The 56,320-nt window shown below is 54.3% G+C and carries 53 protein-coding genes, 3 pseudogenes and 1 riboswitch (2 of these 57 cut by a window edge); of the genes and pseudogenes, 27 read left to right on the forward strand and 29 right to left on the reverse strand.

Features of this window, described 5'->3' with window-relative positions; translation table 11 throughout:
- Positions 1–790, reverse strand: the 5' portion of a protein-coding gene (locus tag ACJY2L_RS01895) for an ATP-dependent DNA helicase (protein WP_067431192.1). Its footprint begins 1,121 nt before the window's first position; the window shows 790 of its 1,911 coding nt (coding positions 1–790); it begins with the start codon at positions 788–790; its stop codon lies off the left edge, out of view.
- Positions 791–878: 88 nt separating this feature from the next.
- On the reverse strand, positions 879–1,046 hold the full coding sequence (locus ACJY2L_RS01900) for a hypothetical protein (protein WP_173645369.1): 168 nt from the start codon (positions 1,044–1,046) through the stop codon (positions 879–881).
- 264 nt (positions 1,047–1,310) lie between these two features.
- Between ACJY2L_RS01900 and ACJY2L_RS01905 the strand changes: the two genes are divergently transcribed.
- Positions 1,311–1,571, forward strand: a complete 261-nt coding sequence (locus ACJY2L_RS01905; protein WP_439212184.1) for a hypothetical protein — start codon at positions 1,311–1,313, stop codon at positions 1,569–1,571.
- Positions 1,572–1,578: 7 nt separating this feature from the next.
- On the opposite strand, the gene ghoS is transcribed toward ACJY2L_RS01905, so the two are convergent.
- Positions 1,579–1,866 carry a type V toxin-antitoxin system endoribonuclease antitoxin GhoS gene (ghoS, locus tag ACJY2L_RS01910; protein ID WP_439212185.1) on the reverse strand — a complete coding sequence of 96 codons (288 nt, stop codon included), beginning with the start codon at positions 1,864–1,866 and terminating at the stop codon, positions 1,579–1,581.
- A gap of 280 nt (positions 1,867–2,146) precedes the next feature.
- On the opposite strand from ghoS, the gene ACJY2L_RS01915 reads away from it, so the two are divergent.
- Complete coding sequence (locus ACJY2L_RS01915) at positions 2,147–2,491, forward strand: RidA family protein (RefSeq protein WP_439212186.1); 345 nt, start codon at positions 2,147–2,149, stop codon at positions 2,489–2,491.
- 11 nt (positions 2,492–2,502) lie between these two features.
- On the opposite strand, the gene ACJY2L_RS01920 is transcribed toward ACJY2L_RS01915, so the two are convergent.
- Positions 2,503–2,688 carry a YoaH family protein gene (locus ACJY2L_RS01920; RefSeq protein ID WP_067431201.1) on the reverse strand — a complete coding sequence of 62 codons (186 nt, stop codon included), beginning with the start codon at positions 2,686–2,688 and terminating at the stop codon, positions 2,503–2,505.
- Positions 2,689–2,791: 103 nt separating this feature from the next.
- On the opposite strand from ACJY2L_RS01920, the gene pabB reads away from it, so the two are divergent.
- The 4 genes from pabB to ACJY2L_RS01940 all read left to right on the forward strand — a co-directional run bounded on the left by pabB (position 2,792) and on the right by ACJY2L_RS01940 (position 8,049).
- Positions 2,792–4,162: an aminodeoxychorismate synthase component 1 gene (gene pabB / locus ACJY2L_RS01925; protein ID WP_439212187.1), complete on the forward strand. Its 1,371-nt coding sequence runs from the start codon at positions 2,792–2,794 to the stop codon at positions 4,160–4,162.
- Positions 4,152–4,733, forward strand: coding sequence for a CoA pyrophosphatase (locus ACJY2L_RS01930; RefSeq protein WP_067431207.1), 582 nt, complete (start codon positions 4,152–4,154; stop codon positions 4,731–4,733). Before pabB ends, ACJY2L_RS01930 begins: the two co-directional genes overlap by 11 nt.
- A gap of 171 nt (positions 4,734–4,904) precedes the next feature.
- A complete protein-coding gene (locus ACJY2L_RS01935) occupies positions 4,905–6,269 on the forward strand; it encodes an L-serine ammonia-lyase (protein ID WP_067431210.1) in 1,365 nt (454 codons plus the stop codon).
- A 217-nt stretch (positions 6,270–6,486) separates the two neighbouring features.
- The gene (locus ACJY2L_RS01940; protein WP_439212188.1) at positions 6,487–8,049 is read left to right on the forward strand and encodes an EAL domain-containing protein; all 1,563 of its coding nucleotides are present in this window, start codon (positions 6,487–6,489) and stop codon (positions 8,047–8,049) included.
- A 44-nt stretch (positions 8,050–8,093) separates the two neighbouring features.
- Here ACJY2L_RS01940 and ACJY2L_RS01945 read toward each other — a convergent pair whose 3' ends face one another.
- A complete protein-coding gene (locus ACJY2L_RS01945) occupies positions 8,094–9,659 on the reverse strand; it encodes a TerC family protein (RefSeq protein WP_439212189.1) in 1,566 nt (521 codons plus the stop codon).
- Between the two features lie 475 nt (positions 9,660–10,134).
- On the opposite strand from ACJY2L_RS01945, the gene manX reads away from it, so the two are divergent.
- From manX to mntP, 5 genes are all read left to right on the forward strand, one after another.
- Positions 10,135–11,097: a PTS mannose transporter subunit IIAB gene (gene manX / locus ACJY2L_RS01950; RefSeq protein ID WP_067431219.1), complete on the forward strand. Its 963-nt coding sequence runs from the start codon at positions 10,135–10,137 to the stop codon at positions 11,095–11,097.
- Positions 11,098–11,154: 57 nt separating this feature from the next.
- On the forward strand, positions 11,155–11,952 hold the full coding sequence (locus ACJY2L_RS01955) for a PTS mannose/fructose/sorbose transporter subunit IIC (protein ID WP_067431222.1): 798 nt from the start codon (positions 11,155–11,157) through the stop codon (positions 11,950–11,952).
- Positions 11,953–11,967: 15 nt separating this feature from the next.
- A complete protein-coding gene (locus tag ACJY2L_RS01960) occupies positions 11,968–12,813 on the forward strand; it encodes a PTS mannose transporter subunit IID (RefSeq protein WP_067431225.1) in 846 nt (281 codons plus the stop codon).
- Positions 12,814–12,869: 56 nt separating this feature from the next.
- The gene (locus tag ACJY2L_RS01965; RefSeq protein ID WP_067431228.1) at positions 12,870–13,325 is read left to right on the forward strand and encodes a DUF986 family protein; all 456 of its coding nucleotides are present in this window, start codon (positions 12,870–12,872) and stop codon (positions 13,323–13,325) included.
- Between the two features lie 194 nt (positions 13,326–13,519).
- Positions 13,520–13,691, forward strand: a riboswitch (yybP-ykoY riboswitch).
- A gap of 7 nt (positions 13,692–13,698) precedes the next feature.
- Positions 13,699–14,259 carry a manganese efflux pump MntP gene (mntP, locus tag ACJY2L_RS01970; RefSeq protein WP_067435358.1) on the forward strand — a complete coding sequence of 187 codons (561 nt, stop codon included), beginning with the start codon at positions 13,699–13,701 and terminating at the stop codon, positions 14,257–14,259.
- On the opposite strand, the gene rlmA is transcribed toward mntP, so the two are convergent.
- The 5 genes and pseudogenes from rlmA to ACJY2L_RS01995 all read right to left on the reverse strand — a co-directional run bounded on the left by rlmA (position 14,256) and on the right by ACJY2L_RS01995 (position 17,372).
- Entirely contained in the window at positions 14,256–15,071 is an 816-nt protein-coding gene (rlmA, locus tag ACJY2L_RS01975; RefSeq protein ID WP_439212190.1) for a 23S rRNA (guanine(745)-N(1))-methyltransferase, read from the reverse strand. The two genes, mntP and rlmA, sit on opposite strands and share 4 nt — an antisense overlap.
- A 136-nt stretch (positions 15,072–15,207) precedes the next feature.
- Positions 15,208–15,417, reverse strand: coding sequence for a transcription antiterminator/RNA stability regulator CspE (cspE, locus tag ACJY2L_RS01980; protein ID WP_001062678.1), 210 nt, complete (start codon positions 15,415–15,417; stop codon positions 15,208–15,210).
- Positions 15,404–15,573, reverse strand: a pseudogene (locus ACJY2L_RS01985) (DUF2627 domain-containing protein). The gene cspE and the pseudogene ACJY2L_RS01985 overlap by 14 nt, the downstream one beginning before the upstream one ends.
- Positions 15,574–16,104: 531 nt before the next feature.
- A complete protein-coding gene (locus ACJY2L_RS01990) occupies positions 16,105–17,100 on the reverse strand; it encodes an MBL fold metallo-hydrolase (protein ID WP_439212191.1) in 996 nt (331 codons plus the stop codon).
- A 17-nt stretch (positions 17,101–17,117) separates the two neighbouring features.
- Positions 17,118–17,372 carry a YebO family protein gene (locus ACJY2L_RS01995; protein WP_067431237.1) on the reverse strand — a complete coding sequence of 85 codons (255 nt, stop codon included), beginning with the start codon at positions 17,370–17,372 and terminating at the stop codon, positions 17,118–17,120.
- Positions 17,373–17,546: 174 nt separating this feature from the next.
- Here ACJY2L_RS01995 and ACJY2L_RS02000 point away from each other — a divergent pair, with 174 nt between their 5' ends.
- Entirely contained in the window at positions 17,547–17,783 is a 237-nt protein-coding gene (locus ACJY2L_RS02000) for a YobH family protein (protein ID WP_439212192.1), read from the forward strand.
- Between the two features lie 17 nt (positions 17,784–17,800).
- Here ACJY2L_RS02000 and kdgR read toward each other — a convergent pair whose 3' ends face one another.
- Positions 17,801–18,592, reverse strand: a complete 792-nt coding sequence (gene kdgR / locus ACJY2L_RS02005; RefSeq protein WP_187486061.1) for a DNA-binding transcriptional regulator KdgR — start codon at positions 18,590–18,592, stop codon at positions 17,801–17,803.
- A gap of 336 nt (positions 18,593–18,928) precedes the next feature.
- Here kdgR and ACJY2L_RS02010 point away from each other — a divergent pair, with 336 nt between their 5' ends.
- Positions 18,929–19,714, forward strand: coding sequence for a hypothetical protein (locus tag ACJY2L_RS02010; protein WP_439212193.1), 786 nt, complete (start codon positions 18,929–18,931; stop codon positions 19,712–19,714).
- 252 nt (positions 19,715–19,966) lie between these two features.
- Positions 19,967–21,349: an MFS transporter gene (locus tag ACJY2L_RS02015; RefSeq protein ID WP_187487754.1), complete on the forward strand. Its 1,383-nt coding sequence runs from the start codon at positions 19,967–19,969 to the stop codon at positions 21,347–21,349.
- A gap of 48 nt (positions 21,350–21,397) precedes the next feature.
- Here ACJY2L_RS02015 and htpX read toward each other — a convergent pair whose 3' ends face one another.
- The 4 genes from htpX to ACJY2L_RS02035 form a co-directional block, all read right to left on the reverse strand.
- Positions 21,398–22,279 (reverse strand): protease HtpX, encoded by an 882-nt coding sequence (gene htpX / locus ACJY2L_RS02020; RefSeq protein ID WP_067431253.1) that lies wholly within the window; start codon positions 22,277–22,279, stop codon positions 21,398–21,400.
- 198 nt (positions 22,280–22,477) lie between these two features.
- On the reverse strand, positions 22,478–24,505 hold the full coding sequence (gene prc, locus ACJY2L_RS02025) for a carboxy terminal-processing peptidase (RefSeq protein WP_439212194.1): 2,028 nt from the start codon (positions 24,503–24,505) through the stop codon (positions 22,478–22,480).
- Between the two features lie 19 nt (positions 24,506–24,524).
- The gene (gene proQ / locus ACJY2L_RS02030; protein WP_067431258.1) at positions 24,525–25,211 is read right to left on the reverse strand and encodes an RNA chaperone ProQ; all 687 of its coding nucleotides are present in this window, start codon (positions 25,209–25,211) and stop codon (positions 24,525–24,527) included.
- A gap of 105 nt (positions 25,212–25,316) precedes the next feature.
- Positions 25,317–25,808, reverse strand: a complete 492-nt coding sequence (locus ACJY2L_RS02035) for a GAF domain-containing protein (RefSeq protein ID WP_067431261.1) — start codon at positions 25,806–25,808, stop codon at positions 25,317–25,319.
- A 221-nt stretch (positions 25,809–26,029) separates the two neighbouring features.
- Here ACJY2L_RS02035 and yebS point away from each other — a divergent pair, with 221 nt between their 5' ends.
- The 3 genes from yebS to rsmF all read left to right on the forward strand — a co-directional run bounded on the left by yebS (position 26,030) and on the right by rsmF (position 31,396).
- A complete protein-coding gene (yebS, locus tag ACJY2L_RS02040) occupies positions 26,030–27,274 on the forward strand; it encodes a membrane integrity lipid transport subunit YebS (protein WP_439212195.1) in 1,245 nt (414 codons plus the stop codon).
- Positions 27,243–29,882 carry an MlaD family protein gene (locus ACJY2L_RS02045; RefSeq protein ID WP_439212196.1) on the forward strand — a complete coding sequence of 880 codons (2,640 nt, stop codon included), beginning with the start codon at positions 27,243–27,245 and terminating at the stop codon, positions 29,880–29,882. The genes yebS and ACJY2L_RS02045 overlap by 32 nt, the downstream gene beginning before the upstream one ends.
- Positions 29,883–29,953: 71 nt before the next feature.
- Positions 29,954–31,396, forward strand: a complete 1,443-nt coding sequence (rsmF, locus tag ACJY2L_RS02050) for a 16S rRNA (cytosine(1407)-C(5))-methyltransferase RsmF (RefSeq protein WP_439212654.1) — start codon at positions 29,954–29,956, stop codon at positions 31,394–31,396.
- Between the two features lies 1 nt (position 31,397).
- Here the strand turns inward: rsmF and ACJY2L_RS02055 are convergent, their stop codons facing one another.
- The gene (locus ACJY2L_RS02055) at positions 31,398–32,045 is read right to left on the reverse strand and encodes a metallophosphoesterase (RefSeq protein WP_439212197.1); all 648 of its coding nucleotides are present in this window, start codon (positions 32,043–32,045) and stop codon (positions 31,398–31,400) included.
- Positions 32,046–32,066: 21 nt separating this feature from the next.
- Here ACJY2L_RS02055 and ACJY2L_RS02060 point away from each other — a divergent pair, with 21 nt between their 5' ends.
- Positions 32,067–32,387, forward strand: coding sequence for a hypothetical protein (locus ACJY2L_RS02060; protein ID WP_439212198.1), 321 nt, complete (start codon positions 32,067–32,069; stop codon positions 32,385–32,387).
- Between the two features lie 441 nt (positions 32,388–32,828).
- On the forward strand, positions 32,829–33,389 hold the full coding sequence (locus ACJY2L_RS02065; RefSeq protein WP_439212199.1) for a hypothetical protein: 561 nt from the start codon (positions 32,829–32,831) through the stop codon (positions 33,387–33,389).
- Between the two features lie 598 nt (positions 33,390–33,987).
- Here ACJY2L_RS02065 and ACJY2L_RS02070 read toward each other — a convergent pair.
- Positions 33,988–35,634, reverse strand: coding sequence for a methyl-accepting chemotaxis protein (locus tag ACJY2L_RS02070; protein WP_439212200.1), 1,647 nt, complete (start codon positions 35,632–35,634; stop codon positions 33,988–33,990).
- Between the two features lie 475 nt (positions 35,635–36,109).
- Between ACJY2L_RS02070 and ACJY2L_RS02075 the strand changes: the two genes are divergently transcribed.
- Complete coding sequence (locus ACJY2L_RS02075; RefSeq protein WP_439212201.1) at positions 36,110–37,207, forward strand: acyltransferase family protein; 1,098 nt, start codon at positions 36,110–36,112, stop codon at positions 37,205–37,207.
- A gap of 84 nt (positions 37,208–37,291) precedes the next feature.
- Here the strand turns inward: ACJY2L_RS02075 and ACJY2L_RS02080 are convergent, their stop codons facing one another.
- On the reverse strand, positions 37,292–38,605 hold the full coding sequence (locus ACJY2L_RS02080) for a CitMHS family transporter (RefSeq protein ID WP_439212202.1): 1,314 nt from the start codon (positions 38,603–38,605) through the stop codon (positions 37,292–37,294).
- A 595-nt stretch (positions 38,606–39,200) separates the two neighbouring features.
- Here ACJY2L_RS02080 and ACJY2L_RS02085 point away from each other — a divergent pair.
- The gene (locus ACJY2L_RS02085) at positions 39,201–39,458 is read left to right on the forward strand and encodes a hypothetical protein (protein ID WP_439212203.1); all 258 of its coding nucleotides are present in this window, start codon (positions 39,201–39,203) and stop codon (positions 39,456–39,458) included.
- Positions 39,459–39,903: 445 nt separating this feature from the next.
- On the opposite strand, the gene ACJY2L_RS02090 is transcribed toward ACJY2L_RS02085, so the two are convergent.
- The 3 genes and pseudogenes from ACJY2L_RS02090 to yobA all read right to left on the reverse strand — a co-directional run bounded on the left by ACJY2L_RS02090 (position 39,904) and on the right by yobA (position 41,549).
- Positions 39,904–40,245 carry a YebY family protein gene (locus ACJY2L_RS02090; RefSeq protein ID WP_067431396.1) on the reverse strand — a complete coding sequence of 114 codons (342 nt, stop codon included), beginning with the start codon at positions 40,243–40,245 and terminating at the stop codon, positions 39,904–39,906.
- 46 nt (positions 40,246–40,291) lie between these two features.
- Positions 40,292–41,170 (reverse strand): annotated as a pseudogene (gene copD / locus ACJY2L_RS02095) (copper homeostasis membrane protein CopD).
- Position 41,171: 1 nt separating this feature from the next.
- Positions 41,172–41,549, reverse strand: a complete 378-nt coding sequence (gene yobA, locus ACJY2L_RS02100; protein ID WP_439212204.1) for a CopC domain-containing protein YobA — start codon at positions 41,547–41,549, stop codon at positions 41,172–41,174.
- Between the two features lie 149 nt (positions 41,550–41,698).
- Between yobA and ACJY2L_RS02105 the strand changes: the two genes are divergently transcribed.
- Entirely contained in the window at positions 41,699–41,929 is a 231-nt protein-coding gene (locus ACJY2L_RS02105) for a DNA polymerase III subunit theta (protein ID WP_067431405.1), read from the forward strand.
- Positions 41,930–41,931: 2 nt separating this feature from the next.
- Positions 41,932–42,594 (forward strand): exodeoxyribonuclease X, encoded by a 663-nt coding sequence (gene exoX, locus ACJY2L_RS02110; RefSeq protein ID WP_439212205.1) that lies wholly within the window; start codon positions 41,932–41,934, stop codon positions 42,592–42,594.
- Positions 42,595–42,599: 5 nt separating this feature from the next.
- On the opposite strand, the gene ACJY2L_RS02115 is transcribed toward exoX, so the two are convergent.
- From ACJY2L_RS02115 to ACJY2L_RS02125, 3 genes and pseudogenes are all read right to left on the reverse strand, one after another.
- On the reverse strand, positions 42,600–44,657 hold the full coding sequence (locus tag ACJY2L_RS02115; RefSeq protein ID WP_439212206.1) for a prolyl oligopeptidase family serine peptidase: 2,058 nt from the start codon (positions 44,655–44,657) through the stop codon (positions 42,600–42,602).
- Between the two features lie 116 nt (positions 44,658–44,773).
- Positions 44,774–45,431: pseudogene (locus tag ACJY2L_RS02120) on the reverse strand (tellurite resistance TerB family protein).
- Between the two features lie 132 nt (positions 45,432–45,563).
- A complete protein-coding gene (locus ACJY2L_RS02125) occupies positions 45,564–45,890 on the reverse strand; it encodes a YebG family protein (RefSeq protein ID WP_187486072.1) in 327 nt (108 codons plus the stop codon).
- Between the two features lie 135 nt (positions 45,891–46,025).
- On the opposite strand from ACJY2L_RS02125, the gene purT reads away from it, so the two are divergent.
- Positions 46,026–47,204: a formate-dependent phosphoribosylglycinamide formyltransferase gene (gene purT / locus ACJY2L_RS02130; protein WP_067435387.1), complete on the forward strand. Its 1,179-nt coding sequence runs from the start codon at positions 46,026–46,028 to the stop codon at positions 47,202–47,204.
- Positions 47,205–47,265: 61 nt separating this feature from the next.
- Here the strand turns inward: purT and ACJY2L_RS02135 are convergent, their stop codons facing one another.
- Both ACJY2L_RS02135 and zwf read right to left on the reverse strand, forming a co-directional pair.
- Positions 47,266–47,904 carry a bifunctional 4-hydroxy-2-oxoglutarate aldolase/2-dehydro-3-deoxy-phosphogluconate aldolase gene (locus tag ACJY2L_RS02135; RefSeq protein ID WP_439212207.1) on the reverse strand — a complete coding sequence of 213 codons (639 nt, stop codon included), beginning with the start codon at positions 47,902–47,904 and terminating at the stop codon, positions 47,266–47,268.
- A gap of 206 nt (positions 47,905–48,110) precedes the next feature.
- Positions 48,111–49,586 (reverse strand): glucose-6-phosphate dehydrogenase, encoded by a 1,476-nt coding sequence (zwf, locus tag ACJY2L_RS02140; protein WP_439212208.1) that lies wholly within the window; start codon positions 49,584–49,586, stop codon positions 48,111–48,113.
- Between the two features lie 663 nt (positions 49,587–50,249).
- On the opposite strand from zwf, the gene pyk reads away from it, so the two are divergent.
- Positions 50,250–51,692, forward strand: coding sequence for a pyruvate kinase (gene pyk / locus ACJY2L_RS02145; RefSeq protein ID WP_439212209.1), 1,443 nt, complete (start codon positions 50,250–50,252; stop codon positions 51,690–51,692).
- Positions 51,693–51,740: 48 nt separating this feature from the next.
- Here pyk and lpxM read toward each other — a convergent pair whose 3' ends face one another.
- From lpxM to znuA, 3 genes are all read right to left on the reverse strand, one after another.
- Positions 51,741–52,712, reverse strand: a complete 972-nt coding sequence (lpxM, locus tag ACJY2L_RS02150) for a lauroyl-Kdo(2)-lipid IV(A) myristoyltransferase (RefSeq protein ID WP_439212210.1) — start codon at positions 52,710–52,712, stop codon at positions 51,741–51,743.
- 120 nt (positions 52,713–52,832) lie between these two features.
- Positions 52,833–54,158, reverse strand: coding sequence for a murein DD-endopeptidase MepM (mepM, locus tag ACJY2L_RS02155; RefSeq protein ID WP_067431428.1), 1,326 nt, complete (start codon positions 54,156–54,158; stop codon positions 52,833–52,835).
- Positions 54,159–54,172: 14 nt separating this feature from the next.
- Positions 54,173–55,132 (reverse strand): zinc ABC transporter substrate-binding protein ZnuA, encoded by a 960-nt coding sequence (gene znuA / locus ACJY2L_RS02160; RefSeq protein WP_439212655.1) that lies wholly within the window; start codon positions 55,130–55,132, stop codon positions 54,173–54,175.
- A gap of 78 nt (positions 55,133–55,210) precedes the next feature.
- Between znuA and znuC the strand changes: the two genes are divergently transcribed.
- Together znuC and znuB are read left to right on the forward strand one after the other, a co-directional pair.
- The gene (gene znuC / locus ACJY2L_RS02165) at positions 55,211–55,966 is read left to right on the forward strand and encodes a zinc ABC transporter ATP-binding protein ZnuC (protein WP_067431431.1); all 756 of its coding nucleotides are present in this window, start codon (positions 55,211–55,213) and stop codon (positions 55,964–55,966) included.
- On the forward strand, positions 55,963–56,320 hold the 5' portion of the coding sequence (znuB, locus tag ACJY2L_RS02170; protein ID WP_067431434.1) for a zinc ABC transporter permease subunit ZnuB. 428 nt of this gene lie beyond the right edge of the window; 358 of the gene's 786 nt are visible here — the first part of the coding sequence; it begins with the start codon at positions 55,963–55,965; its stop codon lies beyond the right edge, outside the window. The genes znuC and znuB overlap by 4 nt, the downstream gene beginning before the upstream one ends.

Consider the following 56,320-nt stretch of genomic DNA (forward strand, 5'->3'; position numbering starts at 1 on the left):
CCCGAATTTCAGTGCGATAGGCGATATTGATGTCTTTTGCCAGATCGAGCAGCTGGCGGCTGGAGAGTTGTTGACCAAAATACTGACTGGCGATATCGGGGATCTGATGGGCTTCATCAAAGATCATCACGTCGGCTTCCGGGATCAGCTCTCCAAACCCGCTGTCTTTGACTACCATGTCCGCCAGAAATAAGTGGTGATTCACCACCACCACGTCGGCATCCATCGATTTGCGGCGTGCTTTAACCACAAAGCACTCTTTATAGAGCGGGCAATCACTGCCGAGGCAGTTGTCGTTGGTGCTGGTCACTAAGGGCCAGATAGTGCTGTCTTCGGCCACTGCGGCGCAGGTACTGATATCACCATCAACGGTTTCGCTTGCCCAGCCGCGCAGGTGTACCAGATCGCTCATCGCCTGTGCCTGAAGCTCACCGCCCGCCATCGACTGCTGTTCCATGCGTTCCAGGCAAAGGTAGTTGGAGCGCCCTTTCAACAGCGCCAGTCGGCCTTTGAAATCCAGCGCGCGCGCGATGGTCGGCAGATCGCGACTGTATAGCTGATCCTGCAACGCTTTGGAGCCGGTCGAGATGATCACCTTTTTACCCGAACGTAAGGCCGGTGCCAGATAGGCATAGGTTTTACCGGTGCCGGTTCCCGCTTCCACCACCAGCTCACCGCGATCGCTGATGATGTCACTGACCGCCTGCGCCATTTCACGCTGGGCCGCCCGCGGTTTAAAACCTGGAATCGCCTGCGCTAACAGGCCTTCTGCTGCAAAATCGTCTGCCACACTTCCTCTCAACCCTGCGAAAACACCTGTGATTATGTCAGTATCTGACCGGCAACGCACTCACCGCATTTTTGCGGACATGTCGGGTTCAATAGATGACGTAAAGCGTCAGCAGGGCCAGCACAACGAAAAGGCCGATAAAGGTGAGGACGCCTTTACGCGGGGTTTGTGATTTACCCACCATCACCGAAACAAAGGTGATCAAGAGCGTCAGTGCGCCCGCCATGACCCAAAAAAGATATTGTTGATTCGCCATTTTTTGCGTTCAGTCCTCGTAAACCGTGCTTTTTTTAGAGCGGCTTTTATACCATTTTTCACCCGCTCTCGCCTTAGCTTACGCCGTCATGGCGGTGGGTTTCAGTGTTGGCGTTGCGAGAGCAGACGATGATTTAACAGAAAGGGAGCAGGAACAAGCAAAACTGGTTGAAATACTGTATATAAATACAGTATAAAGATGAGCATAAATTAACCTGTTGGCTGCGTGTTAGCAGGCGTGCCGGGCTTTTACGAGTGAAGACGTATGACGATTATTCTTTACGGCAGGGTTAGCCGCGAAACGGCGAAGGCCCGTCGTCATGCGCGACGACGGGCTGCCGGCCTCACCGCAAAACGGCATGAGAAAGCGCGACATGCGGAAAAAACTGCAGCGGGATACGCCAGGTCCTGCTGTCGTATTGAAAAAGCGGTTAATGCGCCTTCCCTGCGCGATACGGCGACCGCTGGCGCGCTCTGTTTACCGGGCGTGGCAATTTACGTTGTTCGTCCACGGGCAAAAGTGTAGTGGCCGATTACCCTTCAATCGCTTCCAGCCCTCGCCAGTATCGCCCCAGCGATTCAGTCACCAGCACCGCAGGATTGGCGCTGATGCGTTCGGCCAGTGCGAATACCTTGTGCATGATCTCCTGGCGATATTCGGTGCCGACGTAGGCAAACTCATCGCTGGGAAGGCGATAGTTGATGCCTCCTTTACACATCAGCGTGCGCAGAAAGCCATGCTGTTTCATCTCATCCCGCAGCCGGGCATAAGCGGCTGGCGGCGCGTTACGTAATTCAATGCGGACAATATAGCTACCCATAACTGTAATCCTGATACGGTGACCTCAAAATTTAAGTTTACTTAAGTTTGTGTTTTTTGCCTGCTGACACTGCAAAAAAAGTGCAATTACCTCATTTCCAGCGGTGAACTTCACTGAAGAATTTAGGTAATCCATTGAAAATAGTCATTATTCTGCAGCAACAGGCAGCTGAAAATAAAATCGGTACTTTATGGGGTTTTAACGCGGGTAGCACCGCAGGATAGCCGCGGTTGCACTTTTGTGGCAGGCTTGGGCGCCATGTTTCTCAGGAGTAAAACAGATGACCATTAAACGCATTGACCCGGAACATCGCATGTCGGAAGCCGTGATTCATAATGACACGGTATATTATACCAGCGTGCCTGAAAACCTTGATGACGATGCCGAAGCGCAAACCGCCAATGCCCTTGCGGTGATTGATGCGTTGCTGACGCGAGTGGGATCGGATAAAAGCCGCATTCTCGATGCGACCATCTTTCTGGTCAATAAAGAGGATTTCGCTGCAATGAACCGCGCATGGGATGCCTGGGTTTCTCCCGGCAATGCGCCAGTGCGCTGCACGGTTCAGGCGGGGTTGATGAATCCCAAATATCGGGTGGAAATCAAAGTGGTTGCCGCGCTGTAAGCGAAGCGGGCTTATTCCTCGTCGTCTTCATCTTCAAAACGCGCGGTAATATGCCCGCCGGTGTGGGTTTCACGAATCTCTTGCGCCACCAGCGCAATCGCCTCGCCGCTGCTCATGCCTTCGGACATCAGTTTATGGATACGATCGACCGCTTCTTGCTGCTGATCGTAAGATAACGCAGGTAATCCAGTAATCATTTTGCTCTCCTGTGGGTATCACGCGATTCTACGCTAAAGCGAGATGCTACCAGTAAATTATTGTGGCAGGCTAACTGCCCAGAGAAATGAACGGTTAATAACTATGCCGCCCGTCTACACCTCGCTTGATTATCAACCCGATTCGCTGACCTCGCTGTTCTCTGCGGTGGCCGATTGCCCGTGGGCGATGCTGCTCAGCTCCGGTCAGGCGGATCACGCTGATAATCGCTTTGATATCATGGTCTGTGAGCCGCGTGTTCGGCTGGTGACCCAGGGAGCCCTCACCGAAATCACTGACGATAACGGCGTCAGGCTCACAGAGGACGATCCCTTAACTTTACTGCAGGACGCGCTGCTGGCATTTAACCTCAGCACGCCCGCCCATCCCGACATTCCTTTTCATGGCGGCGCGCTGGGGCTGTTTGGCTACGATTTGGGCCGTCGCTACGAACAGATCGCCAGCCAGGCACAAGATGATTTGCGTACGCCCGATATGGCGGTAGGCATTTATGACTGGGCGCTGATCGCCGATCATCATCTGCGCAAGCTGACCCTCGTCACGCAGGCAGATGACGGTGAGCGGGTAAACTGGCTGCAACGGCTGGTGCCGCGTGCCGCCGCGCCGTTTACCCTTACCCGCCGCTGGCAGTCGAATATGTCACAGGAGGAATATCGTCAGCGCTTTGCGGCGGTGCAGCGCTATCTGCTGGCGGGCGACTGCTATCAGGTCAATCTGGCACAGCGCTTTCAGGCGTCCTATCGCGGCGACGAATGGCACGCTTTTTGTCTGCTTAATGCGCAGAACCGTGCGCCGTTCAGCGCCTTTCTGCGCCTGCCGACGAGCACCATTCTCAGCTTATCGCCGGAACGCTTTCTTTCGCTACATGGCGACGTAGTGGAAACCCGGCCGATTAAAGGCACGCTGCCGCGGTTAGATGATGAAGCCACCGACCGGCTGCAGGCGCTGAAGCTGGCCGCTTCAGAAAAAGATCGCGCTGAGAACCTGATGATTGTCGATCTGCTGCGCAACGACATTGGCCGCGTCGCCGCGCCCGGCAGCGTATCGGTGCCAGAACTGTTTGTGGTGGAGCCTTTTCCCGCGGTGCACCATCTGGTCAGCACGGTGCGTGCTCGACTGAAACCGCCGCTACAGGCGACCGATCTGTTGCGTGCCTGTTTTCCTGGCGGTTCAATCACCGGCGCGCCCAAGGTACGGGCAATGCAAATTATCGAAGAGCTTGAGCCACAGCGGCGTAACGCCTGGTGCGGCAGCATTGGCTACATCAGTTTTTGTGGACGCATGGATACCAGCATTACCATTCGCACTCTGATAGCCGAACAGGGTCAGCTGTTTTGTGCCGCGGGCGGTGGCATTGTGGCCGATAGCGACGTTGACGCGGAATATGCCGAGACGCTGCACAAGCTGAAGCGCATTTTACCCTGCCTGCCGCAGGAGGCTGACGATGCAGAATAACCTGACGCTGGATAACTTTTTAACCCGTTTTCTGCTGCATCCGCCGGCGGTAAAAACCGCTGAGCTGCCGACGCGCCATGCGGCGGTGCTGGTGCCGATCGTGGCAGCGGCTGAGCCTCGCCTGCTGTTGACCCGCCGCGCCCGCACCCTGCGTAAACACGCTGGCCAGGTCGCTTTTCCCGGCGGCATGCAGGATGCGGAAGATGCGTCGCTGATTGCTACTGCCCTGCGCGAAGCGATGGAAGAAGTGGCGATCCCGCCGGATCGGGTCAGGGTACTGGGCACGCTGCCGCCGGTCACCAGCAGCACCGGTTTTCAGGTCACGCCGGTGGTCGGCCTGATCCCACCCGCGATTGATTACCGCATGAATCCGGCGGAGGTGGAATCGCTGTTTGAGATGCCGCTACAGGAAGCGCTGCGCGTTTCGCGCTACAGTGAACTCAGCGTTCACCGTCAGGGCAGACGCTTGCCGGTCTGGCTTTCCTGGTATGATGACTACTTTATCTGGGGAATGACCGCAGGCATTATTCGCGAGCTCAGCCTGCAGCTTTACCCCGACGTGCCGGAATAGTCTGATTAATCAATTTCGCTTGTCACCGGCACGTCCCATGCTGGTGAGCCATAACTTTTTCTGTGGAAAAGCATTACTATTTTTCATGTGAAAATCGCCATTTCCTGCCCCATTGACGTTTACTATTACGCCGATAACCAGCACATAACATTCACCCCAGGAGTTCATGACGTGATTAGCGTTTTTGACATGTTTAAAGTGGGCATCGGCCCATCAAGTTCGCATACGGTTGGCCCTATGAAAGCGGGAAAACTGTTTGTCGATGAACTCCTGCAATCGGGGCGACTGCACGACATTACGCGCCTGTCGGTAGACGTTTATGGCTCGCTGTCGCTGACCGGCAAAGGTCACCATACCGACATTGCCATTATTATGGGCCTTTCCGGCGCCATGCCTGACACGGTGGATATCGATGCGATTCCGGCATTTATCAGCCAGGTTGAACAGCAGCAGCGTCTGCCGCTGGCGAATGGCCAACATGAAGTCGATTTCCCACGCGAAGGCGGCATGGTGTTTCGCAGCGATAATCTGTCGCTGCACGAGAACGGCATGCGCATTAACGCCTTTGCCGGCGATCTGCTGGTATCAAGCAAGGTCTATTACTCGATTGGCGGCGGCTTCATCGTTGATGAGGCGCATTTTGGTCAGTCAACGCTGGATGAGGTCAATGTGCCCTGGCCGTTTGACTCAGCCAAAGCGCTGCTGGCGCATTGTCATCAAACCGGCCTGTCGCTTTCTGGCCTGGTGATGAAAAATGAACTGGCGCTGCATAGTCAGCAGGAGATCACCGATTACTTCAGCAACGTCTGGCAAACCATGCAGGCCTGCATCGAACGCGGGTTAAATACCGAAGGCGTGCTGCCCGGACCATTGCGTGTGCCGCGCCGCGCTGCCGCCCTGCGCCGCATGTTGGGATCGGCCAGTAAAAACTCCAGCGATCCCATGAACGTTATTGACTGGATCAACATGTTTGCCCTGGCGGTCAACGAAGAGAACGCCGCGGGTGGCCGCGTGGTTACCGCGCCGACCAACGGCGCCTGCGGCATTATTCCTGCGGTGCTGGCCTATTACGATCACTTTATTGAGAGCGTCACGCCGGCCATTTTTATCCGTTACTTCCTCGCCTCTGGTGCCATTGGCACGCTCTACAAAATGAACGCCTCTATTTCTGGCGCGGAAGTGGGTTGTCAGGGCGAAGTGGGCGTGGCTTGTTCAATGGCCGCCGCCGGACTCGCTGAACTGATGGGCGGTAGCCCGGAGCAGGTGTGCGTCGCCGCTGAAATCGGCATGGAACATAACCTCGGGCTGACCTGCGATCCGGTGGCTGGTCAGGTTCAGGTGCCGTGCATCGAACGTAACGCGATTGCCGCCGTTAAAGCGATCAACTCAGCGCGTATGGCACTGCGCCGCACCAGCGCGCCGCGTGTGTCTCTCGATAAGGTGATCGAGACGATGTATGAGACCGGCAAAGACATGAACGCCAAATACCGTGAAACCTCACGCGGTGGTCTGGCGATCAAAGTACAGTGTGACTAAGTGACAATGTCACTTATTTTTATTGCGCCAGCCACCACATAACCGCATTCGTTTCTGGTTGCCCTGTCCATTCCACGCCACAATAATATCTTCATTGCACAACCGTTTGTCCCTTGGGCAAACGGCCACACTTTTAATCTGTCCAGCTAAACTCAGCGACTGTCATGCCGATAACAGAACGTCGAGGATTAATTGTGCATTTTTAGGATGGTAGCTGATGCAGATGTCCCAGCAGATCGTTGGAGAGTTCCGCCGTAAGCGCTTGTTCATTGCTGCAATGGTCGCCTTACTGGTGCTGCTTCTTACGCTTAGCTTTCGTTTTTTTGAAGAAAAAAGCCGTATCGAGCAGCAGTCGCGCGACTTTGCCAATCACACGATAGCGCGTTTTGATCGTATGTTTTCTCCCCTCGATGTGTCAGCGAATAATACGCAGGCGCTGGTAGGATTACGCTGCGGCGAAGTGCGTTTTCCGTTAATTGAGAACCTGGCTGCACTGCAAACCGTGCGCGCTATTTTGTTGGTCGATCACGGTAATATCTACTGCTCCAGCATTTACGGCGAGCGCGCTATCTCTTTTAGCGAAGCCTATCCTGAGCTGGCTATCTCCAGTCAACGCATGCTGCTAACCACCGATAACTACCTGCTGAAAGGCTCACCGGTGTTGATGCTGTGGACGCCAAAAACGCTGGATAACCACTCTGGCTTGATTCAGGTAATTAACATCGAGCTGATGAGCAATTATCTGCTTGAGCCGACGCTGCCGTGGGTTGAACGAACGGTGTTTAACGTGGGCGGTAAAAGCCTGGAATATGGCAATCCGCTGATTGAAGAGGCACTGCCTTCGGCGGATGAAGTGAGCTATGAAGAGTCGTCGCTGCGCTATCCCTTTTCCATTACGCTGTTTGGTCCCCCCCCGGCGCGTCTGGCGCTGATGACGCTGCCGTCGCAACTGCCACTGGCGCTGCTGCTCAGCATGCTGACCAGCTATATCGTCTGGCTGGCCACCGCCAACCGCATGAGCATGGCGTGGCAGATCAGCTACGGCCTAACGGCAAAAGAATTTATGGTGTACTGCCAGCCGATTATCAACGCCAGCAGCGGCAACTGCGACGGCATTGAACTGCTGCTGCGCTGGCATAACGCCCGTCAGGGCTGGATCCCGCCTGACGTCTTTATTCCGCTGGCTGAGCGCCAAAACCTGATTGCGCCGCTCACGCGCTTTGTCATCACTGAAATGGTGGCGCACTTGCCGGTGATGCCGCGCTGCAAATCTTTTCATGTGGCGATCAACGTGGCGGCCAGCCATTTTCGCGATCGGGCGATTCTTGACGACTTACAAAGCCTGTGGTGGCCCGCCAATCCTGGTCCGCAGCTGGTGGTGGAACTCACCGAACGCGACGCATTGCCAGTGGTCGATCAGCGAGTAATTTCCCATTTACACAAAGTGGGCGTCCAGCTGGCAATTGATGATTTCGGCACCGGCCACAGCTCGCTCTCCTACCTGAAAACGCTGCAGCCGGATGTGCTAAAAATCGATAAGATGTTTACCGCCGCCATCGGCACCGATGCGATAAACGCCACGGTGACTGATATGGTGATTTCGCTGGCACAGCGGCTGAACATTAGCCTGGTGGCGGAAGGCGTGGAAACCGAGGAGCAAGCAAATTACCTGCGTGAGCGTGGCGTTGATCGCCTGCAGGGTTATTTCTATGCCCGCCCGATGCCGCTGGGTGACTTTCCGGCGTGGATGGATCGTCATCTGGCGCGTATCGAAGCATAAAAAAACGGCGCCCTGAGGCGCCGTTTTGTCGTGACCCTCTGCGGTTATTCCGCTTCAGATTCATCATGCTCATGGCGATCGCGCGTGACCCGCACCAGATCGATGCGGTAATCGGTCGCTTCCAGCACCAGAAAGTGCAGCGGCGGCAGATCGATCACTTCGCCCGGCACTGGCAGCTGGCCTTTTTGTGCAATCAGCAGACCCGCCAGCGAAGCGTGGTCATCTTCCGGCCTGACCAGATCGTGAATATCAAACAGCTGCTGCAGTGAATGCAGATCGGTACCGCCTTTAACTAACCAGCCATCGGCGTCCGCCACGATATCCGGGGTTTCATCTTCATCCGGGAACTCACCGGCAATCGCCTCCAGCACGTCCAGCGGCGTAATCAGTCCCTGCACCACGCCAAATTCGTTGGTGACAATCACGAAGCTGCCTTTGGCACGACGTAGCACGCTCAGCAGGTTAATGGGATCCAGCGTTTCCGGCACCACAATCGCCGGATTAGTGGCAGCAAAGCTGGCCACGTCAACGCCGCGCTCAAGTGCCACCAGCAGCTCTTTGGCGCGCACAATGCCCACAATCTCATCCAGCTCACCACGACAGACTGGAAACAGGCTGTGCGGCGTATCGAGTAGCTGTCGACGCACGTCATCCAGCGGGCGATTGACATCCACCCACGAAATTTCGCCACGCGGCGTCATGATGCTGCGGATAGAGCGTGATGCCAGCGTCAGTACGCCGTTGATCATAAAACGCTCTTCATCCTTGAAGGTTTCCTGCGGCATCACCGTGTTCAGCGTTTCACCCTCGCTGCTGCTTTGCTGCGCGCTGCGACGCCCGCCCATCAGGCGTTGAATCGCCTCTGCGGTCCGCTCACGCATCGGACGGCGCGCCTGATGACGCATAAAGTTATGACGCGCAATCTGATTGAACAGCTCGATCAGAATCGAGAAGCCGATTGCCGCATAGAGATACCCTTTCGGGATGTGGAAACCAAAGCCTTCGGCCACCAGGCTGAGGCCAATCATCAGCAGGAAGCTCAGACACAGCACCACAACGGTAGGATGCTTGTTAACGAAGTTGGTTAACGGCTTCGACGCCAGCAGCATCACGCCCATGGCGATAATCACCGCCGTCATCATCACCGGCAGGTTGTTTACCATGCCCACCGCGGTGATCACCGCATCCAGTGAGAAGACCGCATCCAGCACCACAATCTGCATCACTACTGCCCAGAAACTGGCGTAGCCCTTATTGCCGCCGCTGTCGTGATCGCGGTTTTCCAGCCGTTCATGCAGCTCCATCGTGGCCTTGAACAACAGGAAGAGTCCACCCGCCAACAGAATTAAATCGCGTCCTGAGAAGGCAAACTGCCCGACTTCAAACAGCGGACGCGTCAGCGTCACAATCCACGAGATCAACGACAGCAGGCCGAGGCGCATGATCAGTGCCAGCGACAGGCCGATCAGTCGCGCTTTATCGCGCTGCTTAGGCGGCAGCTTGTCAGCAAGAATGGCGATAAACACCAGGTTGTCGATGCCGAGCACGATTTCCAGTACCACCAGCGTGAGTAGCCCGGCCCATATTGAGGGATCGAGAAGAAATTCCATTACAGGCTCCTGTGACTCAAATAGCGGTTAGCGCACCATGGCCATGAATGTGGCGGTGCCGTGAATAAGCGTGAGGTGAAAACGTGGGAAATAAGCGCTGCTGAAAAGCAGGTTGAAGCAGTGAAATGACGTCGGTGACAGTCCATGCGAGGGGCTGAGGCCCGTTACTCCTGAGTAATAAACAGAGGATTACTCTATCAGTTGCAATCTTACCGTCAAAATATTTTCTTACATTTACAATAGTTACGATGGCGATCAAGGTTTAGCCATGTTTTCGCTCTTGACGGCCTATTTCAGCGCCAAATAGGCGGCACAGGTCACATAATAATTTTTTTCACTCTCTAAAATAATTCGCGGTTTTAGGCTCTTCACAGACATAAATTTACAGAACACCGTGTCATTTCTGTCACGCGCCTGCCGCTTCACTCAGCGGTGGCAGCGTGACCATGCATCAATCCCTCAACGGAGGTAGCAAGTGGCTATTGCTATTATGATCGGCACTCACGGTTGGGCAGCGGAGCAGCTGCTGAAGACCGCTGAAATGTTATTAGGGGAGCAGGATAACGTCGGCTGGATCGATTTCGTGCCCGGCGAAAATGCGGAAACCCTGATGGAGAAATATCAGGCGCGCCTTGCTGCGCTTGACTGTCAGGAGGGCGTGCTGTTCCTGGTGGATACCTGGGGCGGCAGTCCATTTAATGCGGCCAGCCGCCTGGTGGTCGATCGCGAGAATTATGAAGTGGTCGCCGGGGTGAATATTCCCATGCTGGTGGAAACCCTGATGGCGCGTGACGATAACCCGGCATTCAACGCACTGGTGGCTATCGCCGTGGAAACCGGTCGTGAAGGCGTTAAAGCGCTGAAGCTGCCGGAACCGGAGCAAAAGCCTGCCGCCACGGCCAGCAAAACGCCCCCACCAGCAACTGCGCCGCAGGGCAGCGGTGGCCACATGAAAATTGGCCTGGCACGTATAGACGATCGTCTGATTCATGGCCAGGTCGCCACCCGCTGGACCAAAGAGACCAACGTAAACCGCATTATCGTGGTCAGCGATGAAGTTGCCGCCGACCACGTGCGCAAAACGCTGCTCACTCAGGTTGCGCCGCCCGGCGTGACGGCACACGTAGTGGGCGTGGATAAGATGGTGCGCGTCTGGAACAACGACAAATATGCGCAGGATCGGGTGATGCTGCTGTTTACCAATCCCACCGACGTTGAGCGGCTGGTTGCCCAGGGCGTGGAAATTAAAAGCGTTAATATCGGCGGTATGGCGTTCCGTCAGGGGAAAACGCAGGTCAACAACGCGGTTTCTGTGGATCAGAAAGATATCGAGGCGTTTCGCAAGCTGCATGCGCGCGGCATTGAGCTGGAAGTGCGGAAAGTGTCCAGCGACCAGCAGTTAAAGATGATGGATTTGATTGCCAAAGTCAGTGCCTGACCGCGTGCGGTTTAGCACCTTTTTACTACCGAATCGATTTACCACAGGAGAGACGTTATGGAGATCACCACGCTACAAATCGTGTTGATATTTATCGTTGCGTGTATTGCGGGCATGGGTTCCATTCTGGATGAGTTTCAGTTTCACCGGCCACTGGTAGCCTGCACGTTGATCGGCTTTGTGTTGGGTGATGTAAAAACGGGCATCATCATCGGCGGTACGCTGGAGATGATTGCATTGGGCTGGATGAACATCGGCGCCGCGGTGGCACCCGATGCCGCCCTCGCCTCGATCATCTCCACCATTCTGGTGATTGCCGGCGGGCAGAGCGTGGGTGCCGGTATTGCGCTGGCCATTCCGCTGGCCGCTGCAGGCCAGGTACTGACCATTATCGTGCGTACCATTACCGTTGCTTTCCAGCATGCGGCGGATAAAGCCGCCGATAACGGCAACCTCACCGCTATTTCCTGGATCCATGTGTCTGCGCTGGTTTTGCAGGCGATGCGCATCGCAGTGCCAGCAGTGATTGTTGCGGTATCGGTAGGTACCGACGCCGTGCACACCCTGCTTAGCTCGATTCCGGAAGTGGTGACCAACGGTTTGAACATCGCGGGCGGAATGATCGTGGTAGTGGGTTACGCCATGGTGATCAACATGATGCGCGCGGGCTATTTAATGCCGTTCTTCTATCTGGGCTTTGTTACCGCTGCTTTTACCAATTTCAATCTGGTGGCGCTGGGCGTCATTGGCGTGGTGATGGCCGTGCTCTATATCCAGCTCAGTCCTAAATATAACCGCGTTGCAGGCGCGCCAACCGCTGGCCCGGCAAACGATCTTGATAACGAACTCGATTAAGGAACAGGTGCACTCATGGTCGATACAACCACTACAGCTAAAAAGTTAACGCCTGGCGATATCCGCGGCGTATTTATGCGCTCTAACCTGTTCCAGGGTTCGTGGAACTTTGAACGTATGCAGGCGCTGGGCTTCTGTTTTTCGATGGTGCCGGTGATCCGTCGCCTTTATCCGGAAAACAACGATGCGCGTAAGCAGGCGATCAAGCGCCATCTTGAGTTTTTTAACACGCATCCTTATGTTGCTGCACCGGTGCTCGGCGTCACCATGGCGATGGAAGAGCAGCGGGCTAACGGCGCACCCATCGACGATGCGGCGATCAACGGCATCAAGGTTGGCCTGATGGGCCCACTGGCGGGGGTGGGCGATCCGATCTTCTGGGGCACCGTGCGCCCGGTGTTTGCCGCGCTGGGAGCCGGTATTGCCATGAGCGGCAGCCTGCTCGGTCCCCTGCTGTTTTTCGTCCTGTTTAACCTGGTGCGCCTCGCTACCCGTTATTACGGCGTGGCATACGGCTACCGCAAAGGCATCGACATCGTCAACGACATGGGCGGCGGCTTCCTGCAGAAGCTGACGGAGGGCGCATCCATTCTTGGCCTGTTTGTCATGGGGGCGCTGGTCAATAAATGGACCCATGTAAACATTCCGCTGGTGGTGTCGCGCATTACCGATCAAACCGGGAAAACCACGGTCACTACCGTGCAAACCATTCTTGATCAATTGATGCCCGGCCTGATTCCGTTGTTGCTGACCTTCGCCTGCATGTGGCTGTTGCGCAGAAAAGTGAATGCGCTGTGGATCATCATGGGCTTCTTCGTCATCGGTATCGTTGGCTTCTGGGCTGGCGTGCTGGGCCTGTAACCTTCTCACCGGACGCCATACGGCTTCCGGTTTTTTCGCCTGTCTGAAGAGCCGTTATGACATTAACCGATAGCCTTATTCTGGCGCTGATTGTCCTGCTGCTGGGCTACGCCATTTATGATGAATTGATTATGCCGCGCCGCTATGGTCCCACTCGCCTGCGGGTGCCACTACGCCGTCGCGCACGCCTCGACAGTCTGATTTTCATCGGCCTGCTGGTCATTCTGGTATGGAACAATATCTCCCGCCAGGGCCAGCCGCTGACCACCACGCTGCTGCTAACGTTAATTTTTATGGCGGTTTATCTTTTCTGGATTCGGCGGCCCAAATTATTATTAAAAGAGGATGGCTTTTTTTTCAGCAATATCTGGATACGCTGGCCGCGTGTGCAAGCGATGAATTTATCCGAAGATGGCGTGCTGGTGATGCAGCTTGAGCAGAAGCAGTTACTGATTCACGTCTGTGAATTAGACGATCTGGAGAAAATTTATCATACAATCGTTAAAAATTAGCCACTTAAAAATATAGCAGAGGTTATACTTCTATCCCTCTGCTTATTTATTTAGCATCAGCTTGTTATTTCTTTTACTATTTAATAACCCCAACAAAATAATGATTACTATTTACCCACCTTTATTGCGGCTATTTTTGAATAGTCTCAAAGGCAATATTTTTATTTGCCGCTAAATCACGTTGTGTTAATGTAGCCGCCGTCGTTGGGGAGTAGCCGGCTTCTGTATTTTCAGAAGCGCACCAGTCAACATACTCGTTCCGCAGAACGTGGTTGGTGCGACCTGTCAGGTTGGCGAGACCAAAGACACATGGGCCGGTCAGGTTGGGAAGGCTTGTGTGTTATTTGGATTCCCGGCCGAGGTCATGACTTCGATGAATATCACCGCCACACTCTTTCTTGCCTTCGGCATGTCCATGGATGCCTTCGCCGCTTCGCTCTGTAAGGGCGCTGCGCTGCGTAACCCCCGTTTTTCCGATGCGCTGCGTACCGGCCTGATTTTTGGCGTGGTAGAAGCGATTACGCCGTTAATTGGCTGGAGCATTGGTCAGTTTGCCACTCAGTATGTCATGCGCTGGGATCACTGGATCGCCTTTACATTGCTGTTAATTTTGGGTGGCAGGATGATCATGGAGGGCGTACGCGGCCACGATTGCGACTGTGAACCGGTGCTGCGTCATGGCTTCTGGCTACTGGTAATGACCGCCATTGCCACCAGCATTGATGCGATGGCGGTTGGCGTCAGCCTGGCCTTTATGCAGGTGAATATTGTGCAAACCGCGCTCTGTATCGGCACGGCAACCTTTATTATGTCGACGCTCGGCATGACCCTTGGCCGCGTCATCGGCCCGCTGCTTGGTAACCGTGCCGAGATCCTCGGCGGCGTGGTGCTGATTGCCATTGGCAGCCATCTGCTCTACGCCGCGCTGGTTTAATCCCGGCGCCAGAGCCGCAGCATGAAATCGGTCTCACAGCTGAATTCGTCCTGCTCCGCCAGATGTTCCCACACCGCCGGTTTTGCCCGCCAGGCAAATGGCGTCATCTGTAGTAACGTCGTCGCACTTTTGCCATCCATTCTCATCGCATATGCCAGCTGTGATTCCTGTTGCAGCGTCATTCCCGGCAGCAGTTCCGCTTCGGCGGCGTGCAGCTGCACCTCAGAATAGATCAGCGATTTGAACTGAATCAGATGACGCGGTCCCGGCGTGACGGTGAGCATGATGCCGCCCGGCTTTAGCACGCGCGTCAGCTCACTCGCCTTGCAGGGCGCATAAATGCGCACCACCGCATCCAGACTGGCGTCGGCAAAAGGCAGACGGTGGCTTGATGCCACACAAAAGGCGACGTCGGCATAGCGTTTTGCCGCCGCGCGAATAGCCACTTTAGCCACATCCAGCCCGATAACCTCACGCTGCTCGCGGTCGGCAAAGCGTTTGGCGATCGCTGCCGTGTAATAGCCTTCACCACAGCCAATATCCAGAATGGTCAACTTCTGCTGCGGCAGGTTATTGCTTAACAGCGTCGTTACCGCCTGTTGCAGCGGCTGGTAAAAACCGGCATCAAGAAAGTCGCGGCGCGCCTGTATCATTTCCGCGCTGTCGCCCGGCTGTTTGGAACGCTTGTGCTGCACGGGCAACAGATTGATGTAACCCTCTTTTGCCCGGTCAAAATGGTGCTGACTGGCACAACGCAGGCCGTTATTGGCAGGGGTCAGTGGCTGCTGGCAGAGGGGACAATTCCAGATCATGGTTCGCTCCGGTTACGCAAAAGAGGCGCAGTTTACCTGTTAATCAGGCGGCTCGAAACCAAAGAAAAGCCCCGGCAAAATGCCGGGGCTTTACTGTACCGAATCAGAGGTGCTTAGCACCGCATCAGGCGGCTAATCAGATAGCAGTGACGTTAACTGCAGCTGGACCTTTCTGACCATCCTGGATTTCGAATTCAACGTTCTGGCCTTCAGCCAGAGTTTTGAAGCCATTACCCTGAATAGCAGAGAAGTGTACGAACACGTCTTTGCTGCCGTCTGCAGGAGTAATAAAGCCAAAGCCTTTAGACTCGTTGAACCACTTAACCTGACCTTTAATCTTTGCCATTTTGCAAATTCCTTAGAGTGTTTATATAGCCCGAGGGCTGACTTACAGAGAAACCAGAGACATTACTGCATGAGGCACTAATTAAGGCTCGGCAAGGAAGCGGTATTCAACGAAAACGTTTTTACTCAGAACTTCTTTACTCAAGATGCCACACATAAACAGAGCTGTACCTCGTTTTATCCGGAAATTGTTATCACATATTCGATAATTAATGGCAAGGGTTTTTTAAACGCTGAGCGACTGGACGCACATATTTTATGAACAGCCGCAGCGAAATGCATAAATATGCTTAAGCGAAGCGAAATGTGTTGTTGAACTGCCGTAATTGTGACTACTGCCACTGCACTTGTGCATAGCCCGATCGCCGTTTTTGGCCTCTGTACCGTGCCATTCGGTCGCCTGAGCGATGCCAGTAAAGATGACAGCAATATGACATGACTATTTCGGTAATGCTTTACTGAATTAATTATTTAGGCCTGAATGAAGCCGCCAATTAGTTTAGGACTAATTATAAAAGCGCAGCGGAAAAACATTTTTTGCACCAAAATCATGAAAAAAATAATCGCGCTGCCCCAATTAAATGCAGCGCAAGGATTGCTAGCAAAGATTTATTTACGACACTTATTTATTTCTGCTGAATGCGTGTTGTTCTATATCAGCTTTACCTGCCATTTAAGATAAATCTTACTAAATAAAATTTAGCGCCCTGCTTTCACCAATACGCCATGCACTGAACAGGCGCTCATCCAACTGTGCCGCCTGCATCGCCTGCGACAAAATCGCCGGTGGCGCATCCAGCGACTCATCTGCCAGCTCAAACACACCCCAGTGAATCGGAATGGTCAGCGGACAGCCAGCAGCACGGTGTAATGCCACGGCCTGCGTCGGATTCATATGCTGGCTCTGCATAAACCATTCCGGAGCCCAGGCACCGATGGGCAACGCAGCCAGATTAAAGGGTCCCAGTCGGCGTGGAATCTCCAGCAGATTGTCTGAATAACCGCTGTCGCCGCTGAACCAGAAGCGCAGCGTCTGGCTGTGAACCGTCCATCCGCACCATAAAGAACGATTACGATCCTTTAAGGTTCGCATGCTCCAGTGGCGCGCGGGCACAGCATGCACCTGAATATCGCCGAATGTCGCCTGCTGCCACCAGTCAAGCTGGACAACGTGCCGGGCGCCCTGTCGCGTAAACCAGGGTTTTAATCCCAATGGCACAACAAAGCGCACGTCCGGAAAGCGCTTAAGAATCTGTCGGATTGTGGGCGCATCAAGATGATCGTAATGATTATGAGAGATCAGCACATAGTCCAGCCGCGGCAGCTGCGCGATCGCTAACGGTGCCGGAGTGTGCCGTTTTGGTCCGTAAAAACGCAGCGGTGAAGCGCGTGGCGACAGCGCAGGATCGATCAGAACCACCTGCTGCTGCAAACGCAGCATGATACAGGCATGGCCGAGAAACCAGACCGCATCGTCATCGCCCTGCAAATGCGCAGGCTGATACCATTGCTGCCGGAAGGCGTCATAACCACCGGCAGGGGGAAAAGGCAATCCGCTGGCTTTACGTTCTTTGCGCCAGCGCTGCAGATCGCCCTGCTGGCGCGTGTCCGCCTCCGGATTACGAAAACCCTGTGGGGTATGATGCGCTTTGGTGGCGTCATACCAGGGATTTTTCCATACCATGCTGTTCTGCCTTGTGCTTAGCGTTCAGGAATAACCCGGATAAAGTCGCGTTCGATCTCTTCCTGCGGCTTGATCTCCGGCTCCGGCTGCAACCATTTTTTCAGCAGGGCATTCTGCTTTTTTTGCTCGTCGAGCAGGTTTTGCAGCAGACGGATTTGTTCATTGGCCCGCACGCTGGCGCGGTTGACAAAAAACCACAGCACCAGTCCGATCGCCGTGCCAATCAGGACCGCGACGGGCAACAGTAAACCGCTTGTATTCAACTCGTTCATAGCTGCCTCAACATCTTATTATGCATTTATTCAGGGCAAGATAATAAGGGTTCCGCTGGTCTGCTGCCAGCAGCAAGGCGGTTTTCAGCCAGATCCGATCGACGCCGCTGCGCTTTTGCCGCATGCTGCAACTGAAACCATTACAGCGCAGGCGACAAGCCACAGGGAGAGAAGATGAAAACGATCACGCGAATGACCGGATTAGTGCTGATTATCTGGTTAGCGATGTTGTTAACCGGCTACGGCGTATTAGCGGGAAGCACCAAAAATGCCGCAGGCATGGGATTGCGCTGCGATTACCTTACGGCCCGTGGCCTGGTCACCGCGCAGTATCTGCATAGCGAAAGCGGCATTATCGGCGTTACCGATTGCCCACTGCTGAAAAAAAGCACGCAGGTCATCGATAATTAAGCCGATTTTAGCGAGGGTTAAAACGGATAATCGTGATAGCCCATCTGTGAAGAGAGCGTACGACCTGCGCGATGCAGCATCTCGACGTACTCAACTTTACGCTCTTCCGAGAAGCGGATGGTCGGGAACGAGATGCTTAATCCGGCAATCACTACGCCAAAACGATCGAAAACCGGCACGGCGATGCAGCGTAAGCCGATCTCCTGCTCTTCATTATCTTCGCCAAAGCCCTGCGCTTTGACCTGATCCAGCACCTTCAGCAAGGCGTCCACGCTGAGAATGGTGTGTTCAGTGCTCGCCCGAAACTCCACATCCTTGAGTAAATCGGCAACTTCACTGCGATCGCGCCAGGCGAGCAGCACCTTACCAATCGCGGTGGTGTGCAGCGGATTGCGGCGGCCAATACGCGAGTACATGCGCAGGTTGTAGAGCGAATCGATTTTGTGGATATAGACAATACTGTCTTCTTCCAGCGCACCAAGGTGAATCGTTTCTTTGGTGAGCCGAGAAATTTCGCGCATCTGAATATCCGCGCTGCGAATCAGATCGACGTTTTGCAGTGCTTTGGCACCCAGTTCAAACAGCTTCAGCGTCAGCGCATACTTCTCGGATTCGCCCTCCTGGCTGACATAGCCGAGAGTTTTCATGGTTTGCAGAAAGCGGTAGACGGTGCTTTTCGACATCATCACCCGTTGCGACAGCTCGGTAATGCCATTTTCGCGCTCTTCACCGAGCGCCTGCAAAATGCCGAACACCTTCATCACAGACGAAACGGCGTCGGGTTGTTTATCGTTATCAGCGGCAGACATGGCATTAACCCTCAGGGTTGTTTCATAAAAACTGGAACAGGTTTTTCAGTATAAAGTGACAGCCCTGACAACCGCAATCGCGTTGCAACAAAGCAGACATATTTGCCGCTGTTTTAGCGCAGGTACGCTGTCATTAACGCACAAAACCCTCAGCCAGGGGGTATTCATCCTACTTAACCTTTCTCATCACTAAATAAGCTTCTTTTCTGCTGCTATCGCACTGTCAGGGCGCCATTACGCCGATTGCGCGCTTCCTCCTTTGCCTGTGACCTGAACGCGTGATCCGCTACACCCTGCTGGATCGATTAGCGGCATAGCGGATCCCATCGGGAAAACGTGACCGAAGTCACCTTTCCTTGTCGTAGCGCAAAAAATGGAATGTCAATTTATGTCAACTTTGTTCGCAGAGAGAATAAACCACTATTCTACACTTTGATGGGAACGACACAGATGAAAATTTCAATAATTGCTGTACTGGTAATGGCTGCTTCTTCTTCATTTACTATGAGTGCAGCTCAGGCTGCAGATGATCAGGGCCAATCCTTCGGGCAGGCATATACAGACGCTAAAAATGGCGTTAACCAGACTGCCAGCCAGCCTGTGAGTGGCTATGGCCAATCCTATATTGATGCTAAAAATGGCGTTAATCAGACAGCCAACCAACCTGCAAGCGGTTATGGCCAATCATACATTGATGCTAAAAACGACGTTAACACCGTCGCCTGGACCAAAAACGATCCGACGGGAACGCCTGCAAATATCATCTCAGCCTCTACCCTGACTGCCGCTAAAGCCCCGGTAACTATCAATGTTGCCGCCTCTACGCTGACACCTTCAACGCCGGTTAGCGTCACGGTGAACGGTGTAATCCAGACGGTTGCAGCGTCCACCCTGGCACCCTCTGTTCAGGTTGCCGTTCCTCAGACTGTCTCTTATTTCGCGGGCGTGACTCCCCATACGGCAAATGGTGGGCGTGACTCTACAGGCGGTCGCTCAGAACACGGAACCGGCAACGGCAGCAATAACGCGGCGAATTCGAACAGCGCGCATGGATTAGGTGGCGGCAACCATATCGGCGGTGGCTCAGCGCAGTCCGGCAGCCGCAACATAGGCCACTGGTAAGGCTCTCATCCTTGCATTAATGCTGTCAGACATCAGCTGATTGCGGTTTGGCAGCACATTCCTCACGGCCTAACCGTTATGGCAAACTGCGGATCATTGCATCGGGCAAGGATCGTGGCGCCTCACTCGGCAACCGCAATCGCGTTGCAACCAAGCAGACATATTTGCTGATGATTAATTGCAGGCAAACGATGCATTTAGTGTCAATAATCATTAGCATGATGATATTCACTCCGCTTACCTTTTAACATCATGACGCCTTCTTCTGTTTCTGATGGACTGCCGCTGCCACGTCGCTACGGTGCCATTGCGGCGATCGCGCTCGGCCTGACCATGGCCGTGCTGGACGGTGCAATCGCTAACGTTGCGCTGCCGACCATTGCCCGTGATTTACACGCCAGCCCCGCAGCATCGATCTGGATCGTGAACGCTTATCAGCTGGCGATCATCGTCTCACTGCTGTCGCTCTCTTTTCTTGGCGATATTCTGGGCTACCGGCGCATCTATCAGGCGGGCCTGGTCATGTTTACCTTTACCTCGCTGTTCTGCGCGCTGTCTGATTCACTCAGCATGCTGACATTTGCACGCGTGCTGCAGGGTTTTGGCGGCGCGGCGCTGATGAGCGTCAATACCGCCCTGATCCGCATCATTTATCCGCAGCGCCAGCTGGGACGCGGCATGGCGATCAACTCGCTGATCGTGGCGGTTTCTACCGCGGCTGGCCCTACGGTTGCCGCGGCGATTTTGTCGGTTGCATCGTGGAAATGGCTGTTTTTTATCAATGTGCCGGTGGGCTTTATCGCCTTCTGGCTGGCGCTACGCTTTTTGCCGGACAACCTGCAAAAAGCCAAAGGTCAGCGTTTCGATATTCCCAGCGCGGTAATGAATGCGTTGACTTTTGGGCTGCTGCTCTCGGCGCTGAGCGGCATGGCGCAGGGCAGCCCGCTTTGGCTCATTGTGGTTCAACTGTTAGCGCTGATGATCATCGGCACGCTGTTTATTCGTCGCCAGCTCAGTATGGAATTTCCTTTGCTGCCGGTCGATCTGCTGCGCCTGCCGATTTTTTCCCTGTCGATAGGCACCTCGGTCTGCTCGTTTACCGCACAAATGTTGGCGATGGTGTCGCTGCCGTTCTATCTGCAAAATGTACTGGGTCGCGATGAAGTCGCAACCGGCCTGCTGCTGACACCCTGGCCGCTGGCGACGATGGTCTTCGCGCCGATCGCCGGTCGGCTGATCGAGCGTTATCACGCCGGGCTGCTCGGTGGCATTGGGCTGATGATGTTTGCCGGCGGGCTGTTTGCGCTCGCGTTGCTGCCCACTTCGCCTTCCGACCTGGACATTATCTGGCGCATGATGCTGTGCGGCGCAGGTTTTGGGCTGTTTCAGTCCCCCAATAATCACACTATTATCTCTTCGGCACCGCGTCAGCGCAGCGGCGGAGCCAGCGGCATGCTCGGCACGGCGCGTCTGCTGGGTCAGACCACCGGCGCCGCACTGGTCGCCATGATGTTTAATCTGTTTGGCGACAGCGGCACTCACGCATCGCTGATTGCTGCCGGTATCTTTTCCAGCGTGGCAGCGGCGATCAGCCTGACGCGCATGAGTCAGCAGCGCCCCGACGCGGCCGGATAGCGGACATAAAAAAAGGCGACCGAAGTCGCCTTTTTTGCAGTGCAGCCTTTATTTCAGGTAGTCGCCGTTGCGCAGTGCTTCGATACGCTTATCCAGCGGCGGATGCGACATGAAAAACTCGCTCAACGATTTTGACTTACCGTTGATGCAGAACGCCATCATGCTACCCGCTTCCTGCGGCTCATAGCTGGTTTTCAGGCGCTGCAAAGCAGCAATCATCTTTTCGCGGCCCACCAGTTTGGCTGAACCGGCATCGGCATGGAATTCACGGTGACGCGAGAACCACATGGTGATCATGCTCGCCAGAATGCCAAACACCAGCTCCAGCACGGTTGCCACCGCGAAATAGACCAGCGGATTACCGTTGCTGCTGCCCTCTTCATCGCGGTTACCCGACAGAAAGCCGGAAGCCAGCTGCGCCAGAATACGCGAGATAAAGATAACAAAGGTGTTCACCACGCCCTGAATAAGGGTCATCGTCACCATGTCGCCGTTAGCGATGTGGCTCATCTCGTGTGCCAGCACCGCTTCCGCCTCATCGCGGCTCATGTTCTGCAACAGGCCGGTGGAGACCGCCACCAGCGAGGCATCGCGGCGTGCGCCGGTGGCGAAGGCGTTGATATCCGGCGCATGATAAATGGCGACCTGCGGCATAGCGACGCCTGCCTGCTGAGCCTGCTGTGCAACGGTATGCAGCAACCAGCGTTCGGTCTCATTTCGTGGCTGTTCAATAACTTCACCGCCAACGGATCTCAGCGCCATCCACTTCGACATCAGCAGTGAAACAAACGCACCGCCAAAGCCAAACAGACCTGCCATAATCATCAGACCCTGAACACTGCTTGACTGGATTCCCGTCAGGCTGAGGATCAGCCCAAATACCAACATCACAGCCAGGTTGGTTACCAGGAACAAAGCAATACGCATCATAAAGGTTATTTTCCTCACTTAACTAAGCGCAGTTGCGCGGACATATATCGTAGGGCTATTGCACCGCTTTTCAAGCATGAAAAAGGTTTAATTGCCTGAAAACAGATAACTTTACACTTGGTTCTCTCCGGCACGCAGACATAAAAAAGGCACCCGATAAAGGTGCCTTTTCATCCGTGCTGCATGGCAGCTCAAGAACTATTTCTGTGGTTGCGCTTTTTCCAGCTGCGCCAGATCGTTAGCGATATTCACTGTCTCATCAAGATAAGGATCGGGCTCTTTGTACTCTTTCGGCAGATCGTCCAGCTTCGCCAGCGGTTTCTTGCCTTCAGCCTGATAGCGCGCGTTGATACGTTCCAGACGCAGCGCATCCTCTTCCCGATTCTCTTTTTCGCGTTTTGCCAGATTAAGCGACACAATGTTGCGCTTATCCTTCATCGCGTTGAAACGGGCGATATCTTTAATGATGTACTGAAATTCGCGATCTTTAGCGATACGGGCGGCATGCTCTTTCGTCAACTGCGGCACCAGCGGCGTAATATCGCCGGACTTGGTGTAGCTTGCAGCATTGATGCTATCCCACGGCAGCGCGTTGTCTTCGAATTTCTCACCGGTTTCAGAGGCTTCAACGCCGGTTGGCATCAGCAGATCGGGCGTAACGCCTTTACGCTGCGTACTGCCGCCATTAATACGATAAAACTTCTGAATGGTGTATTGCACCGAGCCCAGCGCTGGCCATTCCGGACGCAGCATTTGATCGTAGATGCGGTTCAGCGAGCGGTACTGCTGTACCGTGCCTTTACCGAAGGTCGGCTCACCCACCACCAGCGCGCGGCCATAATCTTGCATGGCCGCAGCAAAGATCTCTGACGCAGAGGCACTGAAGCGATCCACCAGCACCACTAACGGGCCGTTGTAATAAACGATGCCGTCGGTGTCACTGTCTTCACGTACGCGGCCGTTATTATCACGCACCTGCACCGCCGGACCGCTGGGAATAAACAGCCCTGACAGCGATACCGCTTCGGTTAACGCACCGCCGCCGTTGGTCCGCAGATCGATCACCACGCTGTCGACGTTCTGCTTCTGCAGTTTCTGCAGCTGCACTTTAACGTCGTCAGTCAGGCCAACGTAGAAGCCAGGGATGTCCAGCACGCCGACTTTCTCTTTACCGACGTTATGCACCGACATCTTCACCGCGCGATCTTCGAGACGGATTTTCTCGCGGGTCAGCGATACGATGCGGGTTTTGCTGCCTTTACCGGCAGGCAGGATCTCCAGGCGAACCTTGCTGCCTTTCGGTCCTTTAATTTTGGCAACCACGTCATCCAGACGCCAGCCGATGACATCTTCCATCGGCTTGCCTGGCTGCGCGACGCCTACAATGCGGTCACCTACGCTGATGGTTTTGCTGCGCGCAGCCGGGCCGCCCGCGACCATCGAGTTGATCACCGTGTAATCTTCGTCCATCTGTAACACCGCACCGATACCTTCCAGAGACAGGCTCATTTCGGTATTGAACTGCTCGGTGTTGCGCGGCGACAGGTAGTTGGTGTGCGGGTCAATCTCATGCGCAAAGGCATTCATCGCCAGCTGGAACACATCTTCACTGTTGCTCTGCGCCAGACGGCGAATGGCAAAGTTGTAGCGCTTGGTCAGGATGTCACGAATTTCCTGCTCAGTTTTGCCGGTCAGCTTCAGGCTCAACTCATCATATTTGACTTTGGCATCCCACAGCGCATTCAGCTCAGGCGTGGTTTTTGGCCACGGCGCCTTGCTGCGATCGACATCAATGGTGTCATCGCCGGTGAAATTCATCGGCTTGCTCAGCACCTGCAGCGCATATTGATAGCGCTCAAAACGGCGCTTCTGCGCCAGATTGTAGAGATCGTAAAACACGTTGAGCTTGCCGCTGCGGAACTCATCGCCCACAGTGGCTTTTTTATCGGCAAATTGGGCGACATCAGACGCCAGCAGCACGTTGTGGCTGTAATCCAGCATGTTCAGATAACGGTCAAAAATCTTGGCGGAAAAATCACCGTTAAGATCGAACTGACGATAGTGAGAACGGGTAAAGCGTGAGGTCACGCGCTCACTTACCGTGGCATGCTGTGGTTCTTCTTTTAGCTGAGGAATTTGATCCGCGCGGGTAATGTTATCGGCGGCAAAAGCATGGCCTGCAACAAGCAGGCCAGCGATGATACTCATTTTAAACAGTTTGTTCATGCCCTGGTCAGCCTCCGTATCAGAACTGCAAGTGTTCTGCGCGCACAATCATTGCCATGCCGGAAGCGAGCTGCACCCGAACGCCATCCTTTGAAACTTCAAGGATAGTGGCGTCCATCGCATTTTTGCCTGCTTTGACTTTGATATTTTGGCCTGGTTGCAAGGTAGATGTGTCAGTAACGGGCTTAGCGCGTGGTTGGCGTGGCGCAGCGTCAGCTCGTGGTGACTCAGAGCGAGGCGTTTTAGGCCGTGGCTTACGTGCCTGCTCACCTTCTGCCGCTTTACGCGGCGCGGGCTTGCGAGGACGACGCGGAGCCGCACCTTCTTCACCCTCAGCCTCACGCTTTTTAGCCTGCTGCTGTTCGCGCTGCGCCTGCACACGTGCTTTCGCCTCTTCCAGCTGCTTGCGGGCGTGCTCAACGTGTTGCTCATCCAGCACGCCACAGGCGTTACCGTCGAGATCGACACGGATTGCGCCAGCTTTGATGCCGTAAAGATAACGCCAGCTGGAGGTATAAAGACGCAGGGCTGAACGCAGTTGCGTTTTGCTCAGGTTCATTTCTCCCTGAACGCGCTCAACAAGATCCTGAAAGATGCCGATTTTTAATGGGCGAGCTTCGCCTTCGGCACTAAAGCATTGCGGAAACCGCTCAGCCAGAAAGGCAATAACTTCTTTACTACTATTCAACTTAGGTTGATTTTCCATGAAATTTCCTGATTACAACGGGTTTGCCAACCAGCGCAGGCATGAACAGCCGACATTATAATGACACCATCGGCAAATGCTACGTGATCCAGCATATAAGCTGCTTCAGGGACAAAGAATTTTTTCGATGTCGCTGTCAGCCAGCAGGTTACAAAGCCCATCAGTCAGGGTTTTTAACCCAGCTTCGTCATCACTGTCGAAGCGGTTGTATGCGGTGCTGTCGATATCAAGCACGCCAATAACACGTCCGTTTACCGTTAACGGCAACACAATTTCGGCGTTGCTGGCGGCATCGCAGGCGATATGTCCGGGGAACGCGTGCACGTCTTCAACGCGCTGAATGCGGGCTTCCGCCACGGCGGTGCCACAAACGCCTTTGCCAACCGGAATGCGTACGCAGGCGATTTTGCCCTGGAACGGGCCGAGCACCAGCGTGTTCGCTTCGGTCAACAGATAGAAGCCCGCCCAGTTGACGTCATGCAGACGTTCAAACAGCAGCGCGCTACAGTTACCTAACAACGGCAGAAACTGAGTTTCGCCCGCCAGCAATGCTGACATATCTCGATTCAGATCGTGGTAAAACGCTTTTTTGTCCATTTCCCAACCATAACAATCCCAAACGGCAACAACATGTTGCCGCTCGTTAAAATAAGCACTAAATATATGGGGCCACAAGGTGAATCACAGGATTAGTTAATATAACCTTAGAATCTTGTGGACCTGACACGCAACGGCGATGTCATACACGCGTTACGTTATGCTTGCGCCTGGTGGCGAAGCGCCGTCTTTTTGCGTTACAGGGCTATGCTGCTTTAACTATGAAAATTACCGCTATCAGCCATGCTTTGCCCCACGCACGTTATCAGCGTTGCCCGCAATGCGATACCCTTTTTTCCTTGCCGGATGTTAAATCATTTCAATCCGCGCATTGCCCGCGCTGCAACGCACGAATCGTTAATGGACGCGACTGGTCGATGACCCGTTTGACCGCCGCCGCGATGGCCATGCTGCTGTTAATGCCCTTCGCTTACACCTTCTCTTTAGTGGATATTCGCCTGCTCGGCGTCAACATCAGCGCCAGTTTATTGGGTGGCGTAGTGCAGATGGCTGAACAAGGTAACGTTATCGCCGCCGCCATGGTCGCCTTCTGTGCCATCGGCGCGCCGGTGACGCTGGTCACCGCCATCTGCTACCTCTATTTCGGTCACCGGCTCGGCATGAATCTCCGGCCGGTGTTGCTGATCATGGATCGCCTGAAAGAGTGGGTAATGCTGGATATCTATCTGGTGGGTATCGGCGTGGCGTCGATCAAAGTGATGGATTATGCCGATATCGCCATCGGCACCGGGCTGTACGCCTTTCTGGCGCTGACGCTGCTCAGTCTGGTCACGCTCATTCATCTCAACGTTGAGCAGCTGTGGCAGCGTTTTTACCCGCAGCCGGAAGCTCAAGTGGCGCTGGAAAAGCTGCAGGTGTGCCTGAATTGTCATCATACCGGCCTGGCCGATGCGCGTGGCCGCTGTCCGCGCTGCCACTCGCCGCTCGATTTTCGTCGGCGTTACAGCCTGCAAAAATCCTGGGCGGCGCTGATCGCCTCGGTGGTGCTGCTGATTCCGGCTAACCTGCTGCCGATCTCCATCATTTACCTGAACGGCAGTCGTCAGGAAGACACCATCTTCTCTGGCATCATGTCACTCGGGTCGGGCAATATCCCGGTAGCGGCGATTGTCTTTATCGCCAGTATTCTGGTGCCGTTTACCAAGGTATTTGTGCTGCTGGCGCTGCTGCTCAGCATTCACTTTAAATGCGAGCAGGGATTAAAAACCCGCGTTCGCCTGCTGCGCGTAGTGACCTGGGTCGGTCGCTGGTCAATGCTGGATCTGTTCGTTATTTCGTTAACCATGTCGCTGGTCAATCGTGATCAGCTGCTGGCTTTTACTATGGGACCGGCCGCCATCTATTTTGGCGCAGCGGTTATTCTCACTATCATGGCCGTTGAATGGCTCGATAGCCGACTGCTTTGGGATGCACATGCAACAGGAAACGCCGACTACACCGACTAGCGCCCACATTAAAAACAAGCGCAAAATCTCCCCTTTTTGGCTATTACCGGTTATCGCTTTACTGATTGCCGGCTGGCTGTTGTGGACCAATTATCAGGAGCGCGGCACCACGGTTACTATCGACTTTGTCTCAGCGGACGGCATCGTGCCAGGCCGGACGCCGGTGCGCTATCAGGGTGTTGAGGTCGGTACCGTGCAAGGCATCAGCATGACCGACGATCTGCGCACGATAAAAATTCGCGCCAGCATCAAAAGCGACATGCGCGATGCGCTACGCGATGACACGCAGTTCTGGCTGGTGACGCCAAAAGCATCGCTGGCGGGCGTGTCCGGGCTGGATGCGCTGGTCGGCGGCAACTATATCGGCATGATGCCTGGCAAGGGCAAACCGCAGGATCATTTTGTCGCGCTGGATACGCAGCCAAAATACCGCGTTAACAGCGGCGAGATGATGATTCACCTGCAGGCGCCCGATTTAAGCTCGCTGAACACCGGCTCGCTCATCTATTACCGCAAAATTCCGGTGGGCCGTGTGTATGACTACAGCATCAATCCCGATAACAGTGGCGTCACGGTCGATGTGCTGATTGAACGGCGCTTCACCAACCTGGTGAAAAAAGATAGCCGCTTCTGGAACGTCTCCGGCGTCAAAGCCGATGTTGGTCTGGGCGGCGCCAAAGTGCAGCTGGAGAGCGTTGCAGCGCTGGTTAATGGCGCCGTCGCCTTTGATTCACCGGTTAATTCTGAACAGGCAAAAGGCGAAGCGACTTATCATCTCTATCCCGATCTGGCGCACAGCCAGCGCGGCGTTGAGGTGACGCTGGATCTGCCGGATGGTCGGAATCTCAAGGCGGGCAGCACGCCGCTGCTCTATCAGGGCCTGGAAGTCGGCACCTTAACCGGCCTCAATCTTCATGACGGTGGCAAAGTCACCGGCGAACTGACGCTGGATCCCTCGGTGGTTGGCCTGATGCGCAGCGGCACGCGCATTGAAATGCGCAGCCCGAAAATCAGTTTGACCGATACCAGCCTGAGCAGCCTGTTAACCGGCAACACGCTGGAACTGGTGCCGGGCGAAGGTGACCCGAAAAATCACTTTACCGTGCTGGCCAGTAACGAAACGCTGCTGCAACAGCCGCAGGTGTTGTCCGTCACGCTGACCGCACCGGAAAGCTACGGTATTGATGCCGGTCAGCCGGTCATGCTCTACGGCATGCGCATCGGTCAGGTGATCAGTCGCGATCTCAATGCGCGTGGCGTCAGCTTTAAAGCCGCGATTGAACCGCAGTATCGCCAGCTGGTTCATGGCGACAGCTTGTTTGTGATGAACAGCCGCCTTGATGTGAAGTTCGGCCTCGATGGTATGCAGGTGCTGGGCGCCAGCGCCCGTGAATGGGTCGATGGCGGCATCCGTTTGATTCCAAGGTCAAAAGCGGGTCCGCGTGACAGCTATCCGCTTTACGCCGACGAAGAGAAAGCGCGCGAAGGCATTATCGGCAACCGACCGCCGACCACCCTGACGCTGACCGCCAGCAGCCTGCCCGATGTGCAGGCGGGATCGGTGGTGCTTTATCGTAAATTTCAGGTGGGTGAAATTGTCGATGTGACGCCAAAAGCCAACGAGTTTGACGTTGAAGTGCACATCAAACCGGAATATCGCAAACTGCTCACCGCCGACAGCGTGTTCTGGTCAGAAGGTGGCGCGCGCGTACAGCTCAACGGCGGCGGCTTAACCGTGCAGGCTTCACCGCTGAACCGGGCGTTAAAAGGCGCAATCAGCTTCGACAATTTGGCCGGTGCTGATAAAGGCCTGAGCCGCAGCGCGAAACGCATGCTCTACCCTTCGGAAACCGCCGCTCGCGCGGTGGGCAGCCAGATCGTGCTGCACACCTATGACGGCAGTAAACTCGCCTCCGGCATGCCGATTCGCTACCTCGGTATCGATATTGGTCAGGTAGAATCGCTGCAGTTAAGTAAGGATAACAATCAGGTGATCGCCAAAGCGGTGCTCTATCCTGAATACGTTGACGATTTTGCCCGTCAGGGCAGCCGTTTCTCCGTGGTGTCGCCGCAGATTTCCGCCGCGGGCGTCAACCATCTGGAAACTATCCTGCAGCCTTATCTCAACGTTGATCCGGGCAAAGGCCGCGCCACGCGTAACTTCGAGCTGCAAGAGACGACGATCACCGATTCACGTTATCTCAACGGTCTGAGCATCGTAGTGGATACCGCTGACGCCGGTTCGCTCTCAATCGGCACGCCGGTGCTGTTCCGCGGTGTTGAAGTCGGCACCGTTACCGGCACCTCGCTGGGCAATATGGCCGATCGCGTGCAGGTGACGCTGAAGATCAGCCAGAAATATCAGCATCTGGTGCGCAACAACTCGATCTTCTGGCAGGCTTCCGGCTACAACTTCGATTTCGGTCTGATCGGTGGCGTAGTGAAAACCGGCACCTTCCAGCAGTTCATTCGCGGTGGCATCCAGTTTGCCACGCCGCCGACGGTGCCGCTGGCGCCTCAGGCGACCTCCAACAAGCACTTCCTGCTGGAAGATGCGGAGCCGAAAGAGTGGCGTAAATGGGGAACCGCCATTCCTCAGCCCAACTGATTCACCGGGGCAGCGAAAGCTGCCCCATTTTTTTGCCTGTGATAAACTCGCCGCCTGCTTATTTTCTGGAAATTACCGTGTCCAATCCTGCTCCTCACTTTCCCCCCGCTTTTATCGATCTCATGCGTGACACCCTTGGCAATGACGCACAGCTGGCAGCGTTCCTGGCCATCAGCCAACAGCCGCTGCGCCGCAGCCTGCGGGTTAACACCCTGAAAATCAGCGTGGCCGATTTTTTACAGCAGGTCAGTGGCTACGGCTGGCAACTTGAGCCGATTCCCTGGTGTACGGAAGGATTCTGGATCCAGCGTGCGGAAGCGGATGAAGCATTGCCACTGGGTAGCGTGGCCGAGCACCTGAGCGGATTGTTTTATATTCAGGAAGCGAGTTCCATGCTGCCGGTCAGCGCGCTCATCGACCGCGTGCCGCAGCCTGAAACCGTAATGGACATGGCCGCCGCGCCCGGTTCTAAAACCACCCAGCTGGCCGCGCTGATGCAAAATCAGGGGGCGATTGTCGCCAACGAATTTTCCGCCAGTCGGGTCAAGGTACTGCACGCTAACCTCAGCCGCTGCGGCGTCAGCAACACCGCGCTGACCCATTTCGACGGTCGGGTATTTGGCGCCGCACTGCCGGAGCAGTTCGATGCCATTCTGCTGGATGCCCCCTGCTCCGGCGAAGGCGTGATCCGCAAGGACGCCGATGCGCTGCGCAACTGGTCGCTGGAGAGCACTCACGACATTGCCGCCACCCAGCGCGATCTGTTGGAAAGCGCTTTTCATGCCCTGAAGCCCGGCGGCACACTGGTGTATTCCACCTGCACGCTGAATCGCATTGAGAACCAACAGGTGATCGAAGATCTGCTGCAGCGCTATCCGCAGGCGGTGGAAATTGACTCGCTGACGGGACTCTTTGCTGGTGCTGAACAGGCGCTGACGCCGGAAGGTTTTCTGCACGTTTTCCCCATGCTGTTCGACAGCGAAGGCTTTTTTGTCGCTCGTCTGCGCAAAACCACTGCGGTGGCCCCCTTGCCTGCGCCGCACTACAAGCTGGGCAAACTGCCGTTTACGCCGGTGCCGCGCAAGCTGGTGGAGGATATCCGCCAGGCCGCTAAAAAGGTGGGTTTGTACTGGGAGGAGACGCAGGAACTGTGGCAGCGTGATAAAGAGCTGTGGCTTTTTCCCACGCCGATTGTGCCGATGCTGGCACGGGTGCGCTTTTCACGGATTGGCCTCAAACTGGCCGAGACGTTTCCCAAAGGCTACCGCTGGCAGCATGAAGCGATCGTCGCTCTTGCCAGCCCGCAGGCCAGCAACCGCGTTGAGCTGACGGAAGAACAGGCACATGAATGGTATCGCGGACGCGATGTTTACCCTGAGCAGCCGCTACCGGCTGATGAAGTGATCGTGACCTTTCAACAGCAGCCGCTGGGGCTGGCTAAAAAGGTCAATACGCGACTAAAGAACAGCTATCCGCGTGAGCTGGTACGCGACGGCAAACTGTTCCGCCTTTAACCTACTGCACCTGCACCAAAGTCAGCGTATTACCGAACACGGCGCCGGTATCGATGTAATGCACGTTACCGGCATCCAGCACCTTATCCAGCGGCGTATGGCCGAAGTAAAAGGCATCGGCGCCTGTGATATCGCGCGCAACGCCGCGCTGTATTTCACCGATACGTGCCCGGCTCCAGACCACCTGCTGTTCATCCACCGGCTGATCATAAGCATAATGATCGGCAGGATAATCGGCGTGCGCCACCACTACCACCCGCTCACCAAGTTGCAGGTGCACTATCAGCGGCAGTTTCGAGCAGCGCTTCAAAGCATGCCGCGCCGACACCATCGCCGCGCCTTTCATGCTCCAGAACCAGTTGCCGCCGTTACGTTGCCACATTTCGCGTGAGCCGCCCGCTAACGCCTGCAGCGCCATCTCTTCATGATTGCCGCGCACGCTGCGAAACCAGGGTGCATCCAACAGCCGCAGGCAGCCAAGGCTGTCTGGCCCGCGGTCAATCAAATCGCCGACTGACACCAACAAATCCTTTTGGATATCAAAACTCTGCGCAATAAGCTGCGCATCCAGCAGGCTACGACAGCCGTGCAGATCGCCGACAATATAGATGTGTCGCCAGTGTTGACCGTTAAGCATTTGATACAGCATGTCTTGAGCCTGCGCAGGAAAATGAGTGATGAGGAGAGCTTTGGGAATATGGGCCTTACACTAAAGCAAAGTATCGCCAGCGCAACCGCATCAACCCGGTTCAGCGTCCTGCTGATGGCTGTTGAAGAGGTCATCCTGCATGCAGCCGAACAAGCGAAGCCTTATCCGGCGCGGCCTGGCAGCCTATTAGCCGATCCAGTTATCACTTTACCTGAGACTTCACTATCAGAATTTGCCGTATCGATCACAGAGCGGAAACTTAGCTCCCGGCGGTTGACAACTGGCTGGAAAATCTTCGCCCCTCTTCTACAGTTTAGCTGTAAGGCGAAGACGCCTGCGTAATGCCAACTTTTAGCGCACGGCTCATCAAGAGCCATTTCCCTGGACCGGATACAGGAGTCGTATTCGGTCTTTTTTTGTTCATCGCTACAAAGCAATAAGTTACCTCAAAAACAATCACTCTACGCTTATCCTGTTCTACTCTTTTCTACCCTGCCGGAACCTCTGCCGCCATTTTGCCGCCACTCTTTTGCGCAATAATCGCCAAGGGATTGCAGTGCACAGCATCCTCTAAATGACTCGGCGCAATATGAGATTTTTTTATTGATTATTATCATGTTAACTGGATGTGCAACCTACACATCAAAAACGCAAGATATGCAAAAAACTTACGAGGAAGAAAAAAATAAAAACTAAAACCTTAATAACTGACACATAAAATAATATTTAAAGTATCCACATCCAGTGCCGATAATACCTAAAATTTAACATATCAAGGAGGACATGATGAGCATAAACGCTGATTTCAAAACGGTAAAAACGCTTATGGAGGATTTTCTTCAGGATGAAGTCATAAAAAGAAAACTACGGGTGATCTGCGGCTCCAGATTAAATGACTGGGAAAAATGGCTGCAACTTGAGCTTTCATTTTACATATCCTCTTTAGATAATTTCATTGTTGACCGCGAAGTTAAGGCGATTCCTGACAATCGAAAAATGAAGGATCGGCTAAATATGTTTGTGGATTTAGCTATCAGGAAGAAGAGAACAAAAGTAAACTCATTTATTTTCCTTGAACTAAAGTGCTCCACACATCCTCAGGCACTGATCAACGGTTTCACCAGGGATATTGATAAAATAAGCGCCATTAAACGGTGTAATTATGACACTCGTTCTTTTTGGTGCGTTGGATTCCATAAAAACTGTACGGAAAAAAGCGTCAGAAAAATGATCGATTTTGTTAATGAGTATGATGGCTACCATGAAGTTATCAAAATTTGTCACTGTCCAGCAGACGTTATTTGTGAATGTCAGGATAATAAAATAGGATTTGCCATCTTATAGTTATGCCAGTGCTCCTGTTATCTTCGGCTGTCGCTCAGCAAAATCCACCATCAGGATGGCCAGTTTCTGGCCATCTCATCCTCCCTTAATCCGATAACGGCTGAGCTATACACAACCCTATCCGCTGTCTCGTCTGCGAATCAGCTTCAGGCTTGCTCGCGCATCTGCACACGCTCATCAGACACATGTCAACCATAACCATACGACAGGGATATATCTCGAATACCGGCGGACTATCGCTTAATTCAATGTGATAACGCGCAGCACCTCTGGATTCAATACGCCTCTCTGTGCGCACGCGTGACTTTTCCAGCCGTCTGTTTAACGGGTGATTTTCACCACCGCCGATCGGTGTTGCATCCAACAAAAGTTATGACGGTTTCCGTGTTGTGGCATCAGGGCTTAAGATGGTTAAAACAGCGGTTCCTGGTTCAGCTCTTTTGAGGTGGCGCGACGATGATTTATGTACAGCAAAGCGTCACAAAAAGCGATTGCGAAACATTAAAGAGGAAATAAGCGGGAAATTATTGAGGATGTTGTAACAGGAAATAAGACAAAAAGAGCCTCCCCGCCAGAACAGGGAGGATCGCATCAGAGATTAAAAGCTCTCCCAGCTGCTGTCGCCAGCGGCAACCGGCTGTTTGACACTCAGAGGCGCCGGACGACGAAGCGCTTCCTGCGGTTTATTTACCGCATGATGGTCGCCGATCATTTTAAATGAGGAGACCAGTCGGGTCAGGGTTTCCGCCTGATCCTGCAGCGAACGGGAGGCAGAAGAAGCTTCTTCCACCAGCGCGGCGTTCTGCTGGGTCACTTCATCCATTTGGCCAATCGCCTGATGCACCTGCTCAATGCCCCGGCTCTGCTCAATAGCAGATGTCGCTATTTCATGCACGATGGTGGCCACCTGATTGATTGCATCGGTGACTTTTTCTGAGTTTTCACCCACGCCCGCCGCCTGCTGTGCGCCGTTCGCGACCTGCTGCACCGAGGTGCTGATCAGATCTTTGATTTCACGGGCGGCAGACGATGAACGCTGCGCCAGATTACGCACTTCGCTGGCAACTACCGCAAAGCCACGGCCATGTTCACCAGCGCGGGCCGCTTCAACCGCGGCGTTCAGCGCGAGGATGTTGGTCTGGAAGGCGATACCTTCGATCAGGCCGGTGATTTCAGAAATCTTACCGGAGCTGGTACGGATATCTTCCATGGTGGTCAGCATCGCTTTCACCGAACCGCCGTTCTCCGCTGACAGCTTGTTGGCCGCGTTAGCCAGTGCGCTGGCTTCATCGGCGCTGAGCGAGTTGTTTTTTACCGTTTCACTGAGCGCCGCCATGCTGGCCGAGGTCTGCTCCAGCGAGGCCGCCTGCTCTTCCGTGCGCGATGAAAGATCTTCGTTGCCAGCGGCAATCTGCGTTGAGCCGGTGCTCACCGACAGCGCAGAGCTGTTTACCGACGATAACGTCTCGGAGAATTTGCGCATCAGGCGGTTAAAGGCAGCAGCGGTTTTGCCAATTTCATCATTGCGGCTTTCATCCGCCAGGCGTGATAAATCCAGGCTATTGCTGACGTCGGTCATCGTATTTTCAATACCGCTCAGACTTTTGCGAATGCTAATAATGGTACGGAAGGCGAAAAAGCTTAATAAGACGATAGCAGCAGTCACGCTGGTGGACATAATCCAGAACGTACGGCTGTAGGTTTCATTATTTTGCTTTCTGAGTTCGTTCCCAATTTTAATGTTAAGCTCAATCTGATTATTTAGATCCGTAGCCAGTTTCCTGCCAGCAGTACCAATGCCTGACTCGCCCTGTAATAATGCGAGCGAAGCATTTTTATCCTGTGCACGTGAGGCGGCGATAAAAGCGGGCAGCGCAGCTTTAACCGCATCAATATCGCGATAGATCTCTTCACTCATTTGACGATCTTCGTCACTTGATACGTCATTCGCCAGATAGTGATCGGTCAGCGTCTTTAGCTCATCAAGAATTGAGTTGATGTGCTGCTCCGCTGCAGGCATGCCAGACGCATCATTCAGCGTCTGATGGCGATAGAGCGCAATGCCAAGGTTGCTGGAGGCGCTGATAGATTTATTGAGATCCTTAATGCTGGGAATCGAATTCACCTGCACATATTCGAAACGGGCCTGAAAGCCCGATATCACCGACAGAGACATAAAGGCCAGCACGCAAAGCGCGGCGGCCAGCATCGAAAATGTTAAAACTAATCGCTGTGTAATAGTCATGCTCACCCCATGCTGAAAAATGTTAATAAATGAAAAGGCGGCATTCTGCCCCTGAACAGGGGTTATCGGCTGGCGGGTTTTATACTTTATTGGGTTAGGCGTTTATTACTCTCTGGCCGGTTCAGCTAATGCTAACTCCTTTATCCGACTGATTTTTTAGTTTGTAATAAAACATTTGCAGCAGGCACGCTGGCAAAGAAAAAAGTATCACGTTGCTTTCTGAATCACCTGTCTGTGCAAAGCCAGATAACATGCCGGTCAGCTTCAGTTATACGGGCGGACGTAAGCAGCAATAGCGGGATGAGGACATTACGCCTGGCCATTAAACCCCGCATCAGAATGACCTAAGCATTTATTCCTTAACGGGTTATAGCGGCAATTATCTTTATAGATACAGGCTGTTAATCTGGAGATGATAATTTTCAGATGATATAAATATGCCCTCTTTATACTTTCAGGGCACAATGCTGAAAAAATGAACACCCCAATAAAACCCACGATGTTTAAAGGCGTGCAGGCACTGCGTGGTCTGGCTGCGCTAAGCGTGATGTTGTTTCATTTTCGCTGGAATTTAAACAGCATGGGGCCGGGCATGGGAGACAGGTGGTTTGGATGGGGAGCCACCGGCGTTGATCTGTTCTTTTTGATCAGCGGCTTTGTTATTACTCTTTCTGCGCAAAAATCGACGCCCGGCTTTCACGGCGCAATGGTTTTCCTGAAACATCGTGCAAAGCGCATTTTGCCCGCCTACTACATTATTTTGCTGATTACCTTTTTTCTGTCAGGCGCGATGAGCACATTTCACTACTCGGATAAGGTGCTGAATTTAGTCAGCGCATTGACCTTTCAACCCATATACAGCGACAACGGACCCTTTTATCTTGATGACAGCGGGATGTATGGCGTTCGCTGGACGCTGAATTATGAAGTGTACTTTTATCTGGTGACCGGCCTGCTGCTGATATCGCCCTTTTTCAGCCTGACCAGATGGCTGTACTTTTTTTTGACGTTGATTGTTCTGCCGCTCTGTTTAGTTAGCGGTTTTTCCCTGTCGCCTGAAGGTTATGATACGGGTATCGCGCAGCTCAATCTGATTACCAATCCAATGATATTTTTGTTTATTGCTGGCATGGGTTTAGGCCTGCTCTATCCGCTGCTGAATCGTCTGAACAGCAAGGTAATGAGCCTGCTATTGCTGGCCTCATTAACAATGATGATGGCGCTATTTTATAACGGCAAATTCATCGATCACGGTCTGTTGAGTTGCGGTTGGCTTTATCTGATGGTGCTGGCATGCGCCGTGGGTGCAGAAAGTACTCTGGGAAAATATATTCCTCATGCCCTGATCAGGCTTGGCGACATCTCTTTTTCGTTATATTTGATTCATACGCTGATGAATACCGGGATCGGCAAGCGCTTTCACAACGCCGGTATTGAAGATGGCGTCGCACGCTTCGTGGTCTCCTGCATCTTTTCTTTAGTTTTGGCATGGTTATCATGGCGATTTATCGAAAGGCCTTTTCTGTCTAAAGGCAAAAAAGAGAAATCCGCAAAAACAGTCCACGGAAGCTGACCTTGTGATGATCGGTAAGCCGCTGTATCGCAGCTTACCGATCCTCTTCTGCTTATTAAGCACTGACTTACTACGCCAACGCTATCAAGAGTGATAAAGCGGGAAGGCGCCGAACAGAATGCCGCCGACCATCAAGGCAAAACTCACCAGCAGCCCCCATTTAATGGCGAAGCGTTGATGGTCGCCGATATCTACTTTTGCCAGCCCCACCAGCAGATAAACCGACGGCACCAGCGGACTCAGCAGATGGAACGGCTGGCCGATAATCGAGGCGCGGGCAATCTCTTCGGCTGAAATGCCATATCCCGCTGCCGTCTGGGCGATAACCGGCAAAATGCCAAAGTAAAAAGCATCGTTGGACATAAAAAAGGTAAACGGCAGGCTGACAATGGCGGTGAAAACGGCGAGATAAGGCCCGAAGCTGTGCGGAATAACCGCCAGCAGGCTTTTCGCCATGGCGTCAACCATACCGGTGCCGGACAAAATACCGGTGAAGATACCGGCGGCAAAAATCAGCGAGGTCACGGCCAGCACGTTACCGGCATGCTCATTGATGCGCGCTTTCTGCTGCTCCAGCGTGGGATAATTGAGCATCACTGCCACCGCAAACGCCATCATAAACAGGATCTGAATCGGCATCGCGCCCATGACCAGCAGCACCAGCAGCACGGTGGTCAGAATAAAGTTTGGCCAGAACATTTTCGGCCTGCGATTCGCTTCGCACTCTTCAGCGTTGCCAATGCCAAGGCTGATATCGTTAAGATGCTGGCTATCGATTTTAATCACACCCAGACGGCGGCGCTCAAGAATACCAAACCAGAACGCCATGCCCACTAGCGTGGCACAGGCGAACAGCATTGCCGGAATCATCGGGATAAAGATGTCCAGCGCATCAATCCGCAGCGCCGCCGCCGCACGGGCGGTTGGCCCACCCCAGGGTGAGAGATTCATGATGCCGCTGGCCAGGTTAATCAAACAGGTCATCGCCAGGATATTCATGCCCAGCTTGCGATAGAGCGGCAGAAACGCGGCGACGGCGATCATATAGGTGGTTGAACTGTCCCCATCCAGCGAAACAAGCAGCGTCAGGATAGCGGTGCCGACCAGCACTTTTAGCGGATCGCCGCGCACGATTTTAAGGATAAAGCGGACCAGCGGATCAAACAGACCGGCATCGATCATGATGCCAAAGTAGAGAATGGAAAAGGTGAGCATCACGCCGGTCGGCGCCAGCGCTTTCACGCCGGTGAGCATCATGTCACCCAGGCCGTGATAAAAACCGCCGATAAGCGCAAAGATGGTGGGCACAATGATCAGAGCAATCAGCGCCGACATGCGCTTGGTCATGATCAGGTACATAAAGCAGGTAACCATGGTAAAACCCAGTATGGTCAGCACAGGACACTCCTTACATCGTTAGCAGGCTCACAAAAGAAGTAACAAAGGTGCGTTGTTCATTCCGGCGGGTTATCAAAGACGCTTTTAACCCTACCAAAACCGATAGCGACTTTTGTCAAAAGGTTGATTTACGGTTTATTTGTTAATCAAGCTAACAATAAAATTTAACAATTCTGCATCTTTTAAGTGGAATAGTGACTCTCATCAAGCTTTGGATTTTTGTGAGAGATATTTTGTGATGAACATCCTGTTACCGGTATCCGTTACAACCAATCATTATCAGAATGAGGTACGAACGCCCGGTCAAAAGCAGCATGCAAAAGGGCAATGCGGCCAACGTGGTAGTAAAGCCTCAGGAATCACTTCCGACGGGTTCATTCCCGCATGGCACCGACTGAAATAGCCTGTCAGCATGCCACGTCTGACTGCCACGAAGATGTACACCCAGCCTGGCCACACCGCCTGTAGATTTTTCATTGGTCATCGCGCGTAGCGCTACACGGCAGACGCTATCTGGTTTACAGTGCTTGCCTGCGCGTTTGGGCGGAAGCCGGAGCGTCACCACACAACAATAGAAAACCGTAAGGATCCTCACATGACACCTGTAACGGCACTGCTGGGTTTAATGGCAGGCGCATGGTCAGTACGCAGCATCTGCATCAAAACGCAGAGCACGCCAAAAAAAGTGATCAAATCGATCGTTGCCGCCGGGTTCTTTTTAGGTCTGGGTGGTCTCGGGGCGGAAGAAGATAAGTTTGTACCGGTAATGATCTTATTAGCGGTGGGCGCCGTTATTCAGCTTATTGCCAATAAAAGAGATAAATCCGGCGCAGAAAAGAATAATAAAATCTAATCGCGGCGCGGCTGCACTATTACTCTGTTATCCCAGCCACCTGCGCGCCTGTTTAATGCACACGCATTTATAAACCAGGCGATGGATAACGACGCCACAACGGCATTCGGCGTGAAGATAGATACTGGGATAGGCGCGGCCATCCGGCGCTGTTGCGGTAGTGTGTTGCCAGCTGATAATACGCCAGCGATGCCAGTGCGGGATCACGGCAGGCTCCGGTTATTTAGCGTGGCGCGATTCTGAAGTAATTTTTAGCGGCGTCCGTTGATGAATATCAATTAACGCGCCAAGCCTGGGCGGCGAGGATTAAAAAGCGTAAAAATGCCCATCAGCATCATATTTAGTGATTACCCTGGCTTTAAGTGAAATAACTCATTTGATGGCGTGAGGAAGGGCTCTATTCAGTAATATGACCGGAACGGTATTCCGGTCATATTCAGCATTATTACTTGTCACACAACTGTTGTGCGCGATCAATAAACGGCTGCAGGCTCATTTTTTGCTGCGGATCTTTAGGATCGTTAAGGCGAATCACGTCAATTGACTGGCCGCGTGCTTCACCGCTGTTCACTTTCGCCTTAGCACGATCGTTCAGCGGATAAGGCATCAGCGTGCTGGGATTAATAGCAAACAAGGAGCCATCTTTCTCACAGGTCAGCATCACTTCTTCACGGTTAAATGCCCACTTTTCTTTGCCCACTTCAAAACGGCTGACGGTGATGATTTGTGCCGCCATGGCGTTGGCGCAAAAGCCCAGCGCCAGCAGCAGGGAAATGCTCTTTTTCATGCTTAACTCACTGTATCTGCGGCGCCCACGGCGCCATTTGTCGATATCAAACCGGCGACAGCGTGGCAAAAATGCTGACCAGCGCCACCACCAGTAAGGCTAAAATCAATTCTGCCTGCGTCAGACGAATAAACTGTTGCTGTGCCCTGCCGCCCGCCGTGCGAAAACGTGGCACCAATACGTAACGATTGATCAACGCAATCGCGATCATCAGCATCACCAGCACTACTTTGGCCATCAGCAGCTGATAATAAAGCACCCACGCGGGCAGTTGCCAGTCAGCAATAAACAGGCTGTTCATTACGCCGGTGAGCACGGCCAGCGCCACCGCCAGATGCCCATAGCGCGAGAAGCGCATCATGGTGCGGATCGCCTCCTGGCGTAAGGCCGTCTGCCGGGCATGGCGCATCAACAGGCACATCGGCAGCAGCCCGCCAGCCCAAAAACTGGTGGCGATCAGATGAATCGCCTAGTTGAGCCGGTGTGCGCTGCCGATGACGCCATCGTGCATCGCCGCATGCCCCACCAGCGACAATGTCGCCAGTTGCAGCAGGCCACTCACCAGCAAAGCGGGCTGGCACAGGCGATGACGCACCAGCAACAACAGGCAACCGATCAGCCCCAACAGCAGCTGCCAGCACCAGGCGCGACCAAAGCCGGTGGTTAATACCGCCTGCCAGACCGACGGCACCGCGATGTTATGCCAGTCACCGCTCATCAGCCCGGTTTGCACCGCCAGCATCGCCACCGCGCTAAGCAGTGCGATGCTCACGCCAGCGCTAACCGGCATGGAGAGCGCCAGCGCCAGCCGCGGTCGATAGCGGCGCGGCGCCAGCCACACCGAGAAAAACAGGCTGCCGGTCATCAGCATCAAACTGCTAAAATGCAGGCCGCGCAGCACAATATAAAAGGTTGCCAGCGCCATCTTACTTTACGCTAAAGCTGTATTTTCCCTGCGTCTTATGGCCATCAACCGAGAGCACATGCCACTCGACCTGATACTCTCCGCCTGGCAGCGGCTTCTCCAGCGGCACAATCATCTGGTTATGTTTGGCGGCGGTACGCCCAACTTTACCGGTTGGCATTGGCTGCTGTTTTTCGTTGGTCAGGGTGGCACCACTGAACGCGGGTTCAATATCTTCAGAGAAGGTCAGCGTCAGCGCCTGAGGCGAGGCCTCAACCTTCGCGTTAGCCGCAGGGTATTGATTTTTAAGATGGGCGTGAGCCAGAGCCGCGGGTGAGGCAAGCAGCGCGGTGGCTAACGCCGAGGCCGTTAATAGCGGCCAGCACGTGATTTTCAGCATCGTATTATCCTGTTGGGTGCAGGCAATCTGCAATCTGGCGCAAGGATACTCCGCAGCTGGAAAGCTGTCGAGGCGCCGGGGTGCTGTCCGCCACCTTGCTAATCAATGCTTTCTGCATTATTTTTGCCGCTGCTTCAGAGGAGAACAGCATGAGTCACAATCTCGCGCGCCTGGAAAAGGCAGAGAAAGATAAAATTAACGTCGAGTTGGCCGCGGCCGGTGTAGCGTTCAAAGAGCGTTACAATATGCCGGTGATCCCTGAGATGGTTGAGCGTGAACAGCCTGAAGCGCTGCGCGATTGGTTTCGCCAGCGCCTGATGCATTATCGTCAGGCATCGCTCGCCTTCTCGCGCCTGCCCTATGAACCTAAGCAGAAATAAGCATGACATTGCTACGCGTTATTGATACCGAAACCTGTGGCCTGCAGGGCGGCATTGTCGAAGTCGCCTCGGTTGACGTGGTCGACGGACAGATCGTTAATCCGATGAGCGATTTGATCTCTCCCGACCGGCCCATCAGCCGTCAGGCCATGGCGATTCACCGCATCACGCCCGCGATGGTGCGCGGCAAACCTACCATTGAAGAGGCGATCGCCCGCTATCACGGCAGCAGCCATTACGTGGCGCACAACGCCAGCTTTGATCGCCGCATGCTGCCAGTGATGCCCGGCGAGTGGATTTGCACCATGACGCTGGCGCGGCAGGTTTGGCCGGGGCGCAAATATGGCAACCAGGCGCTGCGTGAGAGTTTGCAGCTGCAGGTGGAGCCGCCGGAAGAGCTTTATGCGCACCGGGCGCTGTACGATTGCTACGTCACCGCCGCGCTGCTGATTCGCATTATGGAAACCTCCGGCTGGGACGCGGCCGAAATGGTAACCCGCATGCAGCCCGCCAGCGGCAGCGAACACCTGCCGTTCGGCAAGTATCGCGGTCAGCGCATCGCCGATATTGCCGAGCGCGATCCTGGCTATCTGCGCTGGCTGCTCGATAACGTGACAGATTTGCGCCGCGATCTGCGCAGCGCCCTGATCAAACACCTTAGCTGACGCCGCTATGCAGGTGCGCCCAGCGTGCCTTGCATTAGCGCGATCAGGAAGGTGTACTCCAACGCTATGCCCTCGTACGATTTGAAACGTCCCGATTTACCGCCGTGGCCGGAATCCATATCCGTGCACAGCAACAGCAGATGATCGTCAGTTTTCAGCTCCCGCAGTTTTGCTACCCATTTAGCCGGTTCCCAATATTGCACCTGCGAATCGTGCAGGCCGGTGGTCACCAGCAGATGCGGATAGGCCTGCGCGCTGACGTTGTCATAGGGGCTGTACTGTTTGATGTAATGATAGAACGCGGCATCCTGCGGATTGCCCCATTCATCATATTCGCCGGTAGTCAGCGGAATCGACTCATCCAACATGGTGGTAACCACATCCACAAACGGCACCTGCGCCACTACGCCGTGAAACAGCTGCGGCGCCATGTTGATTACCGCGCCCATTAACAGGCCACCGGCGCTGCCGCCCATGGCGTAGAGCTGCTGCGCATTGCCGTATTGCTTCTGCACCAGTGCTTCTGCAACGTCGATAAAGTCGTGGAAGGTATTGAGCTTATTCATCAGGCGGCCATCGTCGTACCACTGCTGGCCCATTTCGCCGCCGCCGCGCACGTGAGCCAGTGCAAAGACAAAACCCCGATCGAGCAGGCTCAGGCGGCTGGCGCTGAAATCGGCGTCCATGCTTGAACCGTAAGAACCGTAGCCGTAAAGCAGCAGCGGATTAGCGCCAGGCTGAAAGTGTTCGCGGTGATAGACCAGCGAAACCGGCACCTCCACGCCATCGCGCACGGTGATCCAGATATGCTCGCTTTTATACTTGCTGGCCTCAAAGCCTTTAACCTGTGACTGCTTCAACACCAGTCGATCGCCGGTCTCCATATCCAGTTCAAACAGCGTGGCGGGCGTGGTCATTGACGAGTAGCCGTAGCGCAGCTTGTTGGTCTCCGGCGTCGGGTTCCAGCCCAGCCAGGTGACATAGGCCGGATCGTCAAAGGCGATACCAAAGCTTTCGCCGGTTTTACGGCAAATTTGCCGCAGGCTGGTCAGGCCGCGCTGACGCTCTTCGACCACCAGCCAGTCACGGAACAGCTGAAAATCTTCCAGCACAACATGTTCGCGTGGCGCGATCAGCGGCTGCCATGCTGATTCCTGTAGCCGCTCGCTGCGGTAAAGACCAAAGTTTTTGCCTTCACGATTTGAGCGAATATAGAAATGATGCTGATAGTGATCGAGGGTGTATTCGTGATCGGTGCGACGGGGAATAAACAGCTGCGGCTGCGCATCGGCATATTCGGCATCAATCAGATGAATTTCGCTGGTGGTGCTGCTTTGCAAGGCAATCAGAATGAAATGCTGGGAAGTGGTTTTATGCACGCTGACGTAAAACGTATCATCCTGTTCTTCATAAACCAGTTCGTCGTCCTGCTGCGGCGTACCCAGCCGATGGCGCCACACCTGCCAGGGCAGCAGCGTCTGTTTGTCCTTGCGCACGTAATAAATGGTTTTGGCATCGTTTGCCCAGGCAAAGCTGGAAGAGACGTTATCCAGTAATTCCGGATACCAGCCACCGGTCTCGAGATTACGAAAACGAATGCCATATTGCCGACGGGAGAGAAAATCTTCGGCCAGCGCCATCACCTTGTTATCCGGACTGACTTCCAGCCCGCCCATGGTGTAAAAATCGCTGTGCGCGGCGCGCTGGTTAGCATCCAGCAGCAGCTCCCACTCTTCATCCGGGCTGCGATCCTCCGGCTGACGGCGATAAATCGCGTATTCGTTGCCCGGCTCATAGAAGCTCTGATAGCGATAACCGTTTCGCACGTAGGGCACGCTGTGATCCTGCTGGGGAATGCGACCAATCATCTCTTCCAGCAGCTGATCCTGCAGCGCCTGCTGGCTGGACATGATCTGCTGGCCGTAACGGTTCTCCGCGCGTAAATAGTCCAGCACCTCCGGATCGGCACGCTGATCGTCACGCAGCCAGAAATAGTTGTCGATACGCGTGTCACCGTGCAGCGTAAGGGCATGCGGTTTTTTAGAAGCAACAGGTGGAGTCATGGCAATTGAACCTTAAGTGAAACATATCCTAAGGTTGGCAGGTGCCATGATGAATGCCAAGGATTAACCAGGAAAAATCTCATGAAAAGCAGGCCAGCGAACGCTGGCCAGATCGGTCAGGCAGAAAGTTGTTTTTTCTCCGCCCGGATATCATTTTCAATGCCGTCCCGCACGTCCTGCGGAATTTTCAGGGCGTCACCCAGCGCATTGAGGTAGCTGCGCTCCATAAAGTGATCAACATCGATAGCCGCGCAGCTGAGGAAGTAAAGTTCCAGCGCCTCTTCCTCATTTTTAATGCCCTGCGCCAGCCATTGCGGATCAAGCGGGCGATCAATCGCCTGCTGAATCAGTTGTTCACCCGCGGCACCAATACCCGCTTCCTGCATGCTGCGTTCAATCGCTTTACGCTCGTCACCATCGATATGACCATCGCTTTTGGCGGCAAACACCAGCGCTTTTGGCGGCAAACACCAGCGCCGCAATCAATCGCTCGGCACGCTGATCAACCGGCGTGGCGCTCTGCCCAAACTGCGGATCGTCACGATGGGTTTCGCTGACGCGCTGTTTGTATTTGTTCCACAACACCGCACCCGCTGCCGCACCGCCGCCAATGATCAGCGCGTTTTTGCCATACTTTGCCAGCAGCTTACGCGACGAACCGTTTGCCACCAGCAGGCCAGCCAGGCCGCCCAGCGCACCGGGTGACAACATCTTGCCCAGTGCTTCGATTCCGCCTTTACCACCGCTGCTGCTGTTACCTAAAACCGACTGCAATTATTTTAACCAGTTGTTCATATTTTTATTCCTGAGTTGCATCGCGGAATAAGCGTAGAACATTCGGTGTCAAGAACCGTCAGCACAGGAAAAGACCGGAAAACATCAGCTTATCGGCAGGCTGCCAACAAATTATGCGGCATCCACCGCACGAATCTTCGCCGCACTTTTGCCTTTGGTCGCTTTCTCGGCGGACTCGCTCTCATCAGCCTGCGCAGCGGCATCCGGCTGCTTGCCGGTGCGCAGAATGTGCTGCAGCGCATCTTTATTTTCCGCCAACCACAATCCCAGCCCTTCGTGCTGCGCTTCATCAAGCGGCAGGCTGCTGCTTTCAAACCATCCGGTGAAGGCCTCAGCAAGGTCCAGCATTTTGTCGTAAGCATCAGCCTCTTTTTTGCTGGCAAAAGTCATTTTCTCGGCACCCTTTCTGACAACCACATATTGAATTTCTACGGCCATAACCTGCTCCAGGTAACTGTGTTTATATACAGTATATCAGCGATAGGGTTTAAAGCAAGCCTGACAACAGATGCCTGCGCAATCGTTTTCGTTTACACTGTGCGCGGTTTTTTTTATCCCTTTCAGGTGGTGCTTATGAAAAATTTTGGAACGGCTTTGCGTCCGGCGGCCACTCGCGTCATGCTGCTGGGTTCAGGCGAACTCGGTAAGGAAGTGGCAATTGAGTGTCAACGGCTCGGCATTGAGGTGATCGCGGTCGATCGCTACGCCGATGCCCCGGCCATGCACGTCGCGCATCGCAGCCATGTGATTAACATGCTGGACGGCGCGGCGCTGCAAAAGCTGGTTGCCGAAGAACGCCCTGATTTTATCGTGCCGGAAATTGAAGCGATCGCTACCGATATGTTGGTTGAGCTGGAAAAAAATGGACAGCATGTGGTGCCCACCGCCCGTGCCGCACGGCTCACCATGAATCGTGAAGGCATTCGCCGCCTGGCGGCTGAAGAGCTGGCGTTGCCGACGTCGAGCTACCGCTTTGCCGACAGTCAGGCTGATTTTGTTCAGGCGGCAGAGGCGATCGGCTTCCCTTGCATCGTCAAGCCGGTGATGAGCTCATCAGGTAAAGGGCAGAGTTTTGTGCGTGATGCCACGGCGCTTGATCACGCCTGGGAATACGCACAGCAAGGCGGACGTGCTGGAGCGGGCCGCGTTATCGTTGAAGGCGTGGTGAAATTTGACTTTGAAATCACTCTGCTCACCATCAGTGCGGTCGATGGCATCCATTTCTGCGCGCCGATTGGCCATCGTCAGGAAGAAGGCGACTATCGGGAATCCTGGCAGCCGCAGCAGATGAGCGAGCTGGCATTGCAGCGCGCGCAGCAGATTGCTGAACGCGTGGTAAAAGCGCTGGGTGGCTACGGTTTGTTTGGCGTTGAGCTGTTTGTCTGCGGTGATGAAGTGATTTTCAGTGAAGTGTCTCCGCGCCCACACGACACCGGCATGGTGACGCTGATTTCGCAGGATTTATCGGAGTTTGCGCTGCACGTGCGCGCTTTCCTCGGCCTGCCGATAGGCGGCATTCGTCAGTTTGGTCCCGCCGCTTCGGCGGTCATTTTACCCGAACTGCACAGCAGCAACGTACAGTTCAGCGGCCTTGCCGACGCTATCGGTGCCGGTTTACAGCTGCGGCTGTTTGGCAAACCTGACATCGCTGGCAGACGCCGCTTAGGTGTGGCGCTGGCCACCGGTGAGGATTGCGAACAGGCCGTAGCGCGGGCGATTGCCTGCGCCTCCGCGGTCAGGGTCAGCGGCTAAATCCAGTGGCATAAAAAAAGGCGCATTGATCTGCGCCTTTTTTGTGTCTGCATCGCGTAACTTAACGGGCGCCGGCTACCGCCTCACGCGCCAGTTCAGTGATGCGGTTCCAGTCGCCCTGCTCCAGCGCATCGGATGGCACCAGCCAGGAGCCGCCAATGCAGAGCACGCTTTTCAGCGCCAGATAGTCACGGTAGTTAGCTGGCGTGATACCGCCGGTTGGGCAGAAGCGCACCTGCGGGAAAGGTCCGGCAATCGCCTGCAGCGCTTTCACACCGCCGTTGGCCTCAGCCGGGAAAAATTTGAATTCACGCAGGCCATAATCCATACCGGTCATCAGTTCAGAAACGGTGCTGATGCCAGGAATCAGGGGGATCGGGCCGTCGGTTGCCGCTTTTAACAAGGATTCAGTGATACCTGGGCTGATCACAAACTGCGCGCCCGCTTCCGTCACTTCATGCAGCTGCTGGGTATTCAACACCGTGCCAGCGCCAACAATCGCTTCCGGCACCTCTTTAATGATGGCGCGCAAGGCCTCCATGGCAACCGGCGTCCGCAGCGTCACTTCCAGCACGCGCACGCCGCCAGCAACCAGCGCTTTCGCCATGGGAACGGCATGCTTCAGATCGTTGACCACAATTACCGGCACAACCGGGCCTGTTTTTAACACCGTTTCCGCGCTGACTTTCCAGTTTTTCATCGTGTGACTTCTCCTCGCTGGCCGGATCGATACCGGCTGATTGATGCGGTCAGTGGCCGCATGCTGTCGCAATTCCGGGAACTACCATACATGATAGCTTTGTCTGACGTCCAGATAGCACATGAGCAAATTGAAACTGTGGTTCATTTTTTTGCCCTAACCTACAGGCGTAAAAAAACCCGCCGTGGCGGGTTTTGTTTTAAGCGTTACTCAAACTCATTCCATGAGCGGCCATCGCGGGTGATCATCGCCACAGAGGCCACCGGCCCCCAGGTACCTGCCTGATAAGGCTTAGGCACGTCGTTGTCGTTTGACCATGCATCGATAATGGAATCAACCCATGTCCATGCCGCCTCAACTTCGTCACGGCGCACAAACAATGCCTGAATGCCGCGCATGGTTTCCAGCAGCAGACGCTCGTAGGCATCAGCAAGGTGCGACTGGTTGAAGGTCTCGGAGTAGCTTAGGTCAAGCTTGGTGGTTTGCAGATTGTGTTTGTGATCGAGACCCGGCACTTTGTTGAGGATCTCGATATCCACACCTTCATCCGGCTGCAGGCGAATAGTCAGTTTGTTCGGCGGCAGCTCTTTCCATGACTCTTTAAACAGGTTCATTTCCGGATTTTTAAAGTAGACCACCACTTCTGAGCATTTGGTTGGCAGGCGTTTGCCGGTACGCAGGTAGAACGGCACGCCAGCCCAGCGCCAGTTATCGATATCAACCCGAATCGAGACAAAGGTTTCGGTGCTGCTCGATTTATCGGCGCCCTCTTCATCGAGATAGCCTGGTACTTTGTGGCCCTGCACAAAGCCGCCGGTGTACTGACCGCGAACGGTTTTTTCACGCACGTTGCTGTGATCGATGCGGCGCAGGGATTTCAGCACCTTCACTTTTTCGTCACGAATGCTGTCAGCGCTGAGATCGGATGGCGGCGACATGGCAATCATGGTCAGCACCTGCAGCAGGTGGTTCTGAATCATGTCGCGCATCTGGCCCGCTTTGTCGAAATAACCCCAGCGGCCTTCGATACCCACTTCTTCGGCCACGGTGATCTGCACGTGATCGATGGTGCGGTTGTCCCAGTTATTCGCGAACAGCGCATTGGCGAAGCGCAGCGCCAGCAGATTGAGCACCGTCTCTTTACCAAGATAGTGGTCGATGCGGAAAACCTGGCCTTCGTCGAAGTATTCGCCGACCTGGTCGTTGATTTCACGTGACGTTTCCAGCGAGGTGCCCAGCGGTTTTTCCATCACTACGCGCGCCGGCTTTTCATTCAGCTTTGCTTTGCCCAGACCTTTGCAAATCGCGCCAAAGGTGCTTGGCGGCATGGCAAAATAGTTGATGGTGGTGCGGTTTTTCTGGTCCAGCATTTTACCCAGGCGGGGAAAGTGTGAGGTCTCATTGACATCAAGGTTGCAGAAGTCGAGGCGGCTGCTGAGTTTATCCCACAGCGCTTCGTCAATTTTCTCCTTCATGAAGGTTTCCAGTGCTTCGCGCACCACCTTGGTGTAAGCGGCTTTGTCCCAGTCGGCGCGGCCAACGCCAATCACGCGCGTCTCTTCATGAATCTGCCCGGCTTTTTCCAGCTGGTATAGCGAAGGCAGCAGTTTCCGGCGAGCAAGATCGCCTTTGGCACCGAAAATCACCAGATCGCATGCCTGGGCTGTTTGAGTTACCGCCATTTTCCTCTCCTCGTTGCAGGATAGGCCGGACTGCAAAAATCCTTCGCAGGTCAGACCTTTATTGTAATTTCTAACGACACAATGTACTGCTTTTCGCGGTTCCGGGTAAACCAGCGCGGCACGTCAGGTCAAATAAGGACATAACGTCAGCGGCCGCGAGCTGTCCTTTTTCCGTCAACTGCTGAAAAATGTGACAAACGGGTCGGCGCTGGCGTAACGTGAGCGCGGGCTATCTTCGCAAAAAAGCGGCATTGAAATCACCTGTAAATGAAATCGCCCAAACCAGCCGGTTTTTGTGCGGCGATTATGCTGGACGAAATCGGGCACCGTGCCGATAACCTTAGCAAATCAGTCAGGCTTGTCGCAGCAGTAATTGTTGTCTTATCGTAACCCGATTGCTGTCGCGTTGACGTTCGACGCGTCGCTGAAGGAGTTTTACGCTCTTCCAGCCGTGAAATAGCGGCGTAACCTGCCGTGCGTCAAAGACGCTCTGTGGGGATAGCGGGTAGAGTAAGGCGCCCTTTTGTTATGCGGGCTGAAATTTTTTTAACATCAGGTTTACAATGTGAGTCGAATCACGATGCCGCTATGCGTTAAGATAAGCGAAGCATCACCAGGTCATGCCTCGCATCGTCACGTTTACCATATAATATGGAGTCTTACATGTCTCGACGTCTCAGAAGAACCAAGATCGTAACAACGCTGGGTCCGGCAACCGATCGTGATAATAATCTCGAAAAAATCATCGCCGCCGGCGCTAACGTTGTTCGACTTAACTTCTCGCATGGCACCCCGGAAGATCATCAGATGCGCGCCGACAAAGTGCGTGAGATTGCCGCCAAGCTGGGCCGCCACGTTGCGATCCTCGGCGACCTGCAGGGGCCTAAAATTCGCGTCTCCACCTTTAAAGAGGGCAAAGTATTCCTCAGCATTGGTGACCGCTTCCTGCTGGATGCGTCGCTGGGCAAAGGTGAAGGCGATAAAGAAAAAGTCGGCATCGATTATAAAAATCTGCCGTCTGATGTGGTTCCGGGCGACATTCTGCTGCTCGACGACGGTCGCGTGCAGCTGAAAGTGCTGTCGGTTGACGGCAGCAAAGTCTTTACCGAAGTGACCGTGGGCGGCCCGCTGTCCAACAACAAAGGCATTAACAAGCTCGGCGGCGGCCTGTCAGCCGAAGCGCTGACCGAAAAAGATAAAGCGGACATCCTGACCGCAGCCAAAATTAACGTCGATTTCCTGGCGGTCTCCTTCCCGCGCAACGGCGAAGACCTGAACTATGCGCGCCGTCTGGCTCGTGAAGCGGGCTGCGAAGCGAAAATTGTCGCTAAAGTTGAGCGTGCAGAAGCAGTTGCCACGCAGGAAGCGATGGATGACATTATCCTCGCCTGTGACGTGGTGATGGTGGCACGCGGCGATTTAGGCGTTGAAATTGGCGATCCGGAACTGGTCGGTATTCAGAAAGCGTTGATTCGTCGTGCGCGTCAGCTTAACCGCACCAGCATTACCGCCACGCAGATGATGGAATCGATGATTACTAATCCGATGCCAACCCGCGCAGAAGTGATGGACGTCGCCAACGCCGTGCTCGACGGCACCGATGCGGTGATGCTGTCAGCGGAAACCGCGGCGGGTCAATATCCGGCTGAAACCGTCAGTGCGATGGCGAAAGTCTGTCTTGGCGCGGAAAAAATCCCCAGCGTTAACGTCTCGAAACACCGTTTGGATGTGCAGTTCGACAATATCGAAGAAGCGATTGCCATGTCGGCGATGTATGCCGCCAACCATCTGCAGGGCGTAACGGCGATCATCACCATGACGGAATCGGGTCGCACGGCGCTGATGACCTCACGCATCACGTCCGGCCTGCCGATTTTCGCTATGTCGCGTCATGAGCGTACGCTGAATCTCACCGCGCTCTACCGCGGCGTGACGCCAGTTTACTTTGACAGCAACAACGACGGCGTGGTTGCTGCGCATGATGCGATCAACCTGCTGCGCGACAAAGGCTTCCTGGTTTCTGGCGATCTGGTGATCGTCACCCAGGGCGATGTGATGGGCGCCACCGGCACCACCAACACCAGCCGTGTGCTACGTGTTGACTAAGCATCAGCCTTAAATAAAAAACGCGACTCTCGGGTCGCGTTTTTTTTATCACTTCGGATAGATATCCTTGCGCTTGTAGGGTTCGATATCCCCATCCTTGCGCGTCTTCAGCAATTTAAGGATCCAGGCGTACTGCTCCGGATGCGGCGCAACAAATTTCTCCACCTCTTCGTTCATGCGCCTTGCCAGCATGATGTCGTCCGCTTCCACCAGATCGTCCATCGGCTGGCCAAAAATCATGGTGACGCCGTGGGTTTCACTGTTATAGACCGGAAACAGCGGAATTACGCGGGCGCGACTCACTTTCATCAAGCGTCCCAGCGCGGGCAGCGTCGCCTTATACGTTGCGAAGAAATCCACAAACTCGCTGTGCTCAGGACCGTGATCCTGATCGGGCAGATAGTAACCGCAGAAGCCTTTGCGAATTGAGCTGATGAACGGCTTGATGCCGTTGTCGCGCGCATGCAGGCGGCCGTTGTAGCGCAGGCGGACTGAATTCCAGACGTAATCAATCACCGGATCGCTTTGATGATTGAACATCGCCGCCACTTTTTCGCCTTCATGCGCTAACAGCATGGCGGGAATATCCACGCCCCAGCCGTGCGGCACCAGCAAAATCACGTTCTCTTTTTCAGCGCGCAGGCGGTCAAACACTTCGCGGCCCTGCCACTGGATACGCTGGCCCATCTTAGCCGGATTACGCAGCGCCAGCTCGGCCATAAACACGATGGTTTGCGGCGCGGTGGCAAACATGCGATCGACGATGGCCTCACGCTGGGCTTCAGACAGCTCGGGGAAACAGTACAACAGGTTGATTTGGGCTCGACGGCGGGCGCTCTTTGCCAGCTTACCGACTTTGCGGCCCAGCGTGCCCAGTAAAGGATCGCGTAATTTAGCCGGAATCAGCGCCATCGCGGCGCAGGCACCTATCGCCAGCCAGGTTCCCCAGTGTTTGGGTTTCAGAAATGACCGCTTAAAAACGGGGATAAACTCACTGTTACTGTTCTTGCTGGTTTCCATGCACTCGCCTCAATCAATGACCGGCTAATGATAGTGGCCGCGTAATATTTTGCAATGCCTGTGCTGGCACCATAAAAAACCGACGGCCTTGACCGTCGGTTTTGCGCAGCCACTGGAAGATTAATTGATCTTCAGCTGCGGCAGGACTTCTTTCACCTGCGCCAGATAGCTGCTGCGATCTTTACCGGTCAATCCTTCGGTACGCGGCAACTTCGCGGTCAGCGGGTTCACTGCCTGGTTGTTGATCCAGATTTCAAAGTGCAGATGCGGTCCGGTTGAGCGACCGGTGTTCCCGGAGATGGCGATACGATCGCCGCGCTTCACGCGCTGTCCTGGTTTCACCAGCAGTCGGCTCAGGTGCATATAGCGCGTCATGTACTGGCGACCATGACGAATCGCCACGTAGTTACCGGCGCCACCGCCATGTTTAGCCACCACCACTTCCCCGTCGCCCACCGCCAGCACCGGCGTACCGATTGGCATCGCAAAGTCAGCACCGTTGTGTGGTGCTACACGACCTGTCACCGGGTTCAGACGGCGCGGATTGAAGTTAGAGGATACGCGATACTGCTTAACGGTTGGAAAGCGCATAAAGCCACGAGCCAGACCGGACGCATTGCGATCGTAGTACTTGCCATCTTCGGCACGAATCGCGTAATAATCTTTGCCGCCGGTACGCAGGCGCACGCCCAGCAGTTGGCTCTGCTCACTTTTACCATTCAGCATTTCACGCGACATCAGCACGCTGAATTTGTCGCCGGCACGCAGCTTGCGAAAATCCATCTGCCACTGCAGCGCTTTAATGACGTTGCTGACTTCGCCACTGCTGAGGCCTGCTTTACGTGCGCTGGTGACGAAGCTGCCCTGCACGACGCCGGTCATGACATTATTCTGCCATTCGCCTTTTTGCAGCGCGCTGCTCGATTTAAAGCCATTGCCGCTGCGATCGTAAGTGCGGGTTTCGCGGCGCGAAATGTCCCAGCTTACGCGTTGCAGCTGACCATCATCGTTAAGCGTCCAGGAGAGCTGTTGACCGACCTTAAGATTACGCAAATCGCCGTCGGCTTTTACCAGCGCGTTAATGTCAGACATATCGATGCCGAACTGGTTAAGGGCGCTGCTCAGCGTATCGCCAGAGGAGATGGTGTAATCGTGAATGCCCGCTTCGACCGGCACATCCTCATCAATCTCATCTTTTGGGATATCTTCTTCCGGCGCAGGGGTCGGCTGGTCGATGGGCTCGCTGGCTTCAGGCAGCAGCGTGCGGAGTTCATTTTTCTCCAGCTCGATATGCCTGACAATTGGCATGCTTTCACTGGGATGGTAGATGTAAGGCCGCCAGATGGCGACGGCCAGGGTAATCACCGTCAGCGACCCCAACATTACGCGATGGGGGCGCGGCAAACTGTTAAATGTCATGGCGACAGAGCGGGCTATCTGCTGCACGTTGTACTTATCCTCTAGGCTCCATTCAGGCAGCTCGCATACTGGCTCGACAGTTGTGAGAGGAATTTCACATAGCTGTCTTTGGTTAAGCTGATGTTCATGCCCAGTGGATCGAGCGTGCCTTTACGTACGCTGGTTCCCCGGGCCACGGCATCGATGACGGCCGGCCTGAACTGTGGTTCAGCAAAGACGCAGACCGCCTTATGCTCAACCAACTCTGTTCTGATTTGATGTAACCGCTGCGCGCCAGGCTGAATTTCCGGGTTGACGGTAAAATGCCCCAATGGTGACAAACCGTAATGTTTTTCAAAGTAGCTGTACGCATCATGAAAAACGAAATAGCCCTTACTTTTCACCGGCGTCAGCGCGGCGTTGATATCGTGGTCTGTTTTGGTCAAACCCGCTTCAAACTGCTGCAGGTTTGCGTCAAGTTTGTCTCTGCTTTGCGGCATAAGTTCCAATAATTTCCCATGGATTGCAACCGCAGATTGTCTTGCTATATCAGGTGATAACCACAGGTGCATGTTATATTGACCATGCTCATGGTGAGCATGAGACCCGTCTTGATGTTCGGAATTTTCGTGTGCGGCATGACCCGCTTCTTCTTCATCGTCATCACCCCCGCGAATGAGTTGTGACTTCACGCCCGGCAACTGGCTTATTTCGATATTTTTTTGGGCAGGAATGGCGGCAGCTGACTTAGTGAGAAATGCTTCCATTTCCGGTCCCACCCATACCAGTAAGTCTGCGTTTTTTAAACGTTTTATATCCGAAGGACGTAATGCGTAATCGTGCTCTGAAGCGCCGTCCGGCAGCAGCACTTCCACAGGGGTCACGCCGTCAGCAATGGCTGACGCGATAAAACCCAACGGCTTGATGGAGGTAACAACCGCAGCACTGGCGCCAGGGGTAATAAAAGGGGTAAAAATCAGAGGAATGAGCAACGACAATAGTGACTTTTTATTATGTAACATAATGATACTTTCCATCGTGAGCGGCTGATGGATTGTGATATTATAACATTATAAATCTTCTGCAACCTGTAATCATTTATGCCTTCATTAGTCACTCTGAACAACATTTCGGTCAGGTTTGGCGAACGCCGCGTGCTCAGCGATATTTCGCTGACCCTGCAACCGGGCCGCATTCTGACGCTGCTCGGGCCAAACGGTGCGGGCAAGTCAACGCTGGTGCGCGTGGTGCTTGGGCTGCTGCCGGTGAGCGGCGGCACGGTTGAGCGCGATCGCGATCTGCGCATCGGCTACGTGCCGCAAAAACTACATATTGATGCCACGCTGCCGCTCAGCGTTGAACGCTTTATGCGCCTGCGCCCCGGCGTGCGTAAGGCCGACGTGCTGCCCGCGCTGAAACGCGTTCAGGCGGGTCATCTGCTTAACTCACCGCTGCAGAAGCTCTCCGGCGGTGAAACCCAGCGCGTGCTGCTGGCGCGGGCGCTGCTGAATCAGCCGCAGCTGCTGGTGCTTGATGAGCCCACCCAGGGCGTTGACGTCAATGGACAGGTCGCGCTGTATGACCTGATTAACCAACTGCGTAACGAACTCAACTGCGCGGTGCTGATGGTTTCTCACGACCTGCATCTGGTGATGGCAAAGACCGACGACGTCCTGTGTCTTAATCACCATATCTGCTGTTCAGGCACGCCAGAAGTGGTGTCGCAACATCCGGAATTCATCGCGATGTTTGGCCCGCGCGGCGCTGAGCAGCTGGCGATCTATCGTCATAATCACAACCACCGTCACGACCTACAGGGACGTATCGTTTTACGCAGAGGACAAGGTCCGTCATGATTGAATTACTGCTTCCCGGCTGGCTGGCCGGCATGCTGCTGGCGCTCGCCGCCGGGCCGCTGGGCTCGTTTGTAGTCTGGCGAAGAATGTCCTATTTCGGCGATACGCTGGCGCACGCATCGCTGCTCGGCGTGGCGTTTGGCCTGCTGCTGAACATCAATCCTTTCTATGCGGTCGTGGCGGTTACGCTGCTGCTGGCGCTGGCGCTGGTCTGGCTGGAGCGTCGGCCACAGCTCGCCATCGATACGCTGTTGGGGATTCTGGCACACAGCGCGCTGTCGCTGGGCTTAGTGGTGGTCAGCCTGATGGCCGACGTCCGCGTCGATTTAATGGCCTATCTGTTTGGTGATCTGC

It is taken from the genome of Duffyella sp. Ts4 (assembly GCF_051851875.1).
GTDB classification, from domain to species: Bacteria; Pseudomonadota; Gammaproteobacteria; order Enterobacterales; family Enterobacteriaceae; genus Duffyella; species Duffyella gerundensis.

Bases quoted from the DNA above. Each gene is read 5' to 3' on its own strand.
- yobA (WP_439212204.1), bottom strand. From the start codon at position 41,549: ATGCTGAAAATCACGTGCTGGCCGCTATTAACGGCCTCGGCGTTAGCC.
- htpX (WP_067431253.1), bottom strand. From the start codon at position 22,279: ATGATGCGTATTGCTTTGTTCCTGGTAACCAACCTGGCTGTGATGTTG.
- ACJY2L_RS02045 (WP_439212196.1), top strand. From the start codon at position 27,243: ATGCAACAGGAAACGCCGACTACACCGACTAGCGCCCACATTAAAAAC.
- ACJY2L_RS02055 (WP_439212197.1), bottom strand. From the start codon at position 32,045: ATGCTGTATCAAATGCTTAACGGTCAACACTGGCGACACATCTATATT.
- exoX (WP_439212205.1), top strand. From the start codon at position 41,932: ATGACATTGCTACGCGTTATTGATACCGAAACCTGTGGCCTGCAGGGC.
- prc (WP_439212194.1), bottom strand. From the start codon at position 24,505: ATGAACAAACTGTTTAAAATGAGTATCATCGCTGGCCTGCTTGTTGCA.
- ACJY2L_RS02075 (WP_439212201.1), top strand. From the start codon at position 36,110: ATGAACACCCCAATAAAACCCACGATGTTTAAAGGCGTGCAGGCACTG.
- ACJY2L_RS02085 (WP_439212203.1), top strand. From the start codon at position 39,201: ATGACACCTGTAACGGCACTGCTGGGTTTAATGGCAGGCGCATGGTCA.
- ACJY2L_RS02060 (WP_439212198.1), top strand. From the start codon at position 32,067: ATGAGTGATGAGGAGAGCTTTGGGAATATGGGCCTTACACTAAAGCAA.
- yebS (WP_439212195.1), top strand. From the start codon at position 26,030: ATGAAAATTACCGCTATCAGCCATGCTTTGCCCCACGCACGTTATCAG.
- ACJY2L_RS01990 (WP_439212191.1), bottom strand. From the start codon at position 17,100: ATGGTATGGAAAAATCCCTGGTATGACGCCACCAAAGCGCATCATACC.
- ACJY2L_RS01940 (WP_439212188.1), top strand. From the start codon at position 6,487: ATGCAGATGTCCCAGCAGATCGTTGGAGAGTTCCGCCGTAAGCGCTTG.
- purT (WP_067435387.1), top strand. From the start codon at position 46,026: ATGAAAAATTTTGGAACGGCTTTGCGTCCGGCGGCCACTCGCGTCATG.
- ACJY2L_RS01955 (WP_067431222.1), top strand. From the start codon at position 11,155: ATGGAGATCACCACGCTACAAATCGTGTTGATATTTATCGTTGCGTGT.
- ACJY2L_RS01960 (WP_067431225.1), top strand. From the start codon at position 11,968: ATGGTCGATACAACCACTACAGCTAAAAAGTTAACGCCTGGCGATATC.
- ACJY2L_RS01930 (WP_067431207.1), top strand. From the start codon at position 4,152: ATGCAGAATAACCTGACGCTGGATAACTTTTTAACCCGTTTTCTGCTG.
- lpxM (WP_439212210.1), bottom strand. From the start codon at position 52,712: ATGGAAACCAGCAAGAACAGTAACAGTGAGTTTATCCCCGTTTTTAAG.
- zwf (WP_439212208.1), bottom strand. From the start codon at position 49,586: ATGGCGGTAACTCAAACAGCCCAGGCATGCGATCTGGTGATTTTCGGT.
- ACJY2L_RS02000 (WP_439212192.1), top strand. From the start codon at position 17,547: ATGAAAACGATCACGCGAATGACCGGATTAGTGCTGATTATCTGGTTA.
- kdgR (WP_187486061.1), bottom strand. From the start codon at position 18,592: ATGTCTGCCGCTGATAACGATAAACAACCCGACGCCGTTTCGTCTGTG.
- ACJY2L_RS01915 (WP_439212186.1), top strand. From the start codon at position 2,147: ATGACCATTAAACGCATTGACCCGGAACATCGCATGTCGGAAGCCGTG.
- pabB (WP_439212187.1), top strand. From the start codon at position 2,792: ATGCCGCCCGTCTACACCTCGCTTGATTATCAACCCGATTCGCTGACC.
- ACJY2L_RS02125 (WP_187486072.1), bottom strand. From the start codon at position 45,890: ATGGCCGTAGAAATTCAATATGTGGTTGTCAGAAAGGGTGCCGAGAAA.
- ACJY2L_RS02065 (WP_439212199.1), top strand. From the start codon at position 32,829: ATGATGAGCATAAACGCTGATTTCAAAACGGTAAAAACGCTTATGGAG.
- znuC (WP_067431431.1), top strand. From the start codon at position 55,211: ATGCCTTCATTAGTCACTCTGAACAACATTTCGGTCAGGTTTGGCGAA.
- ACJY2L_RS02070 (WP_439212200.1), bottom strand. From the start codon at position 35,634: ATGACTATTACACAGCGATTAGTTTTAACATTTTCGATGCTGGCCGCC.
- pyk (WP_439212209.1), top strand. From the start codon at position 50,250: ATGTCTCGACGTCTCAGAAGAACCAAGATCGTAACAACGCTGGGTCCG.
- ACJY2L_RS01965 (WP_067431228.1), top strand. From the start codon at position 12,870: ATGACATTAACCGATAGCCTTATTCTGGCGCTGATTGTCCTGCTGCTG.
- ACJY2L_RS02090 (WP_067431396.1), bottom strand. From the start codon at position 40,245: ATGAAAAAGAGCATTTCCCTGCTGCTGGCGCTGGGCTTTTGCGCCAAC.
- cspE (WP_001062678.1), bottom strand. From the start codon at position 15,417: ATGGCAAAGATTAAAGGTCAGGTTAAGTGGTTCAACGAGTCTAAAGGC.
- ACJY2L_RS01995 (WP_067431237.1), bottom strand. From the start codon at position 17,372: ATGAACGAGTTGAATACAAGCGGTTTACTGTTGCCCGTCGCGGTCCTG.
- ACJY2L_RS01945 (WP_439212189.1), bottom strand. From the start codon at position 9,659: ATGGAATTTCTTCTCGATCCCTCAATATGGGCCGGGCTACTCACGCTG.
- ACJY2L_RS02105 (WP_067431405.1), top strand. From the start codon at position 41,699: ATGAGTCACAATCTCGCGCGCCTGGAAAAGGCAGAGAAAGATAAAATT.
- mntP (WP_067435358.1), top strand. From the start codon at position 13,699: ATGAATATCACCGCCACACTCTTTCTTGCCTTCGGCATGTCCATGGAT.
- znuA (WP_439212655.1), bottom strand. From the start codon at position 55,132: ATGTTACATAATAAAAAGTCACTATTGTCGTTGCTCATTCCTCTGATT.
- ACJY2L_RS01920 (WP_067431201.1), bottom strand. From the start codon at position 2,688: ATGATTACTGGATTACCTGCGTTATCTTACGATCAGCAGCAAGAAGCG.
- ACJY2L_RS02135 (WP_439212207.1), bottom strand. From the start codon at position 47,904: ATGAAAAACTGGAAAGTCAGCGCGGAAACGGTGTTAAAAACAGGCCCG.
- ACJY2L_RS02035 (WP_067431261.1), bottom strand. From the start codon at position 25,808: ATGGACAAAAAAGCGTTTTACCACGATCTGAATCGAGATATGTCAGCA.
- ACJY2L_RS02015 (WP_187487754.1), top strand. From the start codon at position 19,967: ATGACGCCTTCTTCTGTTTCTGATGGACTGCCGCTGCCACGTCGCTAC.
- proQ (WP_067431258.1), bottom strand. From the start codon at position 25,211: ATGGAAAATCAACCTAAGTTGAATAGTAGTAAAGAAGTTATTGCCTTT.
- ACJY2L_RS02115 (WP_439212206.1), bottom strand. From the start codon at position 44,657: ATGACTCCACCTGTTGCTTCTAAAAAACCGCATGCCCTTACGCTGCAC.
- rlmA (WP_439212190.1), bottom strand. From the start codon at position 15,071: ATGATCTGGAATTGTCCCCTCTGCCAGCAGCCACTGACCCCTGCCAAT.
- ghoS (WP_439212185.1), bottom strand. From the start codon at position 1,866: ATGGGTAGCTATATTGTCCGCATTGAATTACGTAACGCGCCGCCAGCC.
- ACJY2L_RS01905 (WP_439212184.1), top strand. From the start codon at position 1,311: ATGACGATTATTCTTTACGGCAGGGTTAGCCGCGAAACGGCGAAGGCC.
- ACJY2L_RS01900 (WP_173645369.1), bottom strand. From the start codon at position 1,046: ATGGCGAATCAACAATATCTTTTTTGGGTCATGGCGGGCGCACTGACG.